This window comes from Mesorhizobium sp. M0778, assembly GCF_040320105.1.
In the GTDB taxonomy this organism is placed as follows: Bacteria; Pseudomonadota; Alphaproteobacteria; order Rhizobiales; family Rhizobiaceae; genus Mesorhizobium.
Map to the genome: position 1 here is coordinate 113,360 of NZ_JAMYPA010000008.1, position 57,671 is coordinate 171,030.

39 protein-coding genes and 2 pseudogenes (2 of these 41 running past the window's edge) are annotated in these 57,671 nt (G+C 63.4%); 24 read left to right on the forward strand and 17 right to left on the reverse strand.

Annotated elements, in window-relative coordinates; translation table 11 throughout:
* A protein-coding gene (locus NKI22_RS13785; protein WP_352482912.1) for an ABC transporter permease crosses the window boundary here: on the forward strand, positions 1 to 634 show its 3' portion. The gene continues 410 nt to the left of window position 1, outside the view; the window shows 634 of its 1,044 coding nt (coding positions 411–1,044); its start codon lies beyond the left edge, outside the window; the stop codon is at positions 632 to 634.
* A gap of 9 nt (positions 635 to 643) precedes the next feature.
* Here the strand turns inward: NKI22_RS13785 and NKI22_RS13790 are convergent, their stop codons facing one another.
* Positions 644 to 3,328 (reverse strand): ATP-dependent helicase, encoded by a 2,685-nt coding sequence (locus tag NKI22_RS13790; RefSeq protein ID WP_352639759.1) that lies wholly within the window; start codon positions 3,326 to 3,328, stop codon positions 644 to 646.
* 252 nt (positions 3,329 to 3,580) lie between these two features.
* Between NKI22_RS13790 and NKI22_RS13795 the strand changes: the two genes are divergently transcribed.
* Both NKI22_RS13795 and NKI22_RS13800 read left to right on the forward strand, forming a co-directional pair.
* Positions 3,581 to 5,893, forward strand: coding sequence for a glucose/quinate/shikimate family membrane-bound PQQ-dependent dehydrogenase (locus NKI22_RS13795; RefSeq protein ID WP_352495137.1), 2,313 nt, complete (start codon positions 3,581 to 3,583; stop codon positions 5,891 to 5,893).
* A gap of 217 nt (positions 5,894 to 6,110) precedes the next feature.
* Positions 6,111 to 7,004: a dienelactone hydrolase family protein gene (locus NKI22_RS13800; protein WP_352482916.1), complete on the forward strand. Its 894-nt coding sequence runs from the start codon at positions 6,111 to 6,113 to the stop codon at positions 7,002 to 7,004.
* Here NKI22_RS13800 and NKI22_RS13805 read toward each other — a convergent pair whose 3' ends face one another.
* On the reverse strand, positions 7,005 to 7,913 hold the full coding sequence (locus NKI22_RS13805) for an EamA family transporter (RefSeq protein WP_352482917.1): 909 nt from the start codon (positions 7,911 to 7,913) through the stop codon (positions 7,005 to 7,007).
* A 90-nt stretch (positions 7,914 to 8,003) separates the two neighbouring features.
* Here NKI22_RS13805 and NKI22_RS13810 point away from each other — a divergent pair, with 90 nt between their 5' ends.
* Positions 8,004 to 8,483, forward strand: a complete 480-nt coding sequence (locus tag NKI22_RS13810) for an Lrp/AsnC family transcriptional regulator (RefSeq protein ID WP_352483074.1) — start codon at positions 8,004 to 8,006, stop codon at positions 8,481 to 8,483.
* Between the two features lie 8 nt (positions 8,484 to 8,491).
* On the opposite strand, the gene NKI22_RS13815 is transcribed toward NKI22_RS13810, so the two are convergent.
* On the reverse strand, positions 8,492 to 8,941 hold the full coding sequence (locus NKI22_RS13815; RefSeq protein ID WP_006202816.1) for an RrF2 family transcriptional regulator: 450 nt from the start codon (positions 8,939 to 8,941) through the stop codon (positions 8,492 to 8,494).
* 250 nt (positions 8,942 to 9,191) lie between these two features.
* Positions 9,192 to 10,178: a sulfate ABC transporter substrate-binding protein gene (locus NKI22_RS13820; RefSeq protein ID WP_023721149.1), complete on the reverse strand. Its 987-nt coding sequence runs from the start codon at positions 10,176 to 10,178 to the stop codon at positions 9,192 to 9,194.
* A 280-nt stretch (positions 10,179 to 10,458) separates the two neighbouring features.
* Here NKI22_RS13820 and NKI22_RS13825 point away from each other — a divergent pair, with 280 nt between their 5' ends.
* Positions 10,459 to 10,731: an AbrB/MazE/SpoVT family DNA-binding domain-containing protein gene (locus NKI22_RS13825; RefSeq protein ID WP_023721148.1), complete on the forward strand. Its 273-nt coding sequence runs from the start codon at positions 10,459 to 10,461 to the stop codon at positions 10,729 to 10,731.
* Positions 10,731 to 11,129 (forward strand): type II toxin-antitoxin system VapC family toxin, encoded by a 399-nt coding sequence (locus NKI22_RS13830; RefSeq protein WP_502897697.1) that lies wholly within the window; start codon positions 10,731 to 10,733, stop codon positions 11,127 to 11,129. The genes NKI22_RS13825 and NKI22_RS13830 overlap by 1 nt, the downstream gene beginning before the upstream one ends.
* Before the next feature lie 14 nt (positions 11,130 to 11,143).
* Here NKI22_RS13830 and NKI22_RS13835 read toward each other — a convergent pair whose 3' ends face one another.
* The 7 genes from NKI22_RS13835 to NKI22_RS13865 form a co-directional block, all read right to left on the reverse strand.
* On the reverse strand, positions 11,144 to 12,184 hold the full coding sequence (locus tag NKI22_RS13835) for a sulfate/molybdate ABC transporter ATP-binding protein (RefSeq protein WP_352482922.1): 1,041 nt from the start codon (positions 12,182 to 12,184) through the stop codon (positions 11,144 to 11,146).
* A 73-nt stretch (positions 12,185 to 12,257) separates the two neighbouring features.
* The gene (cysW, locus tag NKI22_RS13840; RefSeq protein ID WP_023720881.1) at positions 12,258 to 13,142 is read right to left on the reverse strand and encodes a sulfate ABC transporter permease subunit CysW; all 885 of its coding nucleotides are present in this window, start codon (positions 13,140 to 13,142) and stop codon (positions 12,258 to 12,260) included.
* Positions 13,135 to 13,986 (reverse strand): sulfate ABC transporter permease subunit CysT, encoded by an 852-nt coding sequence (gene cysT / locus NKI22_RS13845; protein ID WP_352814718.1) that lies wholly within the window; start codon positions 13,984 to 13,986, stop codon positions 13,135 to 13,137. The genes cysW and cysT overlap by 8 nt, the downstream gene beginning before the upstream one ends.
* 18 nt (positions 13,987 to 14,004) lie before the next feature.
* Positions 14,005 to 15,033, reverse strand: a complete 1,029-nt coding sequence (locus tag NKI22_RS13850) for a sulfate ABC transporter substrate-binding protein (RefSeq protein ID WP_023720879.1) — start codon at positions 15,031 to 15,033, stop codon at positions 14,005 to 14,007.
* Positions 15,034 to 15,252: 219 nt separating this feature from the next.
* Positions 15,253 to 15,966, reverse strand: coding sequence for a M15 family metallopeptidase (locus tag NKI22_RS13855; protein WP_352814716.1), 714 nt, complete (start codon positions 15,964 to 15,966; stop codon positions 15,253 to 15,255).
* Positions 15,967 to 15,993: 27 nt separating this feature from the next.
* Positions 15,994 to 18,090, reverse strand: a complete 2,097-nt coding sequence (pbpC, locus tag NKI22_RS13860) for a penicillin-binding protein 1C (RefSeq protein WP_031194520.1) — start codon at positions 18,088 to 18,090, stop codon at positions 15,994 to 15,996.
* Positions 18,091 to 18,253: 163 nt separating this feature from the next.
* The gene (locus NKI22_RS13865; protein ID WP_352958510.1) at positions 18,254 to 23,734 is read right to left on the reverse strand and encodes an alpha-2-macroglobulin family protein; all 5,481 of its coding nucleotides are present in this window, start codon (positions 23,732 to 23,734) and stop codon (positions 18,254 to 18,256) included.
* A 273-nt stretch (positions 23,735 to 24,007) separates the two neighbouring features.
* On the opposite strand from NKI22_RS13865, the gene NKI22_RS13870 reads away from it, so the two are divergent.
* From NKI22_RS13870 to NKI22_RS13895, 6 genes and pseudogenes are all read left to right on the forward strand, one after another.
* Entirely contained in the window at positions 24,008 to 25,936 is a 1,929-nt protein-coding gene (locus NKI22_RS13870) for an autotransporter assembly complex protein TamA (protein WP_352814714.1), read from the forward strand.
* Positions 25,936 to 31,986, forward strand: coding sequence for a translocation/assembly module TamB domain-containing protein (locus tag NKI22_RS13875; protein WP_352814712.1), 6,051 nt, complete (start codon positions 25,936 to 25,938; stop codon positions 31,984 to 31,986). The genes NKI22_RS13870 and NKI22_RS13875 overlap by 1 nt, the downstream gene beginning before the upstream one ends.
* A 260-nt stretch (positions 31,987 to 32,246) precedes the next feature.
* Positions 32,247 to 33,899: an ABC transporter substrate-binding protein gene (locus NKI22_RS13880; RefSeq protein WP_023720874.1), complete on the forward strand. Its 1,653-nt coding sequence runs from the start codon at positions 32,247 to 32,249 to the stop codon at positions 33,897 to 33,899.
* 221 nt (positions 33,900 to 34,120) lie between these two features.
* Complete coding sequence (locus NKI22_RS13885) at positions 34,121 to 35,155, forward strand: ABC transporter permease (protein WP_023720873.1); 1,035 nt, start codon at positions 34,121 to 34,123, stop codon at positions 35,153 to 35,155.
* Between the two features lie 12 nt (positions 35,156 to 35,167).
* Positions 35,168 to 36,325, forward strand: coding sequence for an ABC transporter permease (locus NKI22_RS13890; RefSeq protein ID WP_352482929.1), 1,158 nt, complete (start codon positions 35,168 to 35,170; stop codon positions 36,323 to 36,325).
* A 79-nt stretch (positions 36,326 to 36,404) separates the two neighbouring features.
* A pseudogene (locus tag NKI22_RS13895) lies at positions 36,405 to 38,829 on the forward strand (dipeptide ABC transporter ATP-binding protein).
* Between the two features lie 15 nt (positions 38,830 to 38,844).
* Here NKI22_RS13895 and NKI22_RS13900 read toward each other — a convergent pair.
* Positions 38,845 to 39,435, reverse strand: a complete 591-nt coding sequence (locus NKI22_RS13900) for a transglycosylase SLT domain-containing protein (protein WP_352495143.1) — start codon at positions 39,433 to 39,435, stop codon at positions 38,845 to 38,847.
* Positions 39,436 to 39,653: 218 nt separating this feature from the next.
* On the opposite strand from NKI22_RS13900, the gene NKI22_RS13905 reads away from it, so the two are divergent.
* Positions 39,654 to 41,192: a trimethylamine methyltransferase family protein gene (locus NKI22_RS13905; protein WP_352958512.1), complete on the forward strand. Its 1,539-nt coding sequence runs from the start codon at positions 39,654 to 39,656 to the stop codon at positions 41,190 to 41,192.
* Between the two features lie 79 nt (positions 41,193 to 41,271).
* On the forward strand, positions 41,272 to 43,713 hold the full coding sequence (locus NKI22_RS13910; RefSeq protein ID WP_352958514.1) for a GcvT family protein: 2,442 nt from the start codon (positions 41,272 to 41,274) through the stop codon (positions 43,711 to 43,713).
* 4 nt (positions 43,714 to 43,717) lie between these two features.
* Here the strand turns inward: NKI22_RS13910 and NKI22_RS13915 are convergent, their stop codons facing one another.
* Positions 43,718 to 44,110, reverse strand: a complete 393-nt coding sequence (locus NKI22_RS13915) for a DoxX family protein (RefSeq protein ID WP_023720867.1) — start codon at positions 44,108 to 44,110, stop codon at positions 43,718 to 43,720.
* Positions 44,111 to 44,291: 181 nt separating this feature from the next.
* Here NKI22_RS13915 and NKI22_RS13920 point away from each other — a divergent pair, with 181 nt between their 5' ends.
* Positions 44,292 to 44,798, forward strand: coding sequence for a hypothetical protein (locus NKI22_RS13920; RefSeq protein WP_031194518.1), 507 nt, complete (start codon positions 44,292 to 44,294; stop codon positions 44,796 to 44,798).
* 117 nt (positions 44,799 to 44,915) lie between these two features.
* Here NKI22_RS13920 and NKI22_RS13925 read toward each other — a convergent pair whose 3' ends face one another.
* Complete coding sequence (locus tag NKI22_RS13925) at positions 44,916 to 45,692, reverse strand: VOC family protein (RefSeq protein WP_023720865.1); 777 nt, start codon at positions 45,690 to 45,692, stop codon at positions 44,916 to 44,918.
* A gap of 412 nt (positions 45,693 to 46,104) precedes the next feature.
* On the opposite strand from NKI22_RS13925, the gene NKI22_RS13930 reads away from it, so the two are divergent.
* The 5 genes from NKI22_RS13930 to NKI22_RS13950 all read left to right on the forward strand — a co-directional run bounded on the left by NKI22_RS13930 (position 46,105) and on the right by NKI22_RS13950 (position 50,315).
* Positions 46,105 to 47,469, forward strand: coding sequence for an NAD(P)-dependent oxidoreductase (locus NKI22_RS13930; protein ID WP_352894186.1), 1,365 nt, complete (start codon positions 46,105 to 46,107; stop codon positions 47,467 to 47,469).
* A gap of 2 nt (positions 47,470 to 47,471) precedes the next feature.
* Entirely contained in the window at positions 47,472 to 48,785 is a 1,314-nt protein-coding gene (gene preA / locus NKI22_RS13935) for an NAD-dependent dihydropyrimidine dehydrogenase subunit PreA (protein WP_023720863.1), read from the forward strand.
* Positions 48,786 to 48,887: 102 nt separating this feature from the next.
* A complete protein-coding gene (locus NKI22_RS13940; protein ID WP_352495149.1) occupies positions 48,888 to 49,406 on the forward strand; it encodes an RrF2 family transcriptional regulator in 519 nt (172 codons plus the stop codon).
* A 13-nt stretch (positions 49,407 to 49,419) separates the two neighbouring features.
* The gene (locus NKI22_RS13945) at positions 49,420 to 49,878 is read left to right on the forward strand and encodes a carboxymuconolactone decarboxylase family protein (RefSeq protein WP_352495150.1); all 459 of its coding nucleotides are present in this window, start codon (positions 49,420 to 49,422) and stop codon (positions 49,876 to 49,878) included.
* A gap of 59 nt (positions 49,879 to 49,937) precedes the next feature.
* Positions 49,938 to 50,315, forward strand: coding sequence for a DoxX family protein (locus tag NKI22_RS13950; protein WP_023720860.1), 378 nt, complete (start codon positions 49,938 to 49,940; stop codon positions 50,313 to 50,315).
* A 28-nt stretch (positions 50,316 to 50,343) separates the two neighbouring features.
* Here NKI22_RS13950 and NKI22_RS13955 read toward each other — a convergent pair whose 3' ends face one another.
* Together NKI22_RS13955 and NKI22_RS13960 are read right to left on the reverse strand one after the other, a co-directional pair.
* Positions 50,344 to 51,066, reverse strand: a complete 723-nt coding sequence (locus NKI22_RS13955) for an SDR family oxidoreductase (protein ID WP_352937427.1) — start codon at positions 51,064 to 51,066, stop codon at positions 50,344 to 50,346.
* The gene (locus NKI22_RS13960) at positions 51,063 to 51,914 is read right to left on the reverse strand and encodes an SDR family NAD(P)-dependent oxidoreductase (protein WP_352482942.1); all 852 of its coding nucleotides are present in this window, start codon (positions 51,912 to 51,914) and stop codon (positions 51,063 to 51,065) included. Before NKI22_RS13960 ends, NKI22_RS13955 begins: the two co-directional genes overlap by 4 nt.
* Positions 51,915 to 52,056: 142 nt before the next feature.
* On the opposite strand from NKI22_RS13960, the pseudogene NKI22_RS13965 reads away from it, so the two are divergent.
* Positions 52,057 to 52,842, forward strand: a pseudogene (locus NKI22_RS13965) (helix-turn-helix transcriptional regulator); the annotation flags it as partial.
* Positions 52,843 to 52,852: 10 nt separating this feature from the next.
* Here NKI22_RS13965 and NKI22_RS13970 read toward each other — a convergent pair.
* Positions 52,853 to 53,485 carry a TetR family transcriptional regulator C-terminal domain-containing protein gene (locus tag NKI22_RS13970; RefSeq protein WP_352639735.1) on the reverse strand — a complete coding sequence of 211 codons (633 nt, stop codon included), beginning with the start codon at positions 53,483 to 53,485 and terminating at the stop codon, positions 52,853 to 52,855.
* 252 nt (positions 53,486 to 53,737) lie between these two features.
* On the opposite strand from NKI22_RS13970, the gene aptA reads away from it, so the two are divergent.
* The 3 genes from aptA to hydA form a co-directional block, all read left to right on the forward strand.
* Positions 53,738 to 55,066 (forward strand): omega-aminotransferase AptA, encoded by a 1,329-nt coding sequence (gene aptA, locus NKI22_RS13975; protein ID WP_352814704.1) that lies wholly within the window; start codon positions 53,738 to 53,740, stop codon positions 55,064 to 55,066.
* Between the two features lie 68 nt (positions 55,067 to 55,134).
* Entirely contained in the window at positions 55,135 to 56,385 is a 1,251-nt protein-coding gene (locus NKI22_RS13980; protein ID WP_352639733.1) for a Zn-dependent hydrolase, read from the forward strand.
* Positions 56,386 to 56,449: 64 nt separating this feature from the next.
* On the forward strand, positions 56,450 to 57,671 hold the 5' portion of the coding sequence (gene hydA / locus NKI22_RS13985) for a dihydropyrimidinase (protein WP_023720852.1). It continues 230 nt past the right edge of the window; 1,222 of the gene's 1,452 nt are visible here — the first part of the coding sequence; it begins with the start codon at positions 56,450 to 56,452; its stop codon lies off the right edge, out of view.

A 57,671-nucleotide genomic window follows, 5' to 3' on the forward strand; every position in this document is an offset into this window, starting at 1 on the left:
GGTCGGCTCGCTGGTCGTCTATGGCGGGCTGTCGTCGCTGATCGCCACGCTCGGCATGAATTTCCTGCTGCGCGGCCTGATCCAGATCATCAACGAGGGCAGGTCGACCGCGCTGACCGGCCTTGCCGACAGCTGGGCCTACAAGATCTTCTCCAGCCAGCTTTACGGCATCCCGGTGCAGATATTCTGGGCCATCGCCTTCGTCGTGCTGTCGGCGCTGCTCTACAACCGCCATCGCTTCGGTGCCCAGGTCAAGGTGGTCGGCGACAATCCCGACAGCGCCCAGCAGATGGGCATCGATGTCAAGCGCGTCAGGGTGAAAGTGTTCGTCTTCGTCGGTATCGGCGCGGCGATCGCCGGCACGTTCTCGGTAATGATCAACTTCACCTGGTGGCCGACGGCGGGCGACGGATACCTGCTGCCGGTGCTGGCATCGGTGTTCGTCGGAGGCACGCCGACCTGGGGCGGCATCGGCACCGTCGTCGGCGGCGCGATCGGCGCGGTTACGGTGTCCTTCATCCAGACCGGCGTCGTCGCGGCGGGACTGAGCGGCTTCTACGTCCAGTTCTTCAACGGGCTGATCATTATCCTGTCGCTGCTCGGCCATAAGTGGAACCAAGCGCGGTATCGGTGACCGGCGGCCTCAAACCCCCGTGACAAACCCGTCCAGCACGCGTTTCTGGCCGGCCTTGTCGAAGTCGATGGTCAGCTTGTTGCCTTCGATGGCCGAGATGTTGCCGTTGCCGAATTTCTGGTGGAAGACGCGGTCGCCAACGCTGAAGGGGGAGGGCGTGTCGGCGACGGATTTGGCGACCAGCTCGCCGTCGATGGTGCGGCCCTTGATCGAGGTGCGGCCGGCACCGTAGCCCGAGTCGGTTTCGCCATAGCCGATGCGCTCGACCTGGTGACCGGAGCGCGTGCCCCAATTGCGGTCGGTCGCCTCGGTGCGGTTCGCTTGAGCGCGCTGCCAGCCCGGCGTCGCATAGGTGTTGGAGAAAGCGCCGGATTTCTCGGCGCCGGAATTGCCGCCAATGTTGTCGAAGCGCGACGCCCCGTAGGGGTTCTGTCTTCCTGCCCCTTGGCCACCACGACCGGAGGCGAAAGAACCACCGCCATAGGCGTTGCCGTAACCGCCATAGGAGTTGCCGCTTTCGGCGACCTCGACATGGGCTTCCGGCAGTTCGTCGAGAAAGCGCGACGGGATAGTCGATTGCCAGAGGCCATGGATGCGGCGGTTGGAGACGAACCACAAATGCAGGTTCTTCTTGGCGCGGGTCAGCCCGACATAGGCAAGGCGGCGCTCTTCCTCCAGGCCGGAGCGGCCGCCCTCGTCGAGTGCGCGCTGATGCGGGAACAGGCCCTCCTCCCAGCCAGGCAGAAAGACGGTCTCGAATTCGAGGCCCTTGGCCGAATGCAGCGTCATGATGTTGACGGCGTCGAGCTCGGCGTTCTGCTCGGCGTCCATGACGAGTGCGACATGTTCGAGGAAGGAGCGCAGCGATTCGTACTCCTCCATGGAGCGGATCAGTTCTTTCAAGTTCTCGAGCCGGCCGGGCGCTTCCACCGAGCGGTCGTTCTTCCACATGTCGGTGTAGCCGCTCTCCTCCAAAATGGTCTCGGCGAGCTCGGTATGCGGGGTGGTTTCCAGAGCCTTCTGCCAGCGTTCGAAATTGGCGGCGACCTCGCGAAGTGCGGCGCGCGGCTTCGGCTTCAGCTCGTCGCTCTCGGCGAGTTTTGCCGCCGCCTCCAGCATCGGGATGCGAAGGGCGCGGGCGGTATCATGGATCTGGCGGATGGTGGCCTCGCCAAGCCCGCGCTTCGGCACGTTGACGATGCGCTCGAAAGCGAGGTCGTCGGCGCCTTGCGCGACGACGCGGAAGAAGGCCAGCGCGTCGCGGATCTCGAGCCGCTCATAGAAGCGCGGGCCGCCGATAACGCGGTAGTTGAGGCCGAGCGTGACGAAGCGGTCCTCGAATTCGCGCATCTGGAAAGACGCGCGGACGAGAATCGCCATATCGTTCAAATTGTGCTTCTGGCGCTGGTAGGCCTCGATGGTCTCGCCGACGGCGCGGGCCTCCTCCTCGGAATCCCAGGCGGCGTGGACATGCACCTTCTCGTCGTCCTCGGCGATCTTCTCGGTAAACAGCGTCTTGCCGAAGCGGCCCTCATTGTGGGCGATGAGATGCGAGGCGGTGCCGAGGATGTGCGCGGTCGAGCGGTAGTTGCGCTCCAGCCGGATGATGGTGGCGCCGGGGAAATCCTTGTCGAAGCGCAGGATGTTGTCGACTTCGGCGCCGCGCCAGCCATAGATCGACTGGTCGTCGTCGCCGACGCAGCAGATGTTAACTTTGCTTTCGCTCACGGCCGCGCGCGAGCTTCGCTCGCTGGCCTCCGCGGGGGCGGCCTGGCCGGCCGACGCCCGGTCGGGCTTGCGGCCTTCGGCCGAAGAGCGCCCAATCTCCCCCGCGAGGGGGGAGATTGGCTTGCCTTGAGGCCGCTGGGCCAGCAGGCGCAGCCACATGTACTGTGCGGTGTTGGTGTCCTGGTACTCGTCGACGAGGATGTAGCGGAAGCGCTTGTGGTATTCCTTCAGCACGTCCGGATTGGCGCGGAAGATGCGGATCGGGTGACATAGGAGATCGCCGAAGTCACAGGCATTCAGCGTCTGCAGCCGCTCCTGATAGGCCTTGTAGAGTTCGCGGCCCTTGCCGTTGGCGAAGGCACGGGCATCGCCCTCGGGGATGTCGGCGGGACCGAGGCCCTTGTTCTTCCAGCCGTCGATCATCTGGGCGAACTGCTTGGCCGGCCAGCGCTTGTCGTCCAGCCCTTCCGCCTGGATGAGCTGTTTGATCAGCCGCACGACATCGTCGGTGTCGAGAATGGTGAAGTCGGATTTGAGCCCGGCCAGCTCGGCATGTCGGCGCAGCAGCTTCACGCCAATCGAGTGGAAGGTGCCGAGCCACGGCATGCCCTCGACATTGCCTTCGCCGATCAACAGGCCGATGCGCTGCTTCATCTCGCGCGCCGCCTTGTTGGTGAAGGTGACGGCGAGGATCTGCGAAGGGAAGGCCTTGCCGGTGGCAAGGATGTGGGCGATGCGGGTGGTCAAGACGCGCGTCTTGCCGGTGCCGGCGCCGGCCAGCACCAGCACCGGGCCTTCCGTGGTTTCCACCGCCAGCCGCTGCTCGGGGTTGAGGCCGTTGAGATAATCGGGCGCGTTGTTTTGATTGCTGCGGGCAGCCATGGCGCGCGCGGCGATGCCCGACGGGGCCACGGGCCGCGCGTTCGGTTCGTCAAAAAAGGGCATGTCTTCCGAAAAGCCGGACATCTCTCCCCGAATGTAGTGATTCGGCAGCGAAAGGCCAGAAGTGTCTCCGTTTTGTTCTCTGTCCAGTCGGTAGACTCACAATCTGAATGGGTCCGCTAACCAAAACGCCGAGCTTGCCGTGGGTCGACGCCGTAAAACGCCGAGCTTGCTTGACAGGGGAAGCGGGCCGGAGAAAGTTGCGTGGGGGCAGGCACGCAATGCGGGGTTGCCCATGGACGCGTCGCGGAGCGCACCAGTCGAAGGAGCACCGTCTTGGCTGTGGTCATCACCTCCCTGATCCTTTTCCTCATCGGCCTGGCGCTTGGCGGCGGCGGCATCTGGCTCGTGACGCTGGGCGGCAGCTGGTATTACGTCATCGCCGGCATAGCTTTCCTGATCGCTGCCTGGCTGCTCTACAGGCGCAGATCCACGGCGCTGTGGCTCTACGCGGCGATCGTGCTCGGCACGCTCGCCTGGGCTGTCTGGGAAACCGGCTTCGACTGGTGGGAGCTCGGCCCGCGCGGCGGCATCATCGTGCTTGTCGCGCTGTGGCTATTGACGCCATGGGCGCGGCGCGGGCTTACCGGTCCCGACGGACGAGCGCCGCTGATCCTCGCGGTGCTGGCATCGCTCGGCGTCGCCGGTTATTCGATGACGACGGACCCAAAGGATATTGCCGGCCAACTCAACACCGACAAGGTGACGCCGACGGCCGAACTCGGCGGCAATGTGCCGGCCGGCGAATGGCACTATTACGGTCGCACGCAATATGGCCAGCGCTATTCGCCGCTCGACCAGATCACCCCCGAAAACGTTGCCAATCTGCAGCCGGCCTGGACCTATCGCACCGGCGACGTGAAAGGGCCCGACGACATCGGCGAGACGACCTATCAGGTGACGCCGCTGAAAATCGCCGACACGCTCTACATCTGCACGCCGCATAATTTCGCCATCGCCATCGATGCCGCGAGCGGCAAGGAGAAATGGCGTTTCGATCCGCAGGTCAAGCTCAACAAGGACCGCCAGCACCAGACCTGCCGCGGCGTGGCTTACTATGCCGATGCCAAGATCGCCGCCGGCCAGCCCTGCGCCACGCGCATCTATCTGCCGACATCGGACGCCCGGCTGATCGCGCTCGACGCGGCGAATGGCCAGGTCTGTCCGACATTTGCCGAGGGCGGCACGCTGAACCTGCTCGCCAACATGCCATATCCGAAGCCGGGCTATTACTATTCGACTTCCGCGCCGCTGATCGTCGCCAACAAGATCATCGTCGGCGGCGCGGTCAACGACAATTATTCGACGCAGGAGCCGTCCGGGGTCATCCGTGCCTACGATGCCGACACCGGCGCGCTGTTATGGAATTGGGATTCCGGCAATCCGGACCAGACGACGCCGCTGCCGCCGGGCCAGACCTACACCAACAACTCGCCCAATATGTGGTCGACGGCGAGCGCCGACGAGAAGCTCGGCCTGCTCTATGTGCCGCTCGGCAACAAGACGCCGGACCAGCTCGGCGCCGGACGCAGCGCCAATGACGAGAAATTCTCTTCCTCGATCACCGCGCTCGATCTCAACACCGGACAATTGCGCTGGGTGCGGCAGACCGTGCATCACGATCTCTGGGACATGGACGTGCCGGCGCAGCCGACGCTGGTCGACATAACCACGGCCAGTGGTGTGGTGCCGGCGCTGGTCGGGCCGACCAAGCAGGGCGACCTCTATGTGCTCGACCGGCGCAGCGGCGAGCCGATCGTTCCGGTCAAGGAAGTGCCGGCGCCGGGCGGCGCGATCGAAGGCGACCATACCTCGCCGACGCAGCCGGTCTCGGACCTCAGCTTCAGTCCGAAGCCACTGACCGGCGCGGATATGTGGGGCATCACCATGTTCGACCAGCTGGCCTGCCGGATCGAGCTTCGGAAGCTGCGGTATGAGGGCCGCTATACGCCGCCGTCGCTGCAAGGCTCGCTGATCTATCCTGGCAATTTCGGCACCTTCAACTGGGGCGGCGTGGCAGTCGATCCGGTCCGGCAGGTGATGTTCGGCATGCCGACATACCTGGCGTTCATCTCCAAATTGGTGCCGCGCGCCGACGTGCCGCCGCCGGGCGATACCAAGGGCAGCGAACAAGGCCTGAACCGCAATGACGGTGCGCCTTACGCAGTGATATTGAAGCCATTCCTGTCGCCGCTCGGCATTCCCTGCCAGGCGCCTCCGTGGGGCTATGTGGCCGGCGCCGACCTTCGGACCGGCAAGATCGTCTACAAGCATCGCAACGGCACCGTCTACGACATGACGCCGCTGCCGCTGCCGTTCAAGGTCGGCGTGCCGGGCATTGGCGGGCCGATGATCACTGCCGGCGGCGTCGCCTTTCTCGGTGCGGCGGTCGACGACTATGTGCGCGCTTATGACCTGACGACCGGCAAACAGCTCTGGCAGGCGCGGCTGCCTGCCGGCGGGCAGTCGACACCGATGACCTACACGGTAGCCGACGGACGCCAGTTCGTCGTCATCGTTGCCGGCGGCCACGGCTCGGTCGGCACCAAGCCGGGCGATTATGTGATGGCCTATACGCTGCCGAAATAGAGAAGTTCCTCAGAGCCCGAGATGCCCTTTCAGGTCGGGTACCGATGCAAGTACCTCGTTGGTCAGCTGCGGGCCGGCGGCTGTCTCGGCCTGCTGGACCAACGCGGCATCAAGGCCATCGTGCAGAGACTTATGGCAGCCCTCACTCAGCCGTGACTGGACCAGCCAGGCTTCGACCCTATGTTGCTGCCGGGGGCCGAAGACCTAGGAGCGCGCCATGACAACACCTGCCGGCCCCGCCAAGCCTGTCATTACCCAGGCGATGATCGATGCCTATGATGAATACACGCATCTGACGCTCGACCGGCGGCGCTTCATGGAGCAGTTGACCAGGCTTGCCGGGTCGGGTGCGGCAGCGGCCGCGATCTCGCCGCTGCTGGCGGCGAATTCGGCCCAGGCGGCAATCGTCGCGGAAAACGATCCGCGCGTGAAAGGCGAGGACATCAGCTATACAGGCAGCGGCGGCGAGATGAAGGGTTATCTGGTCAAGCCGGCGGGTCAGGCCGGCAAGCTGGGCACGGTCATCGTCGTGCACGAAAACCGGGGGCTCAACCCGCATATTCGCGACGTGGCGCGGCGCGTGGCGCTGGAGGGGTTCGTGGCGCTTGCCCCGGACTTCATGACACCGCTCGGCGGCACGCCGGCCGATGAAAACAGGGCACGTGACCTGTTTTCCCAGCTCGATCCAGCACAGGTCGCCACCAATGCCGTCGCAACGGTCGCCTACCTCAAAGGCCACAAGGACGGCAACGGCAAGGTCGGCGCCGTCGGCTTCTGCTGGGGCGGCGGCACGGTGAACATGCTGGCCGTCAACGCGCCGGATCTTGCAGCCGCCGTTGCCTATTACGGCATGCAGCCGAAGGCCGAGGACGTGCCGAAGATCAAGGCGCCGCTCATGCTGCATTATGCCGGGCTCGACACCCGCACCAATGCCGGCATCGACGCCTTCAAGAAGGAACTCGACGCGGCCCATATCGAATATTCGGTCTATGTCTATGAAGGCGCCAACCATGCCTTCAACAACGACACATCGGCGGCCCGTTACGACAAGAAGGCGGCTGACCTCGCCTGGGGGCGGACGATCGCTTTCCTCAAGGAGAAGTTGGCCTGATCAGGCGGGCGCCAGCGCCGGTTTGTGAAGGGCGACGCCGGCCACCACCAGCGCGATGCCGAGGCAGTCAGTGAGGCTCGGCACCTGCCGCAGCACGATGACGCCGATAAACGTCGCGGTAACCGGAAGCAATGACAGCATCAGCGCGAAACTGGAGCGCGGCAGCCGCGACATGGCAAGCTGGTCGCAAATATAGGGAATGACCGATGAGCAGATGCCGACACCGACCGCCGCAAGCAGCAGCGGCGGCGTCGAGAACGCCGGCAGCGCATCGGCAAGACCGATCGGCAGAACGACGAGAAGGGCGACCGCCATGGCGGCACCCAGCCCGGCGATGCCATCGCCAGCGTCGGCGCGCGCGACGCGGTGGCCGAGCACGATATAGAAGACGAACAGCGCGCCATTGAGGAAGGCCCAGAACAGGCCGACAGGATCGCTCGACCATTTGACGTCGATGAGCAGCAAGGTGCCGGCGACGGCGATTGCAAGGGCGGCGAGATTGCGCGGGCTTCTGAGGCCGACAAGCGCGACGCCGATGGTGCCGACGAATTCGATCGCCGCTACCAGCGAGATCGGCAGCCGGTCGAGCGCCAGGTAAAACGAGCAATTCATCACCCCAAGGCAGACGCCGAAACCCACAAGCAACAACCGCGTCGAGCGATCGGCGCGGGCGAAGACCGCCCATGGTCGGGTCAGCGGGGCAAAAACCAGTGCCGCGGTGGCGATGCGCAGCCACGCCATGCCGAGCACGCCGACATGCGAGAAAAGCAGGACTGCGAAAGCGGGGCCGAGATAGTGGAACACGGCGCTGACGCCGAACCACAGATGGGGCGGCACCGAGCTTGCCAAGGTAAAAGCCGGGCCGGCGAGTGCCGGACTTGCTGCTGGGGCTTGCGTCCGATCTTCCATGGGGTCAGTATCGCAGGCGATTTTTGCCGTTGATATGGATGATGGCCGGGCATTGCGGCTATTCCCTTTTCGAAAGCAAGGAGTATTCCGCTGAAACGCCTTCGAAATGAAAATACCGATCTGGATCCGGCGGATCTAAAAATCCTGCGCCTGCTGGAGGAGGATGCGCGCACCAGTATTGCCGAACTGGCGCGCTCAGTCGGCCTGTCGGCGCCGAGCGTCGCCGAGCGCATCAAGCGGCTGCAGGAAAGCGGCGTGATCGAGGCCTATACGGTGCGGATTAATCCGGCCGCGCTCGGCATGAAGCTGTCGGCATGGCTGCGCATCAGGCCGGTGCCGGGGCAACTCGCCGTCGTGGCCGAAATCATCCGCGACCTGCCGGAAATCGCCCAATGCGACCGGGTCACCGGCGAAGACTGTTTCATCGCGCTGGCGCATGTCGGCTCGGTCGCCGAGCTCGAGCGGGTGATCGACCGGATCATTCCCCATGCGATGACCAATACGGCGATCATCCAGTCGACGCCGGTAGTGGCACGCTCGCCGCTAGGGGCGGTGAAGCGCCCGGCCTGATGCTAGATTTAAATCTGCGACGTCAGCTCGACCGGGAAATCGTCATTGTCGGCGTCGCGCATGGCGGCGAGGCTGCGGTTGTCCAGCACCTCTGCGATCGCCTGACGCACCTCCAGCATCATGTGCCGGACCTGGCAGGTCGCCTCGTCGCAATCCTCGCAGCGCTGGTATTGTGTGCGGCTGGCGCAAGGGATCGGCGCCAGCGGCCCGTCGAGGACACGCACGACATGGCCGATCTTGATTTCGGAAGCGGGACGGGCGAGGCGGTAACCGCCTTCCTTGCCCTTGCGGCTCTGGACGAAGCCGGCATTGCGCAACTCGCCCAGGATGGCATCCAGGAATTTCTTGGGGATGTTGTTGGCGACCGCAATGTCGTTGACGAATGCGAGCTGGCCGACCGGCAGGCCGGACAGATGCACGAGAGCCTTGAGGCCGTATTTGCCTTTTTTGGTAAGCATGCCCGAGTCAACCCATTAAGCCCCAACCACCCGCATCTGGCGGCTGTTTGTGTGCAAATAATGACGGTTTGGCCGTGCGATGCCGTTCGCGCAGACAGGCCGCCCGAAGACATATTGCGCGCAAACGCGTTGATTCTTCGTAACGTTTTGGAGGGCGGGCGTCCGGAACGGGCGGAGGCCACGTTTTCGGCGAGCAAATGAAGAAAGCCGGCAAACGCCCGCTTTCAATCAGTTCACGAGGTTGCAGACGTCAGCGGCTGCCGTAAGTCTGGTCGAGCAGGCCGCCAGCGGCGAAATGCTCGGCCTGGACCTTGGCCCAGCCGCCGAAGACATCCTCCACCGTCAATAGGCGGACATCGGGAAACTCAGCCTTGTACTTGGCGGCGACCGTCGCGTCGCGGGTCCGCAGGCCGTTGCGGGCGGCGATGTCCTGGCCCTCCAGCGTATAAAGGAAGTCGAGATAGGTCTTGGCGAGGTCGCGCGTGCCATGCTCGTCGGCGATCGTGTCGACGATCGCCACCGGAAACTCGGCCAAAAGGCTGACCGAGGGCGTCACCTGCTCGAATTTGTCCTCGCCATACTCCTTGCGGACGCCGCGCGTTTCCGACTCAAAGGTGATCAGCACGTCGCCGATCTCGCGCTGCACGAAAGTGGTGGTCGCGGCGCGTCCGCCGCTGTCGAAGATCGGTACGTTGTTGAACAGCTTGGTGACGAATTCCTTCACCTTGGCGTCGTCGCCCTTGAAGGCTTCCTTGGCGTAGGCGGTGGCCGCAAGGTAGGTGTACCGGGCATTGCCGGAGGTTTTCGGATTGGGGAAGATCACCTGGACGTCGTCGCGCACGAGATCGTTCCAATCCTTGATGTGCTTCGGATTGCCGGCGCGCACCAGGAAGGAGGGCAGCGAATAGAAGGGCGAGGCGTTGTCGGGAAAATCTTTCTGCCAATCCGCGGAGATGAGACCCTTCCTGACCAGGAAGTCGATGTCGAGGACCTGGTTGAAGGTGACCACATCGGCGCCGAGGCCCTCGGCGATGGCACGTGCCTGCGCAGACGTCCCGGCATGCGACTGATCGATGGTGACGCCTGGGTGGCCGGCGACGAACGCCTTGTTGACCTGCGCAAACAGCTCGCGGCCGACATCGTAAGAAGCGTTCAGCAATTTGTCGGCCGACCAGGCTTGGGAGGATGCGAGGAACAGGCCGGCCAATGTGGCGACGCCAAGCAAAAATCGCTTCATGAAAACAAGGCTCCAATGCGTGCGCTTATTGCCGGACTATAGCGGCAAGGCATTGTGCGCGACGAGGCAGGCAGAGCGGCCGCTCCACGTTGTCGATAGAAGAAATATTCCCGCTGTGGAGGATTTCTAGTTTTTTCTTTCAGGCAGAGTCTTCCGGGCAGCTTGGCAGCGGTGCCGATGCCGTCGGCGTGCACGATGGTTCCCGGCCGGCCAACGCGATGGCGATTGCATCGCCGCGCGGTCTGGCATATACAAATGGTATATACAAGGAGCTATCGTCATGCCTCAACGCCGCCATTCAACAACCCCGCCGAAAGAGGCGAAGCTGTTTCGCAACAATCGCAGTCAGGCGGTGCGCATTCCTGTCGAGTTCGAACTTCCCGGCGAAAAGGTCTTGATCAGTCGTGAAGGCGACCGCCTGATCATCGAGCCGGTTCGCAAACCCGGCCTCACGGCGCTGCTCGCGCAATGGGCGAAAGAGCCGCCCCCCGGTTCCGAGGAGGACTTTCCCGAAGTCGAGGATATGCCTGTCAAATCCGAGGAATTTTTTTGATGCGGTTCATGCTGGACACGAACATTATCAGCGACATGATCCGAAATCCGGCCGGGAAAGCCGCCGCCGCCGCCCTGCGCGTGGGAGAGGCCGCCGTGTGTACCAGCATCGTGGTCGCCTCGGAACTGCGATATGGCTGCGCCAGGAAAGAGTCGGCCAAGTTGCTCAAGAAGGTCGAGGAATTGCTGGCTGAGATTCCTGTCTTGCCGCTCGATGTGCCGGTAGATGCCGAGTACGGCGCGATTCGCGCAGAGCTGGAAGGCAGGGGCCAGACCATCGGCCAAAACGACCTTTTTATTGCTGCCCACGCCTATGCACTGGGAACTACCCTGGTGACCGCCAACACCGGCGAGTTCAACCGGATCAAAGGCCTGAAGGTCGAGAACTGGCTGGTGTAGCGCCTAAAAGAGGATCAAGCAGCCGGAAAAAGCTTCCAGCGCCGCGGCCTGAAAGCCACCCGGCTTTTCTGCGCCGCCGGATGGTCGACTGGCAACTCGATCTCGACCCGCTGGCGTTCGCCGCCGATTTCGAGCTCGACCCGCCTGGTGCCGGCGACGCGGCGGCTGGCGACAACCGTGCCGGCGATGCAGCCGTTGCATTCTTCCACCAGATCGACGTCGTGCGGGCGGAAGAACAGCGTCGCTTCACCTTGCGGTGCGTGCGGCGCGGAAAGCCCGATCGGCCGGTCGGCGATCCAGACCTGGCCGTCCTCGACCTTGACCGGGATCGAGCTCGATTCGCCGATGAAGCCATAGACGAAGGGCGAGTTCGGCGTGTCGTAGATCTCGTCGGCGGTGCCAACCTGCTCGATGCGGCCCTGGCTCATCACCACGACGCGGTCGGCAAGCTCCAGCGCCTCTTCCTGGTCATGGGTGACGAAGACCGTGGTGTGGCCGGTGGCGTCGTGGATGTCGCGCAGCCAGCGGCGCAGTTCGCGGCGCACCTGGGCATCGAGCGCGCCGAACGGCTCGTCGAGCAAAAGCACGGCCGGTTCGATCGCCATGGCGCGGGCCAGCGCCACGCGCTGGCGCTGGCCGCCCGAAAGCTGCGCCGGATAGCGTTTTTCCAGACCGGAAAGCTGAACGAGGTTGAGGAGTTCCGAGGCGCGGCGGCGGATTTCCTTCGCCGACGGGCGTGACGGCCCGTGCCGGACCTTGAGTCCGAAGCCGATATTGTCGGCGACCGTCATATGGCGAAACAGCGCGTAATGCTGAAAGACGAAGCCGACATTGCGCTCCTGGATCGACTTTTGCGAGGCATCCTCTTCGCCGAAGAAGATCTTTCCGCGGGTCGGCCGCTCCAACCCGGCAATCAGCCTGAGCAGCGTCGTCTTGCCGGAACCGGATGGCCCCAGCAACGCGATCAACTCACCCGACTTGATGTCGAGCGAAACGTCGTGAAGGGCCGGAAACCGCTCAAACTCCTTGCGCACGTTGGCAACGCGAACTTCCATACAAATCCCTTTTGTAGTTGATGCATGTCGTTATCCCAAAACCGGTTCCCACTTTTGGGCGACATGCATTTTGTCAGTGTCCGCGCGTCGCGGCGATCTCGGCGCCGTAGCGCATCTCGAGAAGTGTTTTCAAGACCAGTGTGACGAGCGCCAGGCCGGCAAGCAGCGAAGCGACGGCAAAGGCGGCGGCGGCATTGTACTCGTTATAAAGGATTTCGACATGCAGCGGCATGGTGTTGGTCAACCCGCGTATGTGGCCGGACACCACCGAGACCGCGCCGAACTCACCCATGGCGCGGGCATTGCACAACAGTACGCCGTAGAGCAATCCCCATTTGACGTTAGGCAACGTCACGTACCAGAACGCCTGCCAGCCATTGGCGCCGAGCGACAGGGCCGCCTCCTCGTCGCCATTGCCCTGCTCCTGCATCAGCGGGATCAATTCGCGGGCGACGAAGGGGAAGGTGACGAAGATGGTGGCCAGCACGATGCCCGGCACGGCAAACAGGATGACGATGCCATGCGCCTTGAGCCAGGCACCGAGCAGGCCTTGCGCGCCGAAGAGGAGTACATAGACCAGGCCGGAAATGACCGGGGAGACCGAAAACGGCAGGTCGATCAGCGTGGTCAGGAACGCCTTGCCCTTGAACTCGAACTTGGCAATCGCCCAGGCGGCGGAAATGCCGAAGACGACGTTGAGCGGCACCGAGATCGCCGCGACCAGAAGCGTCAGGCGGATCGCCGAGCGCGTATCCGGTTCCGACAGCGCCTGTGTGTAGGCCTCGATGCCTTTGGCGAAAGCTTCCTTGAAGACGATGATCAGCGGCAAGAGCAGGAAAATGCCGAGGAAGGCAAAGGTCACGATCATCAGCACGGTTCTCGCCGTGCGGCTTTCGGTCACCGCCGGCGACTGGCTTTCGTGGTGCGGCGCGTAGGATTTGATCTCCGGGTCAGCCATAGCGCTTGCGGCTCCACGTCTGCACCAGGTTGATGACCAGCAGCATCACGAAGGACAGCGCCAGCATGATCGCCGCGATCGCTGTCGCCGCAGCGTAATTATATTCCTCGAGCCTGATGACAATCAGAAGCGGTGCGATCTCGGATTTATAGGGCAGGTTGCCGGCGATGAAGATGACTGAGCCGTACTCGCCGACGCCGCGCGCGAAGGCCAGCGCGAAACCGGTGACGATGGCCGGCGCCAGTCCGGGAAGCAGGACGCGGCTGATGATCTGGAAGCGATTGGCGCCGAGCGTTGCGGCCACTTCCTCGACCTCCTTGTCGATCTCCTCCATGATCGGCTGCACGGTGCGCACGACGAAGGGCAGCCCGATGAAGATCAGCGCAATGACAATGCCGAGTGGCGTATAAGCGACTTTGATGCCGAGCGGCGTCAGCAGGCTGCCGATCCAGCCGTTCGGTGCGTAAAGCGTGGTCAGCGCGATGCCGGCAACCGCCGTCGGCAGCGCAAAGGGCAGGTCGACCATGGCATCGACGATGCGGCGGCCGGGAAAGCTGTAGCGCACCAGCACCCAGGCGACGATCGTGCCGAAGACGACGTTGACGGCGGCGGCAATGAAGGCGGTGCCGAAGCTGATTTCAAGCGCGTTGATGGTGCGGCGGTCGGTGACGATCGCCCAGAAGTCGGCCCAGCCGAGCGCCGCCGAGCGCCAGATCAACCCGGACAGGGGAATGAGGATGATGAGGGTGAGGTAGGCAAGCGAGAAGCCGAGCGTCAATCCGAAACCCGGAATGACGCTCGGCTGCCTGAACCGCCACCCCGCCTTGGCGGGTGCTGTGGTCATGTCGTCCTGATCTAAATGCTACTGGGCCGGCTTATAGATCTGGTCGAATATACCACCGTCGCCGAAATGATAAGGCTGTGCCTTCTTCCAGCCGCCAAAAAGTGGGTCGTCGATGGTGACCAGCTTGATCTCAGGCTGCTTGGCCAGGTCCTCCGCCGGCACCAGGTCGGGCTTCGAAGGGCGATAATGGTTCTTGGCGATGATCGTCTGGCCTTCCTTGGAATAGAGGTAGCTCAGATAGGCTTCGGCAACTTTGCGTGTGCCTTTGGCGTCGACATTGGCGTCGACCACTGCGACCGGCGGCTCGGCCAGGATCGAGGTCGGCGGGTAGACGATATCGAAATTGTCAGCGCCGAACTCGTCGAGCGCCAGATAGGCCTCGTTTTCCCAGGCGAGCAGCACGTCGCCTAGCCCTTTTTGCGCAAAGGTCACGGTGGCGCCGCGCGCACCGGTGTCGAGAACCGGGACATGCGCATAGAGATTGCCAACGAATCCCTTGGTCTTGGCCTCGTCGCCGCCATCCTTGGCGCTGGCATAGGCCCAGGCGGCAAGATAATTCCAGCGCGCGCCGCCGGAGGTCTTCGGATTGGGCGTGATCACCTGGACGTCATCCTTGACCAGATCGCCCCAATCATGAATGCCCTTGGGGTTTCCCTTGCGGACGAGGAAGATGATGGTCGAGGTGTAAGGCGCCGAATTGTTTTCGAATTTCGTCCGCCAGTCGGGATTGATCTTCTTCGTTTTCGAGACAATGGCGTTGATATCGCCTTCGAGCGCCAGCGTCACCACGTCGGCGTCGAGCCCGTCGATCACGGCGCGCGCCTGGGCGCCGGATCCGCCATGCGACTGCTGGATGGTCACCGTCTCGCCTGTCTCGGCCTTCCAGTGGGCGACAAAGGCCTCATCGAATTGCTTGTAGAGCTCACGCGTCGGGTCATAGGACACGTTGAGAATGGTGGTGTCGGCAAACGCGAAACCGAGCGTGCCGAACTGGACCGATGTGGCGACCAGTGCGCCGAGCAGTTTCCTGAAATGAGGTTTGGTCATTTCCGCCTCCGTTGAACTCGCGCCAAATCTACCGAATTGATAGAATTTAGATGCATTCAATGTTGCCTTTTTTGGCCTATTGAAGCAATTTTTCGCCTACTTTCGGCGATGGGAGGAACTATTTTCCCTTGCACGGGACCTGCGCTCCCGACGCGATTATCTAGAGACGGCTAGCTCTTCGGCAATGGCGGCGTCGCGTCCGAACGAGGTTTTGGCGGACTATTCGGCGGTGACGGGAAAGTTGAAGCGCACTCTTGGAAACGGCTCGTTTTCCAGCGTGAAGTGCCACCATTCGCGTGCGTAATTCTTGAAGCCGCCGGCGCGCATCGCCTCGACAAGTTTTTTGCGGTTTGCCGCCGCTTCACTGGCGATCGGTCGGTGAGCCGTTTCGCTCGTCGGATCGAAACAGTCGAAACCGGTGCCGAAATCCAGCGTGTCGGCATCGGTCGCGCCGCAGGCCGGTTTCGGAGCGCTCTTGCGGTCCGCTCGCGTGATGGCGACATCGACCGTCGATCCGCGCGAATGGGTGGACAGTTCGCCGATATAGCCCTTGGCGATGAGATCCTTGCGCTTGACCTTTGGGTACCATTGCGGGTCCGGTGGTCCGCTCGTTTTTGTCCAGTCACCCATGTCGGAGACAGCACGCGCAGGGCGGTAGCAGTCGAACACGACCAGCGTCAGCCCTCCGGCAGCAATCGCTTTCTGCACTGCGGAAAGCGCTTGCGCCGCTTGGCTGGTGAGGACGCATACCGGCGCATCGTAACCGCTTACCTTGCGATGCAGGAAGTTTTCGAGGCCGGCATAGCGGATATCCTGCCGGATACCGGGATCGATGTCGGCCAGCCGAACAAAGCCGGCGGGGAGGGCGTCAGCAGAGGCCGAGGAAATACCGGCGGCCGAAAGCAAGGCGTAAAACCCAATCCGCTGAATCACCTGCCGGAAACTATTCAAGGGAAACTTTCACTCGACAAAAACCTTCACACTGGCCGCGCGCCCCGCCGCATCGATTACGGTCAGGGTGGAATAGCCGGCGCCGTCCGGCTGCCAGGTCGCGGTGCGCCGCCGGTCGATGCCGACCAGCGGCTTGCCGTTGGCCAGCCAGCGGAACGGTGCGCGGCCGCCTTGCAGCTTGAGCACCAGCGGCGAGGCGTCGGCCGAGGAAGTGCCGAGATCGACACGGGCGCCGTCAGGCGGAAAGACGATGGTTGGTGCAGGTTCGGTCGGCGTCGCCTGCACCAGCCCGTCGACGCCGGCGCCGAAGCGCGTCAGCGTCACCGGCAATTCTTCACGCTTTGGCCGGCGGACGCCGGACGGTTGGCTTGGCAGCGGCACGGCGGCTAGGCTGGAACGGACAAAGCCTTCGAACAGAATGGGCGCGGCCGAGACATAGCCGGACAGACCGGGCACCGCGCCGGCATCGGGGCGGCCGACCCAGACGCCGAGCACATAACGGCCGTCGAAGCCGACCGACCAGGCGTCGCGATAGCCGTAGGAGGTGCCGGTCTTGTAGGCGATGCCGCGTTGGGCGGCACCCTGGGGCGGCTTGACGCCCGACAGGATGTCCGTGATCTGCCAATTCGCCTGACCATCGAGGATGGTGGTGGTCGAGCGTTCGGTGTTCGCCGGCTCCGTGCCGTCATGCAGCGTGTGTGCCTTGCCGCCATTGGCAAGGCCGGCATAGAGTTGGACGAGGTCGCGCAGCGTCACTCCGACGCCACCGAGGCCGATCGCCAGGCCAGGCGCTTCGTTGACGGGCAGTATCGGCATCACGCCTGCCTGGCGAAAGCGCGCCATCAGCCGGGCCGGGCCGACCGCGTCGAGCACGCGGATCGCCGGCACGTTGAGCGACAATTGCAGCGCCTGCCTGATGCTGACATCGCCCTGATAGCCCATGTCGAAGTTCTTCGGCCGGTAACCGGAGAAATCGGCCGGGCTGTCCTCAATCAGCATCTCCTGCGCCACCAGGCCTTGCTCGAAGGCGAGGCCGTAGATGAACGGCTTCAGCGTCGAGCCAGGCGAGCGAACGACCTTGGTCATGTCGATCCAGCCCGAACGGCTGGCATCGAAGAAATCGGCAGAGCCGACCTCGCCAAGAATATCGCCGGTGCGGGCATCGGCCAGCACCATGGCCACCGAGAGGCGAGGGCCGAGCTTGGCGGCGGCATCCTTGGCCACCTGCTCCAGCCCTTCCTGGACACTCTTGCGGATCGTTAGTTGCAGCTTCTGGCCGGGAATGGCCTTGGGCAGCATTGCATAGGCAGCATGAGCAGCGAGCGCCGGCAAGGTCCGCCGCAGCCCCGACACATCGTCGAGCGCGGCTCGCGCGGCCTCGCGTTCGCCGAGCAGGCCTGCCGACACCATGCGGGTCAGCACGCGGTCGCGGGCGGCATGAGCGACTTCGAGGTTGCGGTCAGGGCGTCGCTTTTCCGGCAATTGCGGCAAAGCGACGAGCAGGGCCGCCTCAGAGACCGTCAGCCGCTTCGGCTCCTTGCCGAAATAGGCGAGCGAAGCGGCGCGCACGCCTTCGAGATTGCCGCCATAGGGCGCCAGCGTCAGGTAGCGTTCGAGGATCTCGCGCTTGGACAGCCGCCGTTCTATCTGGACGGCGCGCAGCATCTGTTTGATCTTCGAGCCGAGGCTGCGGCTGTCGCGCGGTTCGATCAGCCGGGCGAGCTGCATCGAGAGCGTCGAACCACCGGAGACGATATGGCCGCTGGTCGCGAACTGTCCGGCCGCACGCGCCAGTGCCAGCACGTCGACGCCTTGATGATCCCAGAAGCGCTTGTCCTCATAGGTGACCAGCATGTCGACGAACTGGTTGTCGACCTGGTCCAGGTTGGTCGCAAGCCGCCAATAGCCATCCGGCGTGGCGAAGGCCCGCAACAGCTGGCCGTCACGGTCCTGCACCTCGGTCGAGACCGTCAGCGCAGCCGGCAGCGGCGGCGGAAAAGCGCGGTCGAGCTGCCAGAGGGCGACAGCGGTGATTGCGGCGAAGGAAATGCCCGCAATGGCCGCTCGGCGGAGGAATCTTTTGGAGAGCACGGCGCCGCCCCTCATCCGCCTGCCGGCACCCTCTCCCCGTGGAGGACGGGGAGAGGGTGAATGGCCGCAACGCTGGCGACCCCCTCTCCCTGTCCTTCACGGGGAGAGGGTAAGGGTAAGGGGCGGCGCGGCGTCACGTCGTTAGCTACAGCCAACCAGTTTGCGTCCCTCTCCATCGTTACGGCGCCTTGACCTCCATCATGCCGGTGGCGGTGCGGGCCGAATATTGCGGCCGGTACATGTCTTCGATCGTTGCTGCCGGGTGGGCATAGGTGCCCGGCGTCACCGCGCGCACGACGTAGGCGAGCGTGATGTTGCGGTCGCCGTCGCCGTCGTTCGGATTGAAGGCCGCGACGAAACGGTCGTTGCGGAATTCGAGATGGGCAGCATCGGTCTGCGCCAGCCAGGAGAAGTTCGTCAATTGGGCGCTGGAGACCAGGCCCGGATTGTCGATCTCGAAGCCGGCCGGCAACAGGTCGGTGATCAGCAGCCGCGAAGGCCAGGTGTTCTGCTCGTAAACCTTGAGCACGACGACATAGCGTTCGTTCTGCTTGACCTCCGTCACGTTGGCCTCTGTGCCGTCGAGCTTGTAGTAGGTACGGCTGATGGTAAAGCCGTTGCCGCCGGCCGGCAGAGGCTGGATCGGCGAGGCCACGGTGGTGACGACCGCCTGCAGCGGATTTCTGCCGGTGTTGACGATGGTCAGCGGACTGTCGGCCAGTTCGCCACCGGCGATCTGGTCCGAATAGCCGCCGGCATGCGGTGCGCCGTTGACGGTCAGCGCGATCGAATCATTGCCGGCCTTCAGCGCGCGGGCCGCCAGCAGCATCCAGGACTCGTCCTGGGTGCTGGTCCACCTGGCGTCGGCGCGTTCCCTGGTCACCAGCTGGATCAGCGCCGGCACGATGGTCGGCACCGGCTTGCTTTCCGCGGCAAGCGCCAGGATCGCCGCACCGTCACGCAGCGGCGAGCCATAGTCGGACCGGTAATAGTCATATTCCGGCGTCGACTTGGCCAGTTGCAACGCGGCCTGGAAGGTTGCCTCCGAGCGCTGCGTGTCACCGTAGAGCGCGAGAGAGGCCGCCAGTTGGGCGACGGCCATCGGGCTGGTAAAGGCTTCGAGCTGGGTGTCGGCGTAATAACGCAGATCGCCGACCGAGGCCTTCTTGTTGCGGGCAAGCACATAGAGCGCATAAGCGATCTCACTGCCGCGATCCTGGACGTCCTGGTCGTAGCCGATCGCGTTGTGCAGATTGCTCAGCGCTTGGTTCATCGCCAGGGCCGGCACGTCGTATTTCTGCTCGCGCGCCCGGGTCAGGAAATCGGTGACATAGGCGTCGAGCCACAGATCGCCGGAACCCGGACCCCACAGACCGAAGCTGCCGGCCGAGGCTTGGTAGCTCAGCACCTTGTAGATGGCGTCCTGGACGCGGCCATGCAGATCGGGGTCGCTGGCCATGCCGATGCCGGAAGCCATCTCGTTGACGTATAGAAGCGGCATGGCACGGCTGGTGGTCTGCTCAGCGCAACCATAGGGATAGCGGTCGAGCGTCATCAGCAGCGACGGCACATCGAAGGCAGCTGACTGCGAAACGCCGACGCTCACCGAAGCGCCATCGAGCAGGCTTGCCGCCAACAGTTCCTTGTCGACGCGCAGCGCGCCGCCATTGCCCTTGAGGTCGACGACCATGCGGGTGGTCACCGGCAGTTGCGCCGGGCGCACCGGCACATAGAGCGTCTGCTCGACGGCGGTGCCATCGGCATGCGCAAGCTTGATGGTGATCGAGGCGTTGCCCGCGGTCTGCGCAATCAACGGCACGGTCAGTGTCTGCCGCTTGCCTTTGGCCAGCGTCAGCTTTTCAGGCAAGGCGGCACTGCCGGTAGACAGGTCGCCCGTCGTGTCGATGGTCAGCTTGTAGTCGCCAGCGGGGCCATCGGTGTCGGCGACGTCGAGCCGCATGACGGCGGAATCGCCGGGCGCCAGGAAGCGCGGCAGGCCGGCGGTGATCACCACCGGATCGCGCACGATGACGTCTGACTGGGCATGGCCGACCGCTTCCTTGGTCCAGGCGACGGCCATGACGCGCACGGTGCCGTTGAACTGTGGTATGTCGAAGTCGATCCGCGCCTTGCCGTCGGCGTCGAGCTGGACCGGGCCGGAGAAGAAGGCGACCAGCTTTTCGGTCGGCGGACTGCCTTGCGACTGCATGTTGGCGCCATCGCCGCCAGTGCGCAGCTTGCCGGTCGTGCCCAGCGAGCCGTCGATCAGCCGGCCATAGATGTCGCGAACCTCGAGACCGAGCATGCGCTGGCCGAAGAACCAGTTCTCCGGATCCGGTACCTTGTAGTTGGTCAGGTTGAGGATGCCGACGTCGACGGCCGCGACCATGACATAGGCGTTGGTGCCGGGCTGCACGCCGGCGACGGCGACCGGGATCGACAGCTGCTGGCGCGGCATGGTCTTGTCCGGCGGCGCCAAGCTGACGGCAAGCTTCCGCGAGCCGGGATCGAGCTTCAGCCATTTGACGCCGATGGCGCGCGCCGGCATGCGCGTCTCTTGCGCATCGCCCGGCCTGAACAGCGTTGCCGTGACGTAGGCGCCGGCACCCCAATCGTCGCCGACCGGGATGTCGACGGTGCTGCCGCCGGCCGGCACGCTGGCGGTGACCGTCCTCAAGAGCTTGTCGGCGCCGATGGTGACGAGCAATTCGCCGGCAAAGTGCGGCGACACTTTGAGCTTGGCTACTTCGCCCGCCGCATAGGTGTCCTTGTCGAGCGCTATCTCGAGCCCGTCAGGCGTTTCGGTGGTCGTCGAGCTGACATACCAGCCGGCGTCGAACTCATAGCTGGTCGCCGGGCCTTCCGGATCGGCTGTCTCGATATCGAGCCGGTAGCGGCCCCAGTCGACCGGCAGCGACATGGTAGCCTCGCCATCGGCGCTCAGGTCGACCTGGCCGTTGGCCACCGCCTTGGTGAAGATGACCGGCTCATAGTTCCAGGAATTGCTCGAGCGGTACCACTGGTAGCTGCGCTCGACCTTGACCAGCGACCACTGCGCACCCTTGAGCGCCTCACGCTTGCCGTCGGGGTCGACGGCGATCAGGCTGAACTTGGCCGTGCCGCCTTGCGGCACCTCGTCGCCGTCGAAATCGGGGCGGATGCCGATCATGTGGCCCTGCGGGCGGATGCCGATATTCAGCGAGCGCTCGATCGCACGGCCGCCGGTCTCGCGCAACCGGACCGTGACCTTGGCATCGACCAGCTTGGTGGTGGATGGCAATTGATCGACGGAAACCGGGAAGGTCGCCTTGCCGTCGTCGCCGACCACCGGCAGGCCGGTGAAGGGCGTCACCGTTGGTTCGGCCGACTGTTCGTCGGCCAGACCGAAGGAATAGCCTTTGAAGCGGTCCCAGTCGCGGGCGGTCGACAGCGTCAATTCGCCTTCGAGCGCGAGGCCCGCGGCCGGCGCGCCATAGAGAAAGCGGCCGTCGACGGTGATGTTGGCGGTCTCGCCCTGGGCGATCTCCTGCTTGTCGGCGGACAGGTCGAACTCGATGCGATCCGGGACGAAGTCCTCGACCAGGAACATCTGGCTGGCAACCGCCGCCTGCTTGGGATCGGTGTGGATCGCCACTGTCCAGGTGCCGCGCATGGCGTTGGGTTCCAGCGGCAGGTCGACGGCGTGGCCGCCGGCCGATGCTCCGTCGCTGACGATGCGGCGGTCCTCGACGCCGTCGGGCCGCGAGAAGATGAAGGTGAGCGGCAGGTTCTCGACCGCCTTGGCGGCACTGTCGCGGGCAAGAGCCGAGACGTGGACGTCCTCGCCGGCGCGGTAGATGCCGCGCTCGGTCCAGGCATAGACGTCGAGCGCGCCCGGCGCCGCACGTCCGGCGACGCCGCGGTCGGACAGGTCGAACCCGGCGCGGCCCATATCGAGGAAGACGAAGTCGTCGTCGCCCTGCTTGGCCATCAGCACCGCCGGTGCCATGCCGCTGTCGCCGCGCGTCAGGCCGGGATTGAACACCGCCCGCCCTTCCGCGTCGGTGGTCGCGGTGCCAAGGATCTCGTTGTTCCTGGCCAGCAGCGTCAGCTCGGCGCGGGCAATCGGCTTGGCGGTTGCGAGCGAACGGGCAAAGACGTTCAGCCCATCCTGTCCGGTATAGGTCGACAGGCCGATGTCGGAGACGACGAACCATTGCGTGGCGTGCGAATCATAGTCGTCGCTGCGATCGTTGACGGCTTGTGCGGTCAGCACATAGACGCCGGGCTTGCGCTTCGGCAACGCCTCGTCGATGGGGAAGGAGGTGGTGACTTCCTTGTTGAGGTCGTTGGCGATGTCGAGCTGGCCTTGCCAGACCGGCTCGCCCATCTGTTCGGAGATGTTCGAAATGTCGTAGCCGTCAAGTTGGCGCAGGAACTGATACCCCGACAGAAGCTGGGCCAGCGAGCGGTCGCCGATGCGGAAGAGCTTCATTTCGGCGGCATTCATGTTGACGGTGACGACCGGTATGCCGCGGCGTGCGCCGGCGGGCAGCACGAAGCTGTCGCCGGTGAAGCGGGCCGAAGGCGCGCGGTCCTGCACGTAGATCGACAGTACCACCGGTGCCGCGGTGACCTCGCCAATGGCGGCCGGCAGGCCGGCGCGGAAGGTCACGTCATAATGCTGGCCGTGCTCGAGCCCTTCGACGCAGATCTGCTTGTCCTTGGCTTCGACGCCCTTGGGAGCGGCGTTGTCGACGGTGACGAACTGGGAATAATCGACGCCGGTCTTGACCAACTCCTCGGAGAACTGCGCGCAGATACGCGGCGCGCTGGTGTCGGCATCGACGGTATGATCGATGACGCGGAAGCCCTTGCGGGCCTTGAGATCCTGATAGGCGGCCCTGACCGCTGGCGAATTGACCAAAGCGAGGCTCGCCTCGTAGGCCTGCAGGGCCGGCCTGTAGAGGTCGCGGCGGTCAAGGCCGTCGCCGAGCAGCGCCAGCACGTCGGCGCGCGTCTTGGTGGTGCGCAGCAATTTGTAGGCGTTGAAGGCGGCGGAAGTGGCGTCCGCCGGTAGGGTCGACGGCTCCGAACTGTTGGCGGTCGGATGGACGGCAAGCGTTTCGCGCGCCAGCTCGAGCCAGAGCTGGCCATCGTCCGGCAGCACCGAAACCGCCGCTTCGTATTTGTGCATGGCCGAGCGATGATCGCCCGTCAGCGCCGACTGTTCGGCGGCGGCCCTCAGCGCCGTCAGCCCCTCTGTCGGCTTGGTGTAGGTCGGGCCGGTGAGCTTGTTGCGGTATTGCTGGGCCTGGTCGGCCATCCAGTTGGGGAAGAAGGCGAGTTCGGGTGGCGCGCCGATGTCGGGATCGCCATCGATGTTGACGACCTTGCCGGCGACGGCGCCGCCGAAGGGTTTCAACGAGTTGTAATCGGATTTAAGGAAGCACCATTTGGCCTTGAGGTTGTAGGTGAAGGCACGGCAGGCCGGGTCGCCGAGGCAGGTGGTCTTGCACTGATCGAGGCTGACATTCTGGTCGGATCTGAGATCGAAACCAAAATAGTCGGAATTATCCGATGTCACCACCCGCCGGGCTTCGGCCGCTTGCGCGACACCGCTCCAGGCGAAAAAGAGAAGGAAAAGAATCGATAGACCACGAGCCGCGCGCATTGCCATAAACCCCTCCAGACAAGTGCTTACGTCCAGAAATCTTCAAGCTTCAGTCGCGCTTGTCAACATCAGGACGCGGCAGGATCCGCCTGCCAACGGTTTGCTTTCCGGTCGGTGACCGGTAGTAGCTCCATAGGACAGGGGATCACGCTTTCTTGCGGCGACGCAGAAGGTGTGAGTTCCAAGCCCTGTCTATTTCAGCAATTGGATTGTGGCCCCTTTACGAGTGCTTCAGAACTTCATTCCAATTTTAGGTTTGCGAGCTAGGCTAGGAGCATAATGCCGGCGTATGAAAGGCAGATGTCGGGAGGAACCGCGCCACAGCGCGCGCTTTCGCGCGCCCTGCTTTTCGCTTTGTTGTGCTCGACGGCACTTGTTGCCGAAACCGGAAGTGCGGCAGCCTTCGAGATTTTCGGCATCAAGCTGTGGGGGTCGTCAAAGGACGAAGATGCCGACATCGTCGACCCACTGCGCTATGCCGTGACGATAGAAGCGCCCGACGCCGACGAGGATCTTGCCGAGAAGCTCGAAAACGCCTCGGCGCTGAAAGCCGACGAGGAACACCCGGTATCAGGTTCGCTGGGTCTTTTGGCCAAGGCGCGCAGCGACCGTGAGCAACTTGTCGCCGCGCTCTACGCGGACGCGCGCTACGAGGGTGTCGTCACCATCACTATTCAGGGCAAGCCGCTCGACGATCTGCCGCCCGATGCCGAGTTTTCCGGCCCGCAGCCGATTCCGGTGGTGATAAGCATAGCAGCCGGGCCGAAATTCACGCTTGGCAACATCAGGCTGAAAGGCGATGCAGCGGGGCTGGCAAGTGCCGACTTCGGTCTGATCGCCGGCGGTGACGCCAGTTCGGGCGCCGTGCTCAAGGCCGAGGCGGCGATCGTGCGGGCACTCAAGCAAGAAGGCAGGCCGCTGGCCAAGGTGACGGGCCGCGAGATCGTCGCCGAGCACGCCGGTTCGACGCTCGACGTGACGCTCACCGTCGCGGCCGGGCCGGTCGCCGGCTATGGCGACACCACTGTCGAGGGCACCGAAAAGATCGACCGCGACTTCACCGAATATATGACCGGCCTGAAGCGCGGCCGCCAATATTCGCCCGATGAGATCGACGATGCGCGCGACCGGCTGCTCGGGCTCGAGGTCTTCAACAGCGTGACGGTGAAGGAAGCCGACGCGCTCGACGCCGACGGCAACATCCCGATCGGTGTCCAGGTAAGCGAACGCAAGCCGCGCTATTTCGGCATTGGCGGCAGTTTCTCAAACACCGAAGGGCTGGGCCTCGAAGGCTATTGGGGGCACCGCAATCTGTTTGGCCGCGCCGAAAAGCTGCGCATCGACGGCAAGATCAGCGGCATCGGCAGCAACGACTTGACCCAGCTCAATTATAATGCCGGCGTCATGTTCGAAAAGCCGGGCGTGGTCGGGCCGGCGTCGAAATTCATTGCCAGCGTCAATACCGTGCTGGAGCACCCCGACGCCTACGACCATTTCTCGGTCAAGGGCAGCACCGGCCTGTCCTACGAACTCGACAAGAAGCAGACGGTTTCCGCGCAAGTCGCGCTCGACTATTCCAGGATCCACGACGCTTTCGGCAAGCACACCTATCTGATCGCCAGCATTCCGCTGCAATATGTCTACGATAATCGCGACAGCAAGCTCAATCCGACCAGGGGCTTCAGGGTGCTGGCCTATGCCGAGCCGAGCTACGACATTTTGAGCGGGGCTGCGTTCGTCAAGCTGAAGGGCGAGGGGTCGGCCTACCAGTCGCTCGATTCGGCCTCGAAATTCGTTTTCGCCGAACGTGTCGCCATCGGCTCGATCATCGGCGCCGGTCTTCAGGATGTTCCGGCCGACCGCCGCTTCTACTCCGGCGGCGGCGGCTCGGTGCGCGGCTATGCCTATCAGGGCATCGGCCCGAAGGACAGCAACGGAGAGCCGATCGGCGGGCTTTCCTTCTTCGAGACCTCGGTCGAGATGCGCATCGCCGTCACCGACAAGATCGGCGTCGTGCCGTTCGTCGATGCCGGCACGGTGTCCACCAGGCAGGTCCCCGATTTTTCGGACATGAAGGTCGGCGCGGGTGTAGGCTTGCGCTATCTGACGGCGTTCGGGCCGCTGCGGATCGACGCGGCAGTGCCGCTCAACCGCGGCCCCGACGATCCTCATTTCGGCATTTATGCCGGCATCGGCCAGGCATTCTGATGGCAATATTCAGGCGCATCCTTCGTATCCTTTTCTACACGCTGCTCATCGTCGTGGCAGCGGCGGTGGGGGCGCTCGTCGTGCTGACCAAAACCGAGCGCGGTCGCGAAAACCTTGCCGGCATCATCTCGACCATGGCCTCGACCGGCGATCGCAAGGTCACTGTCGTCGGCATCGACGGTATCTGGTCGGGCGCGCTGAGGGTCGATCATGTCGTTCTGGAGGATCGCGAAGGCGCCTGGATGGTGGCGCGCAAGGTGGCCGTCGACTGGTCGCCGCTGGCACTCCTGTCGAAGAGCTTCAACGCCGATCGCATTGGGGCCGAACGGGTCGAGTTGGCACGGCTGCCGGTGGCCAGCACACAGCCGAGCCAAAGCGGGGCGACCACGCTGCCGGTTTCCATCGACGTCAAGCAGCTCGACCTTCCCGAAATCGCACTCGGGCAGGCTCTGGCCGGCAGCGGTGTCGCCGAGCTGGCAGCCAAGGGAGCGCTCAAGGCGGATGCCTCGCCGCTGGCTATCGAGACCAATCTCAACATCGTTCGCCACGACGGCAAGCAAGGCACAGTCGACGCCAAAGCCCATTTCGCGCCGGCCGACAACAAGCTCGACCTCGACCTCAAGGCATCCGAGCCGGCCGGCGGCATCATCGCCAACCTGCTCAAGCTGCCGGGCACGCCGCCAGTCGACATTGTCGTTTCCGGCACAGGACCGCTCGCCAACTGGAATGGTATTGGGACCTTCGTTGTCGACGGCCGGATCGTCACTCAACTGACCGGTCGCCATCAGCTCACCGACAAGGGTCATTATGTCGAGGCCAACGGCGATGGCGAATTCGAGCGCTTCCTGCCCGAAACCCTGAAACCGCTGTTTGCCGGCAAGACCAGCTTCGACCTCGCCGGCACAGCGACCGCGGCCGGCGGCGTCGATGTCGAGCGCGCCAATATCGACAGCGGCGCCGTGCACGCGACCGCCGCCGGCATTGTCGATCCGAACGGCGTCAGCGATCTTTCTGTGAAACTCGCCGCGAAAGGACCGCCGATCGTGCTTAGCCTCGGCAGCGAGGCACAGCCGATAACCGTGGCGATCAAGGACGCCACGGCCCGCGCTTTCGGCGATGGCAAGGCGCCGATGATGGATATCGGCGCGTCGCTGGTCTCCGTGGTGGCGGGCGGCACGCGGGTGGACGACCTGATCGGGCAAGTGCATTCTGATGGCTTCGACATCCAGAACCGTAGCGGGCCCGTCACCATCAAGCTGACGGCGGCCGGCCTGAACACCGACGTTGCGACATTGGCGCCGCTGATAACGGGAAGGGTCAGCGCCGGTCTCGCCGGCTCGGTCAGCAAGGAACAGGTCGTTGTCGACCAAGGCACGCTGCGCAGCGACGCGCTCAATGCGTCCGTGACGGCCACTGTGGCGCTGGCCGATCTGTCGATGACGCTCAAGATGAATGCCGACGCGGCTTCGGCGGCGCTGCCGCCGCAGATCAGCTCGGTTCTCGGCGAGCGTGTGCAGTTTTCCGCAACCGCGACACGCGACCCGGACGGTGCGTTCGCCGCCAACGCATTGCAGCTCACCTCCGGTACGCTTAGTGCCAGCGGCACCGCCAGTGCGCAAGGCACCGATATCCGGGCCGATATCAAGGGCACGCTCGGCGACGTGTCGATACTGTCGCCGCTGGTCGGCGCGAAGGTCGGCGGCGCCGTCGGTTTCGCGCTGACAGCAAGCGGCGCGCGCAGCGCACCGGATTTCTCGGTTTCGGCCAACAGCGACAGCCTGACGGCGTCCGGCCATGCGGTGAAGCAGATCAAGTTGAGCGCGAGCGGCAAGGCCGACATTGCCAGCCCTGCCGCCGATGTCTCGCTGACCGGCTCGGTCGACGACCAGCCGCTCGACCTCAAGGCATCGCTGGTCACCACCGACGGCAAGCGCTCCATCAATGGACTTGCCGTCTCACTGGCCGACAACAAGGTCTCCGGCAACCTCGGGCTCGACGACAACCTGCTGCCGCTCGGCACGTTGAACCTCGATGCCGCGGATATTGCTCCGCTGGCCAGACTTGCCGGCCAAACGGTAGCCGGCGACGTGCGTGGCACGATCCGTTTCGCGAATGACAATGGTGCGCCGACGGTCGCGATCGATGCGACGAGCGCCGCGATTTCGCGCGGCGAACTGGCGGCGAAGACAATCGCCGTCAACGCTCTGGTCGCCAATTATCTCAAAGCCCCGGCGATCTCCGGCAAGATCAAGGCCGACACGATCACCTCCGGAACCACGGTGATCAGCGGCATCGACGTCGACCTGAAGCGCGATGGCGACTGGACCGGCTTTAGCGGCGGCGCCACGGTCGCCGGCATTCCGGCCAGCGCGGCCGGGCGGGTCAGGGTTGCGAACGGCATCACCAGCATCGAGCTTGCCTCCGGCGAGGCGACCATCCGCGGCATCAAGGCAGCGGTCGCGCAGCCATCGGCGCTGACAATCGCCAATGGCATGGTGAGCATAGAGAAACTGGCGCTCGGTGTCGGCGGTGGTTCGGTTGCCGTGTCGGGTACGGCTGGCCAGACGCTCGATCTCGCTGCCACCTTGTCGGCGGTGCCGGCAGCACTTGCCAATGATTTTTCACCGGGCCTCGATGCCGCGGGCACGCTCAGCGGCACCGCGCAAGTCACGGGATCGTCGGCTGCCCCAGACATTCGCTTCAACGCCCGGCTCAGCGGCGGCGAAACCAGCCAGACCCGGCGGGCCGGGCTCGGGCCGCTCAATCTCGATGCGGCTGGCCGTTTCTCGTCGGCCAGCGGCGTCGCCATCGAGCATGCGACGCTTGCCGGCGAGAAAATCTCCGGCAAGGCAGCCGGCACCATCAATCCGAACGGTGCCAGCGATTTCTCGCTCGACCTCGCATCCACCGGCCCGAGCCTGCCGCTTTCGCTCGGCAGCAAGGAGAGCCCGATCAAGCTCGAGCTGCAGACGCTGTCGCTAAAGGCGGCCGGGCAGGGCACCCAGCCGAAGCTCGACATCTCCGCGACGCTGCCATCGGCCGCCACCAATCTAGCTAAGATCGAGGGCATCACGCTTGCGCTGCACTCCGACCGCTTCGACGTGAAAGCCCGGAGCGGGCCGATCTCCGGCTCGGTGACCGCCGAAAAAATCGGCCTCGACAATCCGACCGTCGCGCCGCTGATCGCCGGCAAGGTCACTGCCAAAGTCGCCGGCAGCCTTGCCGCCGACGCTGTCATCATCGATAGCGGCACCGTGACCAGCGACGCGTTGAACAGCGGCTTCAACGGGCGGGTCTCGCTGGCCGACGGCGCCATCGATCTAAATCTCAAGGCGGATGCCGCGTCGGCGGCGCTGCCGGTAGCGGCGCGTGGCATGCTCGCCGAGCGGACGCAACTCAGTGCCGCGCTGAAGCGGGACGCCAACGGCAATGTCACCGCCAACGCGATCAGGCTGTCATCAGGCGCGCTGACCGCAGACGGGCAGGCGAGCCTTGCCGATAACAAGCTGAGCGCCGACGTCAAAGGCGCGCTGGGCGACGTCTCGCTGCTATCCAAGGATGCCAAAGGCGCTATTTCTTTCGCGCTGAATGCGCAAGGCGCCAGCACCGCGCCGGATCTGTCGCTGACTGTCAACAGCGATAGGCTTTCGGTGGCGGCGCGTGAGATCACCGGACTGAAGCTCACCGCCACCGGCAAGGCTGATGCCGCCAACCCGGCGGCGAATGTACAACTCACCGGAAATGTCGCGGGCCAGTCGCTGCAGGGTAGTGCCGTGCTGGCGACATCGGACGGCAAACGCGCCATCAACGGGCTTTTGCTGTCGCTGGGCAAGAACCGTATTTCCGGCGACCTGGCGCTCGACGATGCCTTCGTGCCGGTCGGTACGGTAGCACTGGACCTGCCCGATATCGGTCCGCTTGCTGCCCTGGCACTGGAAAAGGCCGATGGCGATGTGCGCGGCACGATCGCCTTCTCCAAGGCTGGCGCCGTGCCGCAGGTCGCCATCAAGGCGACGACGGGCTCGATCTCGCGCGGCGATGTCTCGGCCAAGGCCGTGACCATCGATGCGCTGATCGCCAACTACCTGGCGGCACCGGTGATCTCCGGAAAAATCCGTGCCGACAGCGTCACTTCCGGCGGCACGGTTATCCGTGGTGTCGACGTCGATCTCAAGCGCGACGGCGAATGGACCGGTTTCTCCGGTGGCGCCACCGTGAAGGATATTCCGCTGAAGGCCGGCGGCCGGGTCAGGGCGGTCAAGGGCACGACGACGGTCGAACTTGCCTCCGGCGAGGCGACCATTCGCGGCATCAAGGCGGCTATCGCCCAGGCCTCGACCATCAACATCGCCAATGGAGTGACCAGCCTCGACAGGCTGGTGCTCAACCTCGGCGGCGGAACGGCGACGGTCACGGGCAAGGCTGGGCAGGCGCTCGACCTCAACGCGACGCTGGCCCGCGTCCCGATCTCGATAGCCAACAGTTTTTCGCCTGGCCTCGATGCCGCCGGCTCCGTCTCGGGCACGGTGAAGGTGACGGGCGCGCCGGCCAATCCGGCCGTCGCCTTCAAGATCGACGCCACAGGCGTTCAGACGTCGCAGACCCGCGGTGCAGGTTTCGGCGGCATGGGCGTTTCGTCTTCAGGTACGTATTCGGGCAACAGACTGACCTTCGACGCCAACATGAGCGATGCCGCCGGCCTTGGCCTCAAGGGCGGCGGCACGATGACGACATCAGGCGCGCCCACCCTTGATCTCAACTTTTCCGGCAAGGTGCCGTTCGCCTTCCTCACCAGGACACTCGCCGCGCAAGGCCTGTCCTTGAGCGGCACGGCCGACGTCGATGTGCAGGTGCGCGGCCCGGCGACGTCGCCGGTGATCTCAGGCACGGTCCGTACGTCAGGCGCCCGCCTGGTCGACGCGCGCTCGGGGCTTGCGATCAACGACATCACCGCCGATGTCGCTATCGGTGGTGGCGTGGCCAGGATCAACCGCCTGACCGGCACGCTGTCGACGCGTGGCAGCCTTTCGGCCAGCGGCACCGTCGGCATCGATCCGGCTAAGGGTTTCCCAGCCGACCTGTCGGTCAAACTGGTCGACGGCCGTTATACCGACGGCAAGGTGGTCACTGCTAACCTCGGCGGCGACCTGACCATCAAGGGACCGCTCACCTCCGGGCCGGTGATTTCCGGTACCGTCAACCTGGCCAAGACCGTCATCACCGTACCCGAAAAGCTGCCCGGCTCGCTGGCCGAGCTCAACGTCAAGCACAAGAATGCGCCGGCAGCCGTGCGTGCGCAGGACAAGGCGTTGCGCCCGGCCGCTGCAAGCAGCCGTGGCGGCGGCAGTGGCCTCAACCTCGACGTCACGATCAATGCGCCGAGCCAGATCTTCATCCAGGGCAGGGGCGTCGACGCCGAGCTCGGCGGTTCGCTGCGGCTGACCGGTTCGGCATCGTCACCCCAGGCGGTCGGCACCTTCACCTTGCGGCGCGGGCGGCTGACGATCCTTGCCAAGCAGCTGACCTTCACCGAAGGCACGGTCGGCTTCTCGGGCTCTCTGGTGCCCTACCTCAACCTTACGGCGCAATCCAAGACAACCAGCGCCACCGTGACCATCGTGGTGTCGGGCGAGGCGACCAACCCGAAATTCACCTTCTCCTCGGTACCCGCGCTGCCGGAGGACGAGGTGCTGGCGCAGCTGATCTTCGGCCGTTCGATGTCGAACCTGTCGCCGCTGCAGATCGCGCAGCTTGCCGAGGCTGCCGGACAACTGGCCGGCGTCGGCGGCTCGACCTCCCTGCTGCAGAACCTGCGCAGCGCGATCGGCGTCGACGATCTCGACGTAATCACCGACGAAGAGGGCGGCACCGCCGTCTCGGCGGGCAAGTATCTCAACGACCGCACTTACGTGACGATCCAGAAGGGCGATAGGCCCGGCTCGGGCAAGGCAACCGTCGATCTCGACGTCGGGCGCGGCGTCAAGCTGCGTGGTGAGGCAACCGACGCCGGCGAAGCCAAAGGCGGTGTTTTCTATGAACGGGAATATTGAAACGGCTGTTCGCGCAGAACAGTTGGTTGCCCGAAGAACGAGCGGCGCAGCAGCAAATGTCCCGGTTTAATTGTCCGTGGAGATTTCGCGCGAAATCCCTGGCGCAGTAGCAAATTTGCGCCAAGACTGTCGTTATCGCGCGAACCGCCCTGCTTTCAAAGTTGCACATTCCTTGGCATGTTCCCAATCCGTGCCGTCTTTGACATCATGGCGCGAATGCGGAATGTTAAAAGGCAGAAAGCCAACAATGGGAGTTAGTCATGACGATCTACAAGAGTAACGGCGACCGCGTTCCCGATCACATCCTGGCCATGGCCGAAGACGCCAAGGCAGGCAAGATGGATCGTCGCGAATTTCTGGCTCTCGCCAGCGTCTTCGGTGCGTCGACGGCGATGGCATATGGCATGCTTGGCCTTGCAGACCCCACGCCGGCCAAGGCGGAAGAGGTCCAGGGCAAGAAAGGCGGCGTATTGAAGGTCGCGCAGTGGATCAAGGATCCGAAGGATCCGCGCAAGTCCGACTGGTCGGAAATCGCCAATGCCGAGCGTCAGGCGCTCGAGCCGCTGGTCAAATATACCACCGAATACACATTCCGCCCCTATCTGCTGGAGAGCTGGGACGTGAATGACGACGCTACCGAATACACGCTGCATGTGCGCAAAGGCGTCACCTGGAACAACGGCGATCCGTTCACCGCAGACGACGTCATCTTCAACCTCAAGCGTTGGGCCGACAAGAAGGCCGAAGGCAATTCTATGCCCGGTCGCCTCGGTTCGCTGGTCAAGGACGACAAGCTGGATGAGAGCGCGGTGACCAAGGTCGACGACCACACGATCAAGCTGACGCTCAGCAAGCCCGATATCGCCCTCATTCCCAACGTGTGCGACTATCCCGGCCTCATCGTCCACAAGACGTTCGACGAAAAAGGCGGCGACTTCAAGTCCTGCCCGATCGGCACTGGGCCGTTCGAGCTGGTCTCTTACGATGTCGGCCAGAAAGTGGTCTACAAGCGTCGTGAAGACAACAAGTGGTGGGATGGCGAGGTCTTCCTCGACGGCATCGAGTTCATCGACTACGGCACCGATCCGGCGGCGATGGTCAGCGCTTTCGAAGCTGGCGAAGTGCACACCAATTTCGAAACCTCGGCCGACTATGTGTCGATCCTCGACGGCATGGACCTGGCGAAGTCCGAGGTCGTCACCGCTTCGACGATCGTCTGCCGCACCAATGTGACCAACAAGCCTTACGGCGACCAGAAGGTTCGCAACGCCCTGCAGCTCGCGGTCGACAACGCTGTCGTCCTCCAGCTCGGCTACGGCAATGCCGGCACGGTTGCCGAGAACCACCATGTCGCCCCGATCCATCCGGAATACTACGAATTGCCGAAGGTTGCTCGCGACCCGGCCAAGGCAAAGGCGCTGATGGCGGAAGCCGGCCAAGCCGATTTCGAGCACGAGCTGATCACGGTCGACGAAGACTGGCACAAGAACACCGGCGATGCGATCGCCGCGCAGATGCGCGACGCCGGCATCAAGGTAAAGCGTACGGTGCTGCCGGGTTCGACCTTCTGGAACGACTGGACGAAGTATCCGCTGTCGATGACCAACTGGAACATGCGGCCGCTCGGCGTCCAGGTTCTGGCGATCGGCTATCGTACAGGTGAAGCCTGGAACGAGACGGCTTGGTCGAATCCCGAGTGGGATGCCAAGCTCAACGCTGCGCTGGCAGTTGCCGACGCCGCCAAGCGCAAGGAAATGATGAAGGATATCGAGCAGATCCTGCAGGATTCCGGCATTATCATCCAGCCTTATTGGCGCAAGCTCTACAGCCATTCGGTCAAGGCGGTGCAGAACTACAAGATGCACCCGACCTTCGAGCGCGACTACGGTAAGGTCTGGCTCGACCAGGCCTGACCGGACGATCCGGAAAGGGGCGTCTGGCCCCTTTCTCTCGCTCGTTGCATGGTCCTTGGACCGGAAGTCGGCGCAGCAAAAAGTTGCGGACTCTTCGGCCGGGGTCTGCAATAAAAAGGGTATTGCATCTGGGACTGGTCTGAAGGCTTGTTCTGCCGCTGGCGGCAGGGCACGGCTTGCAAACCGGTTCCACCCCCCAACCCGACCGGCAGGGGACCGCCATGCTTTCTTTCGTTATCAGGCGTCTCGGCACCATGGCATTGACGATGCTGTGCCTGACGATGATCGTCTTCTTCCTGGTCAATCTCGGGCCCAATCTGAAGAAGCTCGCGATCAGCCAAACCGAAATGCACACATCGGCCGAGCAGCTCGAGGCTTGGCTGGTCAATCATGGCTATCGGCAGAATTTCTTTGTCCGCTACGGACAATGGCTGGGCGTCGTGCCCAAGCAGCCGGTGACCGACCCGGCGACAGGCAAGCCAGCGCAGCGTTTCTCCTTCTGCAACGATCCGGTCGTGCCGACATTTTCCGGCATCCTGCAAGGCGATTTCGGCTGCTCGACCAAATTCAAGACGACGGTCGCCTCGAAACTCTTTCCGGCGCTCAGCGCCACCGGCATCCTGATGCTCTGCGTGCTTGCGGTTATGGTGCCGGTCTCGCTCCTGATCGGCATTCTTGCCGGCATGCGCGAGGGCTCACGCACCGACCGCACATTGTCGGTGGCGTCGATCGCCTCGACGGCGACGCCCGAATATGTTTCGGGCGTCATCTTCACCGTCATCTTCGCCTCCTGGCTCGGCGTGCTGAACGGCTCGGCGGCCTCGGCCAGCCAGGGCATCACCTTCTACAATTTCACCTTGCCGGTGATGACGCTGGCGATCTACGGCATCGGCTACATCGCCCGCATGACCCGCGCCTCGATGGTCGAGGTGATGACGCAGCAATATATCCGAACCGCCCGGCTGAAGGGCCTCTCCTTCGGCAGCGTGGTGGTAAAGCACGCTCTGCGCAACGCGCTGATCGCACCGTTCACGGTCATCATGCTGCAGTTCCCCTGGCTGCTCACCGGCGTCGTCATCGTCGAGGTGATGTTCCGCTACCAGGGGTTCGGCTACACGCTGGTCGAGGCGGCCGGCAACAACGACATCGATCTTCTGCTCGGCTGCTCGCTGGTCTCGGTGTTTATCGTCCTGATCACACAGCTCATCTCCGATGTCGGCTACGCGTTCCTCAATCCGCGCATCAGAGTTCAATAGGAGACCGGGCGGATGCAGGTCGAATATCTCAGCGCCTTCAACGTCGTACTCGGCGTGCTTACCCGCTTCTGGCCGGTCTGGATCGCTCTCGCCCTGGTGATGGGGGCGAGCTTCGGCTACAAGAAGAAGCTTGGCCTTTACGGCCAGCTTTTCGACAGCGGCGTCGGCATCGTCGGCGTCGGCATCTGCCTGTTCTGGCTGTTCACGGCGATCTTCGCATCGACCGTCGCGCCCTTCGATCCGCTCGCCCAGGTGCCGATCATGAAGGACGCGCTGCCGGGCGCGATCGAGCCGGCGTCGAAGCTTGTATACTATTTCGGCGGCGACAAGCTCGCCCGCGACGTGTTCTCCCGCATGGTCTATGGCAGCCAGATCGTGCTGATCATCGCGCCGGCGGCAACCGGCTTTGCGCTGATGGTCGGCATCACGCTCGGCTTGCCGGCTGGCTATTACGGCGGCAGGATCGATACGGTGCTGTCCTTCCTCGCAAACCTTGTGCTGGCCTTCCCGGTGATCCTGCTGTTCTACCTGCTGGTGACGCCAGGCATCATGGACACGCCGATCCCCTACGCGATGGCCGGGCTGTTCTTCCTGTTTCCGATCATCTTCTTCAGTGTGCTGTTCTGGACGCGCTATAAGAACCGCCCCGACCGCCTCTATATCCTGCTTGGCTTGACGTTGGTCGTTGGCGGCTGGATCTATGCCGGCCTTGTCTTCGACGCCGATCCGTTCAAGATCATCCACATCGATCCTAACCAGCTCAACATCTTCGTGGCAGTGGTGTTCGCCTCCAGCCCGGGCGTGTTCCGCATCGTGCGCGGCCTGGTCATGGATATCAAAACGCGCGACTATGTTGCGGCGGCGCAGACGCGCGGTGAATCGCCCTGGTACATCATGCTGTGGGAGATATTGCCCAATGCGCGCGGGCCGCTTATCGTCGACGCCTGCCTGCGCATCGGCTACACCACGATCCTGCTCGGCACGCTCGGCTATTTCGGGCTGGGACTGGCGCCGGAAAGCCCGGACTGGGGCACGGCGATCAAGGATGCCAGCCGGCTGCTGCGCTCGTTCATCCACCCGGCGCTGCCGCCGACGATCGCATTGATGTCGTTCGTGCTCGGCCTCAACCTCCTGGCGGATTCGTTGCGCGAACAGTCGATGAAGGATTGATGCCGGGAAAGATTGAACCGGGAAAGATCGATGCCGGGTTCGGCCCGACATGCCTGCAGAACAAGGATTGGAGCGACCCATGAATGAGGCAGTTCGAAATCCCGCCAAGCCGACCAATGGGCCGACCAGTGGGCCGATCATCGAGATCGAGAACCTGTCGATCTCCTTCTTCACCCGCAAGGGCGAGATCCCGGCCGTCATGGATTTTTCCTGCACGGTCATGCCCGGCGAGGCGATGGGCATCGTCGGCGAATCCGGCTGCGGCAAGTCGACCGTGTCGCTCGGCATCATGCGCGACCTCTCCAACATCGGAAAGATCGTCGGCGGAAAGATCAAGTTCCAGGGCAAGGACATGGGAGAACTGTCCGACGAGGAACTGCGCGCCATCCGCGGCAACAAGATCGCGATGATCTACCAGGAGCCTATGGCCAGTCTGAACCCGGCGATGAAGGTCGGCCAGCAGCTGATGGAAGTGCCACTGATCCACGACAAGGTGTCGAAGGACGAAGCCCATAAACGCGCTTTGGAAATGGTGCGCGCGGTGAAGCTGCCGGATCCCGAGCGCATGATGCGTTCCTACCCGCACCAGCTTTCCGGCGGCCAGCAGCAGCGCATCGTCATTGCCATGGCGCTGCTGTCGAAGCCTGCGCTGCTTCTGCTCGACGAGCCGACGACAGCGCTCGACGTGACGGTTGAGGCCGGTATCGTCGATCTGGTCAAGGGGCTGGGCGAGAAGTTCGGGACCTCGATGATCTTCGTGTCGCACAATCTCGGCCTGATCCTGGAGACCTGCGACCGCATCACGGTGATGTATTCGGGCGAAGCGGTGGAGACGGGCAAGATCAAGGACGTCTTCGACCGGATGCGCCATCCCTACACGCAAGGCCTGTTCCGCTCGATCCCGTTGCCGGGCGCCGACAAGAATTCGCGGCCTCTGATATCCATTCCGGGGCAGTTGCCGCTGCCGCACGAGCGGCCGAAGGGCTGCAATTTCGGCCCGCGCTGCCACCATTTCGTCGAGGGCGTCTGCAACGCCGCCGAAATTCCGATGATCGCGGTCGAAGGCCATGACGGGCATTTCTCGCGCTGCGTACGCTTCAACGAGATCGACTGGGAGGCGCTGCCGCCTGGCGCCAAGAAAGTCAACGAGCGCGTGGTGCCCGGTGCGCCGGTGCTCCAGATCGAAGACCTCAGGAAGTACTACAAAGTCGGCGGCAGCGAAGTGTTCGGCTCGAGCGAAGGACGTGTCGTCAAGGCCAACGAGACGATCTCTTTCATGGCGCGCGAATCCGAGACCGTCGCTATCGTTGGCGAATCCGGCTGCGGAAAATCGACCCTGGCCAAGGTGTTGCTCGGCCTCGAAACGGCAAGCTCCGGCCGCGTGAAGCTGGGCAACAAGGAAATCCAGTCGACCGGGATCGAGAAGCGCAGCGTCGACACCGTGTCGTCGATCCAGATGGTGTTCCAAAATCCGTTCGACACACTCCAATCCCAGCCATTCGGTCGGTTCGCAGATCATCCGTACGCTGGAAAAGTTCAATGTCGGCGACACGGTGGCCGACCGCCGCAAGCGGATGCTGGAACTGCTCGATCTGGTGAAGCTGCCAAGGGCATTCGAGACGCGCAAGCCGCGCCAGCTTTCAGGTGGCCAGAAACAGCGCATCGGCGTGGCGCGGGCCTTTGCCGGCGACGCCAAGGTGGTGGTGGCCGACGAGCCGGTCTCGGCGCTGGATGTGTCCGTCCAGGCGGCGGTGACCGAACTCTTGATGGACATCCAGCGCAAGAACAAGACCACGATGCTGTTCATCAGCCACGATCTGTCGGTGGTGCGCTACATCGCCGACCGCGTCGTCGTCATGTATCTCGGCTATATCGTCGAGCAAGGCACGACCGACCAGATATTTTCGCCGCCCTATCACCCCTATACCGAGGCGCTGCTGTCGGCGATCCCGATTGCCGATACCAGCGTGGTGAAAAGGCATATCGTGCTCGAAGGCGACATTCCGTCGGCGATGAACCCGCCCTCGGGCTGCCCGTTCCAGACGCGCTGCGGCTACAAGAAACTTGTGCCGGACAATCTTTGCGAAACTACGGTGCCGCCGGTCAAAAATCTCGGCGACGGTCATATGAGCCTGTGCTGGCTGGCCGACGACGTGCTGGCAAAAATGGAGCCGGTGATTAAATTCGACAAGGAACACGCGGCGAATGAGGGCGTGCCGGATGATGCAAACCACGGTGTTGGCCCGGGCTTTGCTGGAGATCCGCCCAAGCGCCCGCATGGCAAGACTGGCAGCGTTGAAGCCGATGCCGAGGGTCAGGCAGCGGAGAATGCCGAAGCGGTCGCCAAAGCCCGCCGTCACGAGGTTCGCGACGAGGTTTCAGAGACCGGCGGCATCTCAAGCTCTGCCGATAGCGCGGTGGCACCAATCACGCCGCCGACAGTCGGCGACGGCCGCCAAGCTGAGAACGCCACGCGCAAGCCGCGCAAACCCAAGGGCGGCTGAAATACCGTTGATATGCTAGGGCGCGCATTGCCGTAGCTGCGCGGCGTAGTCCTGCGCCATCTGTTCGGTGGCGTGCGCATAGCGCTGCACGTCGGCGCCGCCGCGATTGCCGCGCTTATAGGCATTCCAGCCAAGATAGTAGGCGAGATACAGATTGTAGGTGTCGTTGCGGGCGACGCCGAGCGTGTCGGCGGTCTTGGAATGATACCAGCCGACAAAATCGACGGCATCGGCAAACCTGGTGCGGCGCGCCGCCCAACTGCCGGTCTCGTTCTGGTATTGCGCCCAGGTGCCGTCGAGCGCCTGCGAGAAGCCGGTGGCACTGGAGATATGTTTCCAGGGAATGAAGCCCAGCAGCTTGGTGCGCGGCGGCCTGGCGTTGCTCTTGAAGCCGGATTCCTTGCGCACCGTCGCCATCAGCACGGGGACCGGCACCCCATATTTCTGCTCGGCGCGCTGTGCCGCCGCCTGCCAGTTGTCGAACCAGCCATCGTTCTGGTCGAAAACGGCGCAGACATCGTTGATGTGGTTCGGCGGCGTCGCGCATGCCGAAAGCGTCAGCGGCACGGCAATCGCTACAATTTTACTAAAACTCGACCTACGCATTGGAAGAGCATTAGGCCGAAAACATAAAAGGAATCTTGCGGCGTTCCTTAACGGCTCGTCGGCCGCTTTGGCAGGCGCTGAGGAAGTATGAAGATTCCGACGTTTGTTGTCGCTTTTACCGATATGCAATTCCCGGAATGGCGCCTTGGCTAAAATCACGCCCGCAGGTGGCGGATTCTTGACAGCTCGATCCTCGTGCCGGCGCTTTGATGCGCCGCATGAGCGAACCAAGACGCAAGCGCGGCGCCGAGCGAACGAGCAACAGGGGACCGACCGCCATCCCGCAACTGCCGCTCAGGCGGGTGACAAACCCTTATCCGCCGATGGCGATGCTCTCGGCCGACCAGATCGAGGCGATCCATGAAGCCTCTATGCATATCCTGGAGAATTTCGGCATCGAGGTGATGAGCCCGCGGGCGCTGTCGCTGTTCGAGAAGGCCGGGGCCAAGGTCGATCATGCCTCGATGAACGTCCGCATCGATCGCGGCATGATCGAGGAAGCGCTGAAGACGACACAGTCCAGCTACACTCTGACGCCGCGCAATCCCGCCCATGCCGTCCACCTCGGCGGCAATACCATCAACTTCACGCTCGTCGCCGGGCCGCCCAATGTGCACGATATGGAGCGCGGCCGCCGTGCCGGCAATTTGCGCGATTATTCCGATCTCGTCCGCCTGGCGCAGCATTTCAACTGCATCCACATGCTCGGCAACCAGGTCTGCGCGCCGGTGGAATTGCCGGCGAATTCCCGTCATCTCGACACCTATTTCGCCAATCTGACGCTGACGGACAAAAGCTTTCACGTCTCGGCCATCGGCCGTGGCAGGGCGCTCGACGGCATCAAGATGACGGCAATCGCGCGCGGACTGACGCTTGACGAGATGCGCGACGATCCCGGGGTCACCACGATCATTTCGGTCAACTCGCCGCGCCGCTTCGACGAGATGATGGCCGAGGGGCTGATGACGATGGCCGAGTTCGGCCAGTCGGTGGCGGTGACGCCGTTCACGCTGATGGGAGCGATGAGCCCGGTGACGCTTGCCGGCGCGCTCGCCCAGCAGAATGCCGAGGCGCTGTTTGGCGTTGTGCTGACGCAGCTCGTCCGTCGCGGCGCGCCGGTGATGTATGGCGCCTTCACCTCCAATGTCGATATGAAATCGGGCGCGCCGGCCTTCGGCACGCCTGAAAATACCAAGGCGAACATCGCGTCCGGACAGTTGGCGCGGCGTTACAAGCTGCCTTATCGCACGACACCGGGCTCAGCCTCCAATGCCGCCGACGCGCAAGGCGCCTATGAGACGCTGATGGCGCTGTGGGGCGCGGTGCTAGGCCACGGCAACCTCGTCTATCACGCCGCCGGCTGGCAGGAGGGCGGACTAACTGCATCGTTCGAAAAGTTCATCATCGACGTCGAGATGATCCAGCACATGATGGAGTTTTTGCGCCCGATCGAAGTCAACGAGGCCGAGCTTGCCGTCGAGGCTCTGGGTGCGGTTCCGACCGGCGGCCACTTCTTCGGCGAGCCACACACGCTGGAGCGCTACGCCACGGCCTTCTACCAGCCGATACTGTCCAACTGGCAGAACTACGAGGCCTGGCAGGAGGCCGGTGGGCTCGACGCCACGTCGCGTGCGACCAGGCTGTGGAAGAAGGCGCTGGAGAACTACGCCGAGCCGGTGATGGAAATCTCCAGGCGCGAGGCGCTGGAGGCGTACCTAGCCAAGCGCAAGGAAGCGATCGGGCAGAGCGAGCCTTAAGCACCACTCTTCTCGGATTCATCTTCTTCTCTTCCAGAATCATGAAACCCATCCAACTCTTTGAAATGACGAGAATCCCATGAAATCACATGCAAAGGTCGTGGTTATTGGCGGTGGCGTCGTCGGGTGCTCCGTGCTGTTCCATCTGGCCCGGCACGGCTGGACCGACATCGTGCTCCTGGAGCGCGATGAATTGACCTCCGGCTCGACCTGGCACGCGGCCGGCGGCATGCACACGATCAACGGCGATCCCAATGTCGCCAAGCTGCAGAAATACACGATCTCGCTTTACAAGGAGATTGAGGAACTGTCCGGCCAGGCGACCGGCGTGCATCTGACCGGCGGTGTGCTGCTGGCGGCGACCGAGGCGCGGCTCGACTGGCTGCGCGGCGTTGTCGCCAAGGGCCGCTATCTCGGCATCGAGCTCGAGGAGATATCGCCGGCCGAAGCCGCCGAACTGATGCCTCTGCTCGATCCCAAGCAGTTCGTCGGTGCCGTCCGCAACAACGAGGATGGCCATCTCGATCCATCCGGCGTTACCCACGCCTACGCCAAGGCCGCGAGGAAGCTTGGGGCCGAGGTTGAGCGCTTCACCAAGGTCGAGGACATCGTGCGGCGCGCCGACGGGCTGTGGCGCGTCATTACCAACAAGGGCGAGGTGGTGGCCGAGCATGTCGTCAACGCCGGCGGCCTGTGGGCGCGCGAGGTCGGCCGCATGGTCGGGCTGGAGCTGCCGGTGCTGGCGATGGAGCACATGTACCTGATCACCGAGGACATGCCGGAAGTCGCCGCCTGGAACCAGAAGACCGGCACGGAAATCATCCATGCAGTCGACTTTGATGGCGAGCTCTATCTGCGTCAGGAGCGCGGCGGCATGCTGATGGGTACTTACGAAAAGGCCAACAAGCCATGGTCCGAGTTCCAGACGCCGTGGAACTTCGGCCACGAGTTGCTCGAGCCCGACATCGACCGCATCGCGCCATCGCTGGAGGTCGGCTTCCGGCATTTCCCGGCCTTCCAGAACACCGGTATCAAGCAGATCATCAACGGGCCCTTCACCTTCGCGCCGGACGGCAATCCGCTGGTCGGGCCGGTGCGCGGCCTGCCGGGGTTCTGGGTGGCCTGTGGTGTCATGGCCGGGTTCTCACAGGGGGGCGGCGTCGGGCTGGCGCTGTCGAACTGGATGATCGAGGGCGATCCCGGCGCCGACATCTGGGCGATGGATGTGTCGCGCTACGGTGACTGGGCCACGATGGCCTATACCAACGCCAAGGTGCGCGAAAACTATTCGCGGCGGTTTTCGAACCGCTTCCCCAACGAGGAACTGCCCGCTGGACGGCCGCTCAAGACCACACCGGTCTATGATCTCCTGTCGGCCAAAGGCGCGCAATGGGGCGTCGCCTATGGGCTGGAAGTGCCGCTATGGTATGCGCCGGAAGGCGTGAGGGACGAGTTCTCGTGGCGGCGCTCGAGCGATTTCGAGCATGTCGCAAATGAGGTCAAGACCGTTCGAGAAGGCGTTGGCCTGTCGGAGATTTCGAGCTTCGCCAAATACAAGGTGACGGGCGAGGGCGCTGCAGCCTGGCTCGACCGCCTGCTTGCCTGCAAGCTGCCAAGGCCCGGCCGCATGACGCTGGCGCCGATGCTGAAGGAAGACGGCAGGCTGATTGGCGATTTCACGCTAGCCAATCTCAGCAGCCCAAATTCGGAAAGGGACGGCTGGTTCCTGGCCGGCTCCGGCGTCGCCGAGCAGTACCATATGCGCTGGTTCGAAGCGCATCTGCCGAAGGACGGCTCGGTCAGTATCGAAGCGCTGGGAGCAAAACTCACCGGCTTATCGATCGCCGGGCCGAGCACGCGGAACCTTCTTGAAAAGGTCACACGATCTGATGTGTCGAATACGGCCTTTCCGTTCATGGCCATCAGCAAGATGGACATCGGCATGGCGCCGTGTCTGGTCGGGCGTGTCAGCTACACCGGCGATCTCGGCTACGAGATCTGGGTGGCGCCGGAATATCAGCGCGCCGCCTATCAGGCGCTGATGGCGGCGGGCGAAGAATTCGGCATCGGCCTGTTCGGCTCGCGAGCGCTCAACGCATTGCGGCTGGAAAAGAATTACGGCTCATGGGCGCGCGAATACCGGCCGATCTATGGGCCGCTGGAGGCCGGCCTCGATCGCTTCGTCGCCTATGCCAAGGAGGCCGATTTCATCGGCAAGCAGGCGGCGCTGGCAGAGCGCAAGCAAGGCGGCAGACTGCGGCTGCGGGCCTTTGTCGTCGATGCTGTCGATGCCGACGTCATCGGCGACGAACCAATCTGGCATGGCGGCGCCGTGCGCGGCTGGGTCACGTCGGGCGGCTATGCGCATCATTCGAAAAAATCCGTCGCTATCGGCTATGTGCCGAAAGAGATTGCCGACGAAGTCGACGGTTTTGAGATCGAGCTTCTGGGCAAACGCCATGTTGCGCGCATGCAGCCGGTCCCACTGTTCGACGCGAACTTCGAGCGGATGCGTGGGTGAGGTTTCAGGCGCTGCGGCGGTTATCCAGCGCCAATGCGCCGGCGCCGGCGAATACCAGATAGAGGAAGATGAAGCAGAACGATATTGCCGCATCGCCACCATTGTTGACCGGGAAGAAGTCGCGCGGCATGTGCGCCATGAAATAGGCGATCGCCATCTCACCGCTGAGAAGGAATGCCACCGGCCTAGTGAAAAGCCCCAATACCAGCAGGATGCCACCGGCGAATTCCAGGATGGCCGCGGTCAGCGATAGCCCGCTCAGGGCGCCGGCATGGTCGCCGACGGGGAAATTGAACAGCTTTTGCGTACCATGTTCGATGAATTGCAGTGCCGTCACGAAGCGCAATGCGGCCAGAGCCTGCAGCTGATATCTGACAAGACCGTCGAAAAGCTTCATCTAAGACTCCATTTTACCCCCGAACCGGCCATAGATCATCGCCCGACAGGGGACCATTCACTTCGCATGGCCCGCCAGCCACAATCAGTGATTGGAAATGTTCCTCGTTCTTTTAATATTTTTCTCTCCAAGGTTGTATTTTAAATGCTATAGTTGTAGTGATATCCAGACACTCCAAACCATGTGGGTTCCGTTTGCCATGAGAAAAGTCGTCGTCAGCCTATTCGCCATCCTTGCAGGCACCAGCGTCGCCACGGCCGACGATGCCGGCTGTGCTGCCTTCAAATGGCCGGTGACGCGCGAGGAGGCCCTGTTTGCGGCGGCGCCCGCCGCGCAGTCCGGCGCTGACCTTTCGGTCGGCGAGGCTGCAGATGTGGCGTTGGCGCCGGTCGGCACGATCAGCTTCACCGTTCCGCCGGAACGCGCGCCGGCAGCCGGTACATTCGGCGCGATGGCGAGCGTGGCCGTGCCCCCGGAGGGAGAACTCCAGATCAGCCTGTCTGATGAGGCTTGGATCGATGTCGTTCAGGACGGTAAAGCCGTGAAGTCGGCGGCTTTCAGTGGTATAAAAACCTGTCCGGGGATCCGCAAGAGCGTGCGCTTCAAGCTAGCCGCCGGCCCGGCGACCATCCAGCTCAGCGGCGCCAAGAAGCCCGATCTCAAAGTTTCCGTGCTGACGCCGGAATAGTTCTCAAAGAGCGTAAGGTTGGAGGGACAGCGCCCCTCTCTGTCCTGCCGGACATCTCCCCCACGAGGGGGGAGATCGGTTTTTGCTGCCGGTTTCGCCAATCGCGACGCGACGTTGCTACCGCACCGGTGCCATTAGCGCGAAATGGGCGCCTTGCGGGTCTGTGCACTGCACGATCCAGCTGCCGCCGGGGACCTCCATCGGACCCATCAGGATCTTGCCGCCATTGTCGGTGACGCGCTTGGCTGCCGCGTCGATGCCGGGCACGTTGAAATAGAACTGCCAGACCGGCATCGGGATCTGCTCGGGCTTGTTCATTATGCCGCCAACGGGCTCGCCGCCGAAGGCGAAAAGCTGGTAGACGCCCATCGGACCCATATCCATGGCGTCGCCCTTCTCCCAGCCGAACTGACTGGAATAGAAATCGGACGCCGCCTTCCAGTCTGATGTGTAGAGCTCATGCCAGCCGATGTTGCCGGGTGTCGCCAATGGTAGCGGCGGCTGGTCGGGACCGCTGGGCTGCAGGAAGTTGAACATCGCGCCTTGCGGATCGGCAACGACGGCGAAGCGGCCAACGCCCGGAATGTCGTCTGGCTCGCGGTGAACCGCGCCACCAGCCTTCTTGAGGGAGGCCGTTGCGGCATCGACATCCCTGGTGAGGATATAACCGATCCAGGCCGGCGGCATTCCCATCTTGCGCGCGTCATCGGGCAGCGTCATCAGCCCGCCGACGCCGCGCTCGCCGACATTCATGACGATATAGCGCGGCATGCCCGGCGCCCCGTCGAAAGGCTGCCCCCGCCAGCCTACCACGGCGGTGTAGAACGCCTCGGCGGCGTCGAGATCGGTGGTCATCAGCTCGTACCAGAAGAAGGGCATGGGGGACTGTGGCATTGTCCTGCTCCTTGCGGTTTTTCGATCATGCGCGATCCATTCTAGGACGATCTTCACGACGAAAATCCGACAGCCAACCAAAAAAGATGACGGCAAACCGGAAATGTTACCGGGTTGCGCGCCCTGTGGTTTTCGACTTTGCTTGCAGTCAACGAGGGGTTGTTGATCCATGCGCCGGATGTCGCTCACTTCCGAACTTGTCGCGCTGTGCGACGAGATCAGGTTGATCCATGGCAACGCTCCTGAATGCGGTTCCGTACCTGCTTCGTGACGTATATGGCCGTTTGGAAAAACATGATTATCACAGTCATGTTTGTTGAAGCTTTTCAGTCGCTTGCGCCGAAAATTGACCAATTGATAAAAAAATAAAACGTGCTAGCCTTCCCCAAAACAAGAACATGGGGAACTGACGATGGCAGAAGGCCAGTTCAAGCAAGGCATTGCCGGCGGGCGGCTTTCGCCGGAACAATACGCCGATAATTTCGCCGACCTGCATCCGCCGCTCGATCACCACGAGGCGCTGGTCGAGTCCGACCGCTGCTACTTCTGCTATGACGCGCCGTGCATGAATGCATGCCCGACCTCGATCGACATCCCGCTGTTCATCCGCCAGATTTCGACGGGCAATCCGATCGGCTCAGCCAAGACGATTTTCGACCAGAACATCTTGGGCGGCATGTGTGCCCGCGTCTGCCCGACCGAGACGCTGTGCGAAGAGGTCTGCGTGCGCGAAGTGGCCGAAGGCAAGCCGGTGCAGATTGGTCGCCTGCAGCGCTACGCCACCGATGTCGCCATGGCCGAAAACAAGCAGTTCTACAAGCGCCCCGAACCGACCGGCAAGACCGTCGCCGTGGTCGGCGCCGGTCCGGCCGGGCTAGCGGCCGCGCATCGGCTCGCCCGCTACGGCCACGACGTGACCATCCTGGAAGCCCGCCCGAAGGCCGGCGGCCTTAATGAATACGGTATCGCGGCCTATAAGAGCGTCGACAATTTCGCCCAAGCCGAGGTGGACTATGTCACGTCGATCGGCGGCATCGACATCCAGAACGGCAAGGCGCTCGGCCGTGATTACCAGCTGTCGGACCTGACCCGGAATTACGACGCGGTGTTCCTCGGCATGGGGCTTGCCGGCGTCAATGCCTTGCGAGCGGATGGCGAGGAGGCGCCGGGTGTCACCAATGCCGTCGAATTCATCTCGGAGCTTCGCCAGGCCAGCGATCTGGCCAGCCTGCCGGTCGGCCGGCGTGTTGTCGTCATCGGCGGCGGCATGACGGCGATCGACGCGGCGGTGCAATCGAAGCTGCTCGGGGCCGAAGAGGTGACGATCTGCTACCGGCGCGGCCCGGAGCACATGAACGCCTCCGAATTCGAGCAGGACCTGGCCGCTGCCAACGGCGTCATCATCCGGCACTGGCTGCAGCCGAAGCGGGTCATTGCCGATGGCGGCAAGGTGTCGGCGATCGAGCTCGAATACACCGCGATGGACGGCGACCGGCTCGTCGGCACCGGCGAGCGGCTGACACTGACCGCCGACCAGGTGTTCAAGGCGATCGGCCAGAGTTTTGTCCCGGCTGCGCTCAACGGCAGCGGGGCTTTGCTTGACCTGGAAGCCGGCCGCATCAAGGTCGACGCCGAAGGCCGCACCTCGCTGCCAAACGTCTGGGCCGGCGGCGACTGCATCTTTGGCGGCGACGACCTGACCGTCTCGGCCGTCGCGCAAGGCCGCGACGCGGCGGAAAGCATTCATCGGGCACTGACCTCGAACGGGAGGGCATGAGCATGGCAGACATCCGCAACAATTTCGTCGGCATCAAATCGCCGAACCCGTTCTGGCTGGCCTCGGCGCCGCCGACCGACAAGGCCTATAACGTCATCCGCGCCTTCAAGGCCGGCTGGGGCGGTGTCGTCTGGAAGACGCTCGGCGAAGAGGGTCCGCCGGTCGTCAACGTCAACGGGCCACGCTATGGCGCGATCTGGGGCGCTGATCGTCGCCTGCTTGGCCTGAACAATATCGAGTTGATCACCGATCGCGACCTGCAGGTCAATTTGCGCGAGATCAAGCAGGTCAAGATGGACTGGCCCGACCGGGCGATCGTCGTCTCGCTGATGGTGCCGTGCGAGGAGCATGCCTGGAAGGCGATCCTGCCGGTGGTCGAGGAGACCGGCGCCGATGGTATCGAGCTCAATTTCGGCTGCCCGCACGGCATGTCGGAACGCGGCATGGGTGCGGCGGTCGGTCAGGTGCCGGAATACATCGAAATGGTGGTGCGCTGGTGCAAGGCCAACACCCGCATGCCGGTCATCACCAAGCTGACGCCCAACATCACCGACATACGCAAGCCGGCACGCGCTGCGCTGTCCGGCGGCACCGATGCGGTGTCGCTGATCAACACCATCAATTCGATCACCGGCGTCAATCTCGACAATTTCGCACCGGAGCCGACGATCGACGGTAAGGGTTCGCATGGCGGCTATTGCGGTCCGGCGGTGAAGCCGATCGCGATGAACATGGTGGCCGAGATCGCGCGCGACCCGGAAACGCATGGCCTGCCGATCTCCGGTATCGGCGGCATCACCACCTGGCGCGACGCCGCCGAGTTCATGGCGCTCGGCGCCGGCAATGTGCAGGTGTGCACGGCGGCAATGACCTATGGCTTCAAGATCGTGCAGGAGATGATCGCCGGCCTGGAAAACTGGATGGACGAGAAGGGCCATGCCTCGCTCGACGACATCGTCGGCCGCGCCACGCCCAACGTCACCGACTGGCAGTATCTCAACCTCAACTATATCGCCAAGGCGCATATCGACCAGGACGCCTGTATCAAATGCGGCCGCTGCCACATCGCCTGCGAGGACACCTCGCACCAGGCGATCACCAGCATGGTGGACGGCGTCAGGCATTTCGAGGTGATCGAGGCCGAATGCGTCGGCTGCAATCTCTGCGTCAATGTCTGCCCGGTCGAGAACTGCATCACCATGGAGCCGCTGGCGGTCGGCGTGATGGACCAGCGCACCGGCAAGCCGGTGTCACCGATCTACGCCAACTGGACGACGCATCCGAACAACCCGATGGCCAAGGTGGCGGCGGAATAGCATTGCGAAAAAAATCGGCGTTCACGGGCGCCGCTTTTTTAATTTCCCTATTGCGGACAAAGATTATCCACGATAATCTATATCCATGACTAGGAGAGCGAAATGAAGCTGGGTGAGGGCGTCGAAGCGGCCATCCACTGCGCCGCGATGCTTGCTGGCGTTGATGGCGCCGCGACCATGCCGGGTGCTGCCATGGCGGAAGCGTTCGGGCTGTCGCCGAGCTATCTCCTCAAGCATCTCAACATGCTGACGGTGTCGGGCATTCTGGAATCGGTTCCGGGGCCGTCCGGCGGCTACCGGCTGGCGCGGCCGGCGGAACGCATTACGCTGCTCGATATCGTGTTGGCCGTCGAAGGGCGAGAACCGGCCTTTCGCTGCGCCGAAATCCGCCAGCGCGGCCCGGCCAGGCTCGATGCCTCGGTTTATGTCAAACCCTGCGGCATCAAGGTGGCGATGCTGAAGGCCGAGCGTGCCTACCGCGCAGCGCTCGCCGACGCCCGGCTGTCCGACATCGTTGCAGAATACACGGCCGATGCCGATCCCCGTTCGGTCGCCGCCAACTGCGCCTTCGTCGAGCGCCGTCAGCGTCCGCAGAAATCAAGTTCAACCAAGCAAGCATGAAAGGCTAAAAACGATGAAAGAGAGGCTGCAATTTTTCGGCGCGGCGCCGGAGATCATGAAGGCGGTGTCGGTGCTCAACAAGGCAGTCGACGAATGCGGGCTCGAAAAAAGCCTGTTGCATCTGATCAAGCTCAGGGCGTCGCAGATCAACGGCTGCTCGTATTGCGTCGAGATGCACAGCCGCGAGGCGCGCCACGACGGCGAGAGCGAGCAGCGGCTCTATCTCGTCTCCGCCTGGAAGGAATCGCCGCTATTTTCAGAGCGCGAACGCGCAGCCTTTGCCTGGACCGACGCGCTGACCAGGATCGCCGACAACGGTGTTTCGGACGAACTCTACGCAAGGACGCTCGAGCATTTTTCGGAGCAGGAGTTGGTCAAGCTGTCGGTTGCACTCGGCATGATTAACACCTGGAACCGACTTTGCGTTCCGTTCCATGCAATCCATCCGATGCCGGCGGTCATGGCCGCTTGAGCATGGACCAGGCGCGCGGCCTGCGTCGTGCGCCTCTTTTCTGCCCAAGGACCAACAGCATGTTTTCAAGCTTTGATAGTGAGATTCTATTCGCGGCCCGCCTGCTGCTCGGCGGCGCCTTTGTCTTTGCCGGCCTGCGCAACATCCAGAACGCGGCGTTCCTGACCCAATTGATGACGACGCGCGGCGTGCCGCAGGCGCGGCTGGTGCTCTGGCTGGGGATCGTCCTGCAGACCGTCACCGGAGCACTGGTGATCGCGGGCATCTGGACCGCTGCCGCCGCTCTGTGCCTGGTGTTGTTCCTTGTCGTTGCTACGCCGATGTTCCATAATTTCTGGGATCATCAGGGTCCCGAGCGCGCGTCCCGCATCAATGGCTTTGTCGGCAACGTCGCGCTGACCGGAGGATTTCTGGCGCTGATCGCGCAGTCGCTTTGAAAGCGATTGCCGCGTAGATGTAGCCGCGTTACGCCGCATACCGCAAGCCGCCGTCGCAGGTCAGGATCTGGCCGGTGACGAAGCTGTTCGAAACCAGGAACGCGATCGCCTCAGCAACGTCCTCGGCGCGGCCGATGCGGCCGACCGGCGTCTTGCCTGCATAATCGGCAAATACCGAATGGCGCTGTTCATCAGGCAAAAAATCCCACCAGGGCGTGTCAATGACGCCCGGCGCCACGACATTGACGCGTAACGGCTTCAGCTCCATTGCCAGGATCGGCACCACGGTCAGCAGCATGCCGTTGACGGCGGCGATGCCGGCGACACCCGGCGCCGACAATTGCGCCGACACCGCCGAGATGAAAGTCACCGAGCCGCCCTTGTTCAGCGTCGGCAAGGCGGCCTGCAGGCAGGAGAGCTGCGGCCGGACCTTCTCGTCGACGCCGCCGCCGATGTCGGTCAGGTCAAGCGTTTCGAACGGGCCGAGCCCCTTGCCGCCGCTGGCGGCCAGCACCAGGTGATCGAAAGGGCCGAGATCGCTGAAAAACCGGCGAACCTCGTCCGGCTTCGCGGCATCGAAGGCAGCTTTTCCGACCGCGCCGCCAAGGCTTTGCCCTGCGTTGTCGAGCCTTTCCCGGTTGCGCCCGGTGATCGTCACCTTCATGCCCGGACCAAGCAGCTTTTTCGCGGTGGCGAGGCCGATGCCGGAGGAGCCGCCGACGACCACAGTGTGCTGCGCTTTCTCGATCATGAATTTTCTCTCTTCGATGTTGCGGAAGCCGGTGCGAGCCCGACAAGACCGAGGCTCAATTCCCGCAATCGACGTCGTGCCTTAGCGTCATAGGCTTGCGCATCGGCGCGGGATTCCCTCTGGCCGTCGAAATAGAGGCCGCTCCGCCCTTCGAGCGCCGGCGATGTGGCGAGATTGATGATGGCTTCGGCGCCGGTTTGGACCGAGCTCCAGGGTGTGACGCCCGCCTGCCGCACCATCGTGGTGTTCATGTAGCTTGCCGGATGCAGGCTGTTGACCGTGACGCCGGTGCCGTTCAGCTGCTCCGCCAGATCGATGGTGAACATGATCTGCGCCAGCTTGCTCTGGCAGTAGGCACGGATGCCGTCATAGGAGCGGGTCAGCATGACATCGTCGAAATCGATCGCCTGCTGGCCTGCCGAGGCGACGTTGACGATGCGCGCCGGCGCGCTGGCCTTGAGCAGCGGCAGCAGCTCCGTGGTGAGCAGGAAGCCGGCGAGATAGTTGACGGCAAAGCGCAGTTCGTAGCTGTCGGCGCTGACCTGTCGTTTGGCGTTGGGGCCGGCGGTGCCGACGCCGGCATTGTTGATGAGGACATCGAGTCGGCCCGTGCGGGCGCGAACAGCCTCGGCGAGGCGGCGGACCTCGGCCAGGGAGGAGAGATCGGCCACGAGCAACTCGGCTTTGCCGCCGGCGGCTTCGATCTCGGCCACGATCGCCTTGCCCCTGGTCGCGTCGCGGCCATGCACCAGGATGCGGGCGCCGCCGGCGCCGAGCCTTTGCGCGACGACACGGCCGACGCCGTCGGTCGACCCGGTGATGAGGATTGTCTTGTCTTTCAGTTCCATGTTCAGAGCCTCCATCTCATCGCTTTGAGCGGAAAGATGGGGCACCAGCCACTTGCCAAACAGTTCAAACTTTATCCTGGTATCGGTACTGCTATAATAGCGGCCATGGATTCCACCGCGCATTCCGCCGAAGACAGCCGCCGCCGCGAGCGGCATCTCGACCGGCTTACGCCGGCGCACGCCCGGGCTGCGGCGCGAGGAGGTGGCAATGATCGCCGGCGTCGGCACGACCTGGTACACCTGGCTGGAGCAGGGCCGCGACGTTCGGCCGTCGGTGGAAGTGCTGACCGCACTCAGCCAGGCGCTGCGCCTGGACGCGGCTGAGCAACGGCATCTGTTTATTCTCGCCGGCCGGCCGCAGCCGGAGCGTCGCGTCGACGCGCCGGAAAAGATCGACGGCCCCTTGCTGCACATGCTGCAGAGCCTGGTCCTGCAGCCGGCCTATGTCGTCGGGCGGCGCTGGGATGTGCTGGCCTGGAACCCGGCGGCGGCAGCCGTGTTCGGCGATTATGGCCTGCTGGAGGGCGATGCCCGCAACATCGTCCATATGGTTTTCACCAGCCCGCAGCATCGGCGCCTGCTCGTCGACTGGGAGGAACTGGCGCGCGCCGTGCTGGCGTCATTCCGGGCGGAAAGCGCGAAGTATGTCGGCGATCCGGATTTCGAGCGGTTGATTGCGCTGATGACGCGTTCAAGCCCGGAGTTCCGCGCCTGGTGGCCGCTGCGCGATGTGGCCCGCAACCTATCGGGTGTGAAGCATGTCAGGCATCCGATAGCGGGCGCCATGGCGTTCGAACATATGAGCCTGTCGATCGACGACGGCTCGGACATGAAGCTGATCGTCTACACGCCGCTCGCCGAGCAGAACTCGATCGCCAAGCTGCAGAAGCTGCTCGATGCGCTGCCGGCCGCGCGGCGCAGCGCGTGAACCATCAAGGCTAGTCTTTCGGCTTCAGCCCGTCGATGAACAGTTGCTCGAGAAACCTTGCGGCATCCTCGAAGCGGCCGTCGCCGCCGCGGTCGGGGCCGAGCACGGCGCGGACCTGGACGTCGAAATCGGCATAATGCTGCGTCGTCGCCCAGATCGAGAAGATCAGGTGCCAGGGGTCGGTGCGGGCAATCTTGCCGGCGCGCATCCAGCCCTTGATGACGTTGGCTTTCTCGTCGACCAGCGTCTTCAACTCACCTTCCAGCATCGGCATGATGCGCGGCGCGCCCTGCAGGATCTCATTAGCGAATAGCCGGCTCTCGCGCGGGAAATCGCGCGCCATTTCGAGCTTGCGCCTGATGTAGTTGCGCAGTTCAGTCAGCGGATCGCCAATGTCGTCGAGTTCGCGCAGCGGCGCCAGCCAGGTGTCGAGAAGCCGTTGCATCAGCGTCTCGTGGATGTCCTCCTTGCGGCGGAAATAATAGAGCAGGTTCGGCTTCGACATGCCGGCGGCTTCGGCGATCTGGTCGATGGTCGAACCGCGAAAACCGTTGGTGGAGAAGACTTCGAGCGCCGCCTCCAGAATGAGCTCGCGCTTTTCCAGCTGGATGCGGGTGCGGCGTGGAGCGGAGCTTTCGACCACCCCCGTCACCTCGAACAACCTTCGCTGTGAGGAGCGTCTGGACCAATTCTCTGGACCAGTTTTTCCCCGCCCTGTGGAGCGCACTTCGAAAGCCGCATTTCCGCTAGTAATCCCTTGACCGCTGATAAGGCGGTGCTAACGTTTGTCCAACCGGTCAAAAATTTGCGTAGCACGAAAACGCAGCAAAGACCAAGTGTTGGAAAGACCAAGCGTTAGCCGCACCGAAACAGGTTACAAGGGGAAGTCTTGGTCATGTCCAACCGGCTGAAAGTCACGCCGAACGATCTCAGCGCATTCTGGATGCCGTTCACGGCAAACCGGCAGTTCAAGCAGGCGCCGCGCATGATGGTGTCGGCCAAGGACATGCATTACACGACCAGCGACGGGCGCAAGGTTCTCGACGGCACCGCCGGCCTGTGGTGCGTCAATGCCGGCCACTGCCGCCCGAAGATCACCGAGGCGATCCAGAGCCAAGCGGCAGAGCTCGACTATGCGCCGGCCTTCCAGATGGGCCACCCGATCGTGTTCGAGCTGGCCAATCGCCTGGTCGACATCGCCCCGAAGGGCATGGACCATGTGTTCTTCACCAATTCCGGCTCGGAATCAGTCGAGACGGCGCTGAAGATGGCGATCGCCTATCACCGCGTAAAAGGCGAGGGCTCGCGCACCCGGCTGATCGGCCGCGAGCGCGGCTATCACGGCGTCAATTTCGGCGGCATCTCGGTCGGCGGCATCGTCACCAACCGCAAGATGTTCGGCACGCTGCTCGGCGGCGTAGATCACATGCCACACACGCATTTGCCGGAAAAGAACTCCTTCACGAAAGGCGTGCCCGAGCATGGCGCGGAACTCGCCAACGAGCTGGAACGCATCGTCGCCCTGCACGACGCGTCGACCATCGCCGCAGTCATCGTCGAACCGGTTGCCGGTTCCACCGGCGTCATCCTGCCGCCGAAGGGCTATCTGCAGAAGCTGCGCGAGATCTGCACCAAGCACGGCATCTTGCTGATCTTCGACGAGGTCATCACCGGTTTTGGCCGCCTCGGCACGCCGTTTGCCGCCGACTATTTCGGTGTCACCCCGGATATCATGACGACGGCCAAGGGCGTCTCCAATGGCGTCATCCCGATGGGCGCGGTGTTCGTCAAGAAGGAAATCCACGACGCCTTCATGACCGGGCCTGAGCATATGATCGAGTTCTTCCACGGCTACACCTATTCGGGCAATCCGATCGCCTGCGCGGCGGCGCTGGGCACACTCGACACCTACAAGGAAGAGGGGCTGCTGACGCGCGGCGAGGAATTGGCGCCGTACTGGGAGGACGCACTGCACTCGCTGAAGGGCGAACCGAACGTCATCGACATCCGCAACATCGGCCTGATCGGCGCGATCGAGCTGGCGCCGGTCGCCGGCCAGCCGACGAAGCGCGCCTTCTCGGCTTTTGTGAAGGCGTTCGAGCGCGGTGCATTGATCCGCACCACCGGCGACATCATCGCTCTGTCGCCGCCGCTGATCATCACCAAGGGCCAGATCAACGAACTGATCGACCATGTGCGCGAAGTGCTGAGGGCGGTGGACTAGATACTCCCCAACATGTAGGGCGACGACGGGAACCGTCGTCCTAATGTGAGTAAATGAGAGGAACTTGAATGGCCGCCCCCGGCGAGAATCTGCGAATCAATTCAGACCGTTTGTGGGATTCGATAATGGAGATGGCGAAGATCGGCCCCGGCATTGCCGGCGGCAATAATCGCCAGACCGTTACCGACGAGGATGGCGAAGGGCGGCATCTGTTCAAGCGCTGGTGCGATGAGGCGGGGCTCGAAATGGGCGTCGACGAGATGGGCACGATGTTTGCCCGTCGCGAAGGCACCGACCCCAGCCTGCCGCCGGTGTATGTCGGCAGCCATCTCGATACGCAGCCGACCGGCGGCAAGTATGACGGCGTGCTCGGCGTGCTCGGCGGCCTGGAGGTTGTGCGCTCGCTCGACGATCTCGGCATCAAGACCAAGCACCCGATCGTCGTCACCAACTGGACCAACGAGGAAGGCGCGCGCTTTGCGCCGGCGATGATGGCGTCCGGGGTATTCGCCGGCGTGCTCGATCAGGCCGAAATCTATTCGCATGTCGACAAGGACGGCAAGAAATTCGGCGAGGAGCTCGAACGGATCGGCTGGAAGGGCACCGAGAAAGTCGGTGAGCGCAAGATCCACGCCTTCTTCGAATTGCATATCGAGCAGGGCCCGATCCTCGAGGACGAGGGCATCGACATTGGCGTCGTCACCCATGGCCAGGGACTGAAATGGCTGCAGGTGACGCTGACCGGCAGGGAGGCGCATACCGGCTCGACGCCGATGCCGAAGCGGCGCAATGCCGGGCTCGGCATGGCGCGGGTGATCGAGTTGGTGCACGAGATCGCCATGGACTACCAGCCGGACGCCGTTGGCGCGGTCGGCCATATGGAGGTCTATCCGAACTCGCGCAACATCATCGCCGGTCGCACCGTCTTCACCATCGACATCCGCTCACCGGAAAAGGAAGTGCTGGACGCCATGGACGGCCGCATCCGGGAAGGCATCGACACGATCTGCGAGGCGCTCGACATTAAATATCAAATCGAGCAGGTCGGCCATTTCGATCCGGTCACTTTCGACGCGGGCTGCGTCAAGGCGGTGCGGGATGCGGCGGAGCGCCTGGGATATACGCATCGCAACATCGTCTCCGGCGCCGGCCACGACGCCTGCTGGATCAACCGCGTCGCACCGACGGCGATGGTGATGTGTCCCTGCGTCGACGGGCTCAGCCACAACGAGGCCGAGGAGATCACCAAGGAATGGGCAACGGCCGGCGCCGACGTGCTGTTCCACGCGGTGGTCGATACGGCGGTGATTGTCGAATGATGGGATAGCTGCCACCTCGCAACGCCGCTCGCAAGAAGCGCGAAAAGAATAAGGGAACAAGAAAATGTCCAAAGTCATCAAGAATGGCACCATCGTCACCGCGGACCGGACATGGAAGGCCGATGTGCTGTTCAGGCACGGCAAGATCGTCGGCATCGGGCCGGATCTGCATGGCGACCATGAGTTCGACGCCAGCGGCTGCTATGTCATGCCGGGCGGCATCGACCCGCATACCCACCTCGAAATGCCGTTCATGGGCACCTATTCGGCCGATGATTTCGAGAGCGGCACCCGCGCCGCGCTCGCCGGCGGCACGACGATGGTCGTCGATTTCTGCCTGCCGGCGCCGCAGCAGTCGCTGCTCGAGGCCTTGCAGATGTGGGACAACAAGACTTCGAAGGCTTCCTGCGATTATTCCTTCCACATGGCGATCACCTGGTGGGGCAAGCAGGTGTTCGACGAGATGGCCACCGTCGTCGACAGGGGCATCACCTCGTTCAAGCATTTCATGGCCTACAAGGGTGCGCTGATGGTCGATGACGACGAGCTGTATTCGTCGTTCCAGCGCTGTGCCGATCTCGGCGCGCTGCCGCTGGTCCATGCCGAGAATGGCGACGTGGTGGCGGCACTGTCGCAGAAGCTGCTGGCGGCGGGCAATAGTGGTCCGGAGGGACACGCCTATTCGCGCCCGCCGGAAGTCGAAGGCGAGGCGACCAATCGTGCCATCATGATCGCCGACATGGCCGGCGTGCCGCTCTATGTCGTGCATGTCTCCTGCGAGCAGGCCCACGAGGCCATCCGCCGGGCGCGCCAGAAAGGCATGCGGGTATTCGGCGAGCCGCTGGTCCAGCACCTGACGCTGGACGAGAGCGAATATTTCAACAAGGACTGGGACCATGCGGCGCGGCGCGTTATGAGCCCGCCCTTCCGCAACAAATGGCATCAGGATTCGCTGTGGGCCGGCCTGCAGGCTGGGTCACTGCAAGTGGTGGCGACCGACCATTGTGCCTTCACCACCAAGCAGAAGCGCAACGGCGTCGGCGACTTCACCAAGATCCCGAATGGCACGGGCGGGCTCGAGGATCGTTTGCCGGTGCTGTGGACGACCGGCGTCAACACCGGCCGGCTGACGATGAACGAGTTCGTCGCGGTGACCTCGACCAACATCGCCAAGATCCTCAACATGTACCCGAAGAAGGGCGCCATCGTCGAAGGCGCGGACGCCGACATCCTTGTCTGGGACCCGAAGCGCAAGAAGAAAATCACGGCCAAGAAGCAGCAGTCGG

What these genes read in the sequence shown, in the direction of transcription:
- NKI22_RS13790 (WP_352639759.1), bottom strand. Translation starts at nt 3,328, where the DNA reads ATGTCCGGCTTTTCGGAAGACATGCCCTTTTTTGACGAACCGAACGCG.
- NKI22_RS13800 (WP_352482916.1), top strand. Translation starts at nt 6,111, where the DNA reads ATGACAACACCTGCCGGCCCCGCCAAGCCTGTCATTACCCAGGCGATG.
- NKI22_RS13805 (WP_352482917.1), bottom strand. Translation starts at nt 7,913, where the DNA reads ATGGAAGATCGGACGCAAGCCCCAGCAGCAAGTCCGGCACTCGCCGGC.
- NKI22_RS13815 (WP_006202816.1), bottom strand. Translation starts at nt 8,941, where the DNA reads ATGCTTACCAAAAAAGGCAAATACGGCCTCAAGGCTCTCGTGCATCTG.
- NKI22_RS13820 (WP_023721149.1), bottom strand. Translation starts at nt 10,178, where the DNA reads ATGAAGCGATTTTTGCTTGGCGTCGCCACATTGGCCGGCCTGTTCCTC.
- NKI22_RS13825 (WP_023721148.1), top strand. Translation starts at nt 10,459, where the DNA reads ATGCCTCAACGCCGCCATTCAACAACCCCGCCGAAAGAGGCGAAGCTG.
- NKI22_RS13830 (WP_502897697.1), top strand. Translation starts at nt 10,731, where the DNA reads ATGCGGTTCATGCTGGACACGAACATTATCAGCGACATGATCCGAAAT.
- NKI22_RS13835 (WP_352482922.1), bottom strand. Translation starts at nt 12,184, where the DNA reads ATGGAAGTTCGCGTTGCCAACGTGCGCAAGGAGTTTGAGCGGTTTCCG.
- cysW (WP_023720881.1), bottom strand. Translation starts at nt 13,142, where the DNA reads ATGGCTGACCCGGAGATCAAATCCTACGCGCCGCACCACGAAAGCCAG.
- cysT (WP_352814718.1), bottom strand. Translation starts at nt 13,986, where the DNA reads ATGACCACAGCACCCGCCAAGGCGGGGTGGCGGTTCAGGCAGCCGAGC.
- NKI22_RS13850 (WP_023720879.1), bottom strand. Translation starts at nt 15,033, where the DNA reads ATGACCAAACCTCATTTCAGGAAACTGCTCGGCGCACTGGTCGCCACA.
- pbpC (WP_031194520.1), bottom strand. Translation starts at nt 18,090, where the DNA reads ATGAGGGGCGGCGCCGTGCTCTCCAAAAGATTCCTCCGCCGAGCGGCC.
- NKI22_RS13865 (WP_352958510.1), bottom strand. Translation starts at nt 23,734, where the DNA reads ATGGCAATGCGCGCGGCTCGTGGTCTATCGATTCTTTTCCTTCTCTTT.
- NKI22_RS13870 (WP_352814714.1), top strand. Translation starts at nt 24,008, where the DNA reads ATGCCGGCGTATGAAAGGCAGATGTCGGGAGGAACCGCGCCACAGCGC.
- NKI22_RS13875 (WP_352814712.1), top strand. Translation starts at nt 25,936, where the DNA reads ATGGCAATATTCAGGCGCATCCTTCGTATCCTTTTCTACACGCTGCTC.
- NKI22_RS13880 (WP_023720874.1), top strand. Translation starts at nt 32,247, where the DNA reads ATGACGATCTACAAGAGTAACGGCGACCGCGTTCCCGATCACATCCTG.
- NKI22_RS13885 (WP_023720873.1), top strand. Translation starts at nt 34,121, where the DNA reads ATGCTTTCTTTCGTTATCAGGCGTCTCGGCACCATGGCATTGACGATG.
- NKI22_RS13890 (WP_352482929.1), top strand. Translation starts at nt 35,168, where the DNA reads ATGCAGGTCGAATATCTCAGCGCCTTCAACGTCGTACTCGGCGTGCTT.
- NKI22_RS13900 (WP_352495143.1), bottom strand. Translation starts at nt 39,435, where the DNA reads ATGCGTAGGTCGAGTTTTAGTAAAATTGTAGCGATTGCCGTGCCGCTG.
- NKI22_RS13905 (WP_352958512.1), top strand. Translation starts at nt 39,654, where the DNA reads ATGAGCGAACCAAGACGCAAGCGCGGCGCCGAGCGAACGAGCAACAGG.
- NKI22_RS13910 (WP_352958514.1), top strand. Translation starts at nt 41,272, where the DNA reads ATGAAATCACATGCAAAGGTCGTGGTTATTGGCGGTGGCGTCGTCGGG.
- NKI22_RS13915 (WP_023720867.1), bottom strand. Translation starts at nt 44,110, where the DNA reads ATGAAGCTTTTCGACGGTCTTGTCAGATATCAGCTGCAGGCTCTGGCC.
- NKI22_RS13920 (WP_031194518.1), top strand. Translation starts at nt 44,292, where the DNA reads ATGTGGGTTCCGTTTGCCATGAGAAAAGTCGTCGTCAGCCTATTCGCC.
- NKI22_RS13925 (WP_023720865.1), bottom strand. Translation starts at nt 45,692, where the DNA reads ATGCCACAGTCCCCCATGCCCTTCTTCTGGTACGAGCTGATGACCACC.
- NKI22_RS13930 (WP_352894186.1), top strand. Translation starts at nt 46,105, where the DNA reads ATGGCAGAAGGCCAGTTCAAGCAAGGCATTGCCGGCGGGCGGCTTTCG.
- preA (WP_023720863.1), top strand. Translation starts at nt 47,472, where the DNA reads ATGGCAGACATCCGCAACAATTTCGTCGGCATCAAATCGCCGAACCCG.
- NKI22_RS13940 (WP_352495149.1), top strand. Translation starts at nt 48,888, where the DNA reads ATGAAGCTGGGTGAGGGCGTCGAAGCGGCCATCCACTGCGCCGCGATG.
- NKI22_RS13945 (WP_352495150.1), top strand. Translation starts at nt 49,420, where the DNA reads ATGAAAGAGAGGCTGCAATTTTTCGGCGCGGCGCCGGAGATCATGAAG.
- NKI22_RS13950 (WP_023720860.1), top strand. Translation starts at nt 49,938, where the DNA reads ATGTTTTCAAGCTTTGATAGTGAGATTCTATTCGCGGCCCGCCTGCTG.
- NKI22_RS13955 (WP_352937427.1), bottom strand. Translation starts at nt 51,066, where the DNA reads ATGATCGAGAAAGCGCAGCACACTGTGGTCGTCGGCGGCTCCTCCGGC.
- NKI22_RS13960 (WP_352482942.1), bottom strand. Translation starts at nt 51,914, where the DNA reads ATGGAACTGAAAGACAAGACAATCCTCATCACCGGGTCGACCGACGGC.
- aptA (WP_352814704.1), top strand. Translation starts at nt 53,738, where the DNA reads ATGTCCAACCGGCTGAAAGTCACGCCGAACGATCTCAGCGCATTCTGG.
- NKI22_RS13980 (WP_352639733.1), top strand. Translation starts at nt 55,135, where the DNA reads ATGGCCGCCCCCGGCGAGAATCTGCGAATCAATTCAGACCGTTTGTGG.